Consider the following 55210-nt stretch of genomic DNA (forward strand, 5'->3'; position numbering starts at 1 on the left):
CGTCCGCCACGCCGGAGCCGACGCCAACGGCGTCCACCACCCCGGTGTCGAGCCCTCGGCGGGCCGGCCCGCGCCGGTGAGCGCGCCGCCCGGGCTGACCGGAGAGGACCGGCCCGACCAGGCCGGCGACCGGTTGGTGGTGCCCGCCCAGCGTCCCGCACCGCCGCTGGAGCAGCCGGCGGGCGAGCCCGACACCGGCCCCGCCCGGCACTCCACGGCGGACCCGGCCGACGGCCGCAGCGTCCGCTGGGCCGATCCCGGCCCGCCGACCTCGGCGCCGCCGGCCGTACAGGTGCCACCCGTCGGCACCTCGGCCTCCGGTTTCGAGGTCCCGCCCGGCTTCCACGCGCCCACCGCCGACCGGCTGTCGGCCGACGACCCGCAGGCCGCGCGCGGCTGGCGCGACCCGCTCACACGCGACCCGCTCACACCGGACGCGTCGGCTGAGCCGGGCTCAGCGGACCGGTCCGGGCACCCCGAAGGCTCCGAGCCGGGTCGCGCTCCCGGCGGTGACCCGCCCCGGGCCGGAGAGTCCTCGGCCATCGAGCCGGACTGGTCCGGGCCGAGCTGGAACCGCCCGAGCTGGGGCAGCGGCTGGGCACCGCCCTGGTCGAGGCAGGAGGGCGAGTCGACCGGCCGCCCGGCCCGGGCCGAGCCGGCACCGGGCTGGGTCGCCGAGCCCAACCGGCCGTACGAGCCGGCACGTGTGGAGTCGCCCCGCCCGTACGAGCCGGTGCGCGTCGACCCGCCCCGGGGGCACGACATTCCCCGCGACGAGCCTGAGCCCGAGGCGTCTACGGAGCGCGGAGCGGCCGAACGCCCCTCCTGGGCCGGCGGACGGCCTGCGACGACGCCCACCAGCACACCCCCGGCCTCCTCCACGGCCGGGCCGGCCGACCGGCCCTCCTGGGCGGGCGGGCCGCCAGCCGAGCCGACCAGCGCGCCGCCTGCGGACCGGCCCTCCTGGGCGGGTCCCGCGTCGACCGTTGCTCCGTTGGCCGACCGGTCGCCCGGAACTGCCGACCCGGACCCGACCCCGACCAGCGGGCCACCTGTCCCGCGCGCCGCGCCGTCCCCCGAGCGTCCGTCCTGGGCGGGCGGCTCCGCTCCGACCAGCGGCCCACCGGCCGACCGGCCGTCCTGGGCCGGCTCCGCGTCGACCGGCGCCCCGCGCGCCGACCAGCCGCCCTGGTCCGGCGGTTCGGACCCGGCGCCCATCAGCGGGCCGCCGTCGCGGCCGTCGTGGGCCGGCGGTTCGGACCCGACGCCGACCAGCGGGCGTCCGTCCTGGGCCGGCCCGGCCTCCAGTGCCCAGCCCTCCGACCGGCCGTCCTGGTCCGGCGGTTCGGACCCGGCGCCGGCCAGCGGTCCGCCGTCGCGTCCGTCCTGGGCGGGCGGTTCGGCACCGGCCAGTGGCCCACCCTCGCGCGGCGGTGATCCCACGCCCAGCGCGCCCTCTGCCCAGCGTCCGTCGTGGGCCGGCTCCGCGCCGACGGAGGCACCGGCAGCGGCGCCGACCGAGCCACCGGCGGGACCACCTCCGGTGCCGACCGACGCGCCACCGGCCCCGGCAGGGCCGGCGCTGGCGGCGGAGCGGCCCTCCTGGATCGGCGGCTCTCCGACGACTCCGACGAGCGCGCCGGGAGCCGAACGACCCGACTGGTCCGAGGGACGCATCCCGGTGTCCCCGGCCGAGCGCCCGTCCTGGCCCGCCAGCCGGTCGGCGAGCATGCCGGCCGGGGGCGACGCGGCTGAGCCGTCCGGCCCGGCGCGGCCCGAGCCCCGGTCGGCCGCGCCGTTCCGGCTCCGGCCGGAGGCTCCCGAGCCGTCTCCCGTCGAGTCGTCCCGCGCGGCTCCCTCTGCTTCCGGGCCGTCACCGGCAGCCGCCCCGCCGTCCTCGACCGGTGCCGTCCCGGCCTCCGCCACGAGCGGGTCCGGACGTCGCGACCGGCCCTCACCCGCGCCCGCTCCGACGAGCGCCCCTCCCTACGCGGCTCGCCGATCCGCCCCCGACCCGGCGTCCCCGGCCGAACCGGCCGACGACGACCGGCTGCCGGACCCGTCGTCGGCGGTGCTGCCGCAGCGCGTCCCTGCGGAACCGGACGTGCCCGTCGTGCCGGAGCCGCCAGCCGTGGAGCCACCCGCCGAAACCCCAGAGCTAGCCCGCATCGCCACCCACCTACGCCGCGACGACGAACCCGCACCGCTGCGGGAACGCCCTGAGGGCTTCGACGTCAACGCCATCCTGGATGCCGTTCGGGGGGTGGCCGGCGTCCGCGACGCGGCGCTGCGCCGTACCCCGGCTGGCGCGCACAGTCTCCGGCTGGACCTGGCCGACGGTGCCGACCCTGCCGAGGTCAGCCGACAGGTGGCCCGACTGCTGCAGGATCGGATGGGGCTCGCCGCCGCACCACAGAACCTGCCCGGCCTGCCCAGCACGCCGGTGCCGCCGGTCCGCCGTCGAGCTGCCGAGCCTCGGCCGGCCGAGCGGCGTTCCCCGGAGCCGCGGGGCGCCGAGTCCCGCGACGCCGGAGCGGAGCCGCGTACCGGCGAGATCAGGGCCGGCGGGTCGCCCACGGTCGGTCGACCGTCGGGAAGTCGCGTCGAGGCCACGCCCGTGGTCCCTGAGCAGGGGGTCGAGGGCGAGCGCCGGCGCCGGTCGAGCGCACCGCACCGGGGTCGCGCCACCGTGGAGGAGCCGGGCTCGGTTTCGGCCGCGCCGGCAGGGGCGGCATCCGGCAGCCCGGCGACGGCCGGCACGTCGTACTCCGGTGGTCAGGTGACCACGACGGAGTCGGCGCCGTCCCGACCGCTGGACACCGGCGGCGCGCCGGGACCACGGGTGGTGATCGACCACGTGCAGGTCAGCACGTTCGGTCTGGACGCGAACGTGGAGGTCCGGCTGCTGGCCGGTGGCGAGAGTGCCGCCGGGTACGCCACCGGGCCGGCCGTGGACGGCTACGTGCTGCGGCTCTGCGCGGTGGCCGCGGCGGCCGCCGTGGACGAGTTGCTGCGCGGCGCCGAGAACGCCGAGCGGGGGCGCTGCTTCGTGGAGCACGCGGCGGTGGTGCCGTTCGGCAACTGCGAGGTGGCGACCGTGGTGGTGCTGCTGGTCTGTGACGGCTGGGTCGAGCAGCTCGCCGGCTCGGCCCTGGTCGCCGGTGACCCCCGACAGGCGGTGGTCCGGGCGACGCTGGCGGCGGTCAACCGGAGGCTGGAAGCGCTGCTGTCCTGAGTGGTCCGGGGCAGACTGGAGCGATGAAGCGCGCCACCCTCTGGCCCGATCATCTCCTTCCCGACGACCGGGTCCCGCCACCGTGGCCGGGTCGCGAGGTCCGCCTCGACGGCCTGGTCACGTACGTGCGGGACACCCCGGCCACCGCCGTCGGCGCGGAGCCGGCGCTGTACGTGCACGGGCTGGGCGGCTCGTCACAGAACTGGACGGACCTGGCCGGGTTGCTCGCCGACCGCCTCGACGGCCAGGCCATCGACCTGCCCGGCTTCGGCCGCAGCGAGCCGGGTCGCCGCTACACGATCCCGGCCTTCGCCGATCTGGTGATCCGCTGGATCGAGCACTCCGACCGAGGGCCGGTGCACCTGTTCGGCAACTCGCTGGGCGGCGCGATCACGGTCCAGGTGGCCGCGCTCCGGCCCGACCTGGTCCGCACCCTCACCCTCATCTCTCCGGCGCTGCCGTTCCTGGATTTCCGTCGCTCGTTGCAGGGGCGGATGCTGCCGGTGCTCGCCATACCGGGGGGTGAACGGTTGGTCGCCAAGCGGCTCACCCAGCTCGCCCCCGAGGTGATGGCCCAGCAGGTCCTGGAGGCGTGCGTCGCCGACCTCAGCCGGATCTGCGACCAGCGCCGGGCCGAGGCGCTGGAGGAGATCCTGGTGCGCTACGAGGCGGAGCACTACGCCGCCGCGTACGTCCGGACGTTCCGCGGCCTGGTCTCCAGCTTCGTACGGGCGTACCTGCCGGGGTCGGGCTCGCTGTGGCGGCTGGCCGAGGCGGTGCGCGCGCCCACCCTGGTGGTGGGCGGGCGGCAGGACCGGCTGGTCGACGTACGGGTCGCGCCGCAGACCGCCCGGGCCATCCCGGACAGCCGGCTGCTCATGCTCGACGGGGTCGGTCACGTGGCGCAGCTGGAGGTGCCCCGGCTGGTGGCCAGGGCAGTGGTGGGCCTGCTCGCCGAAACGGGGGAGACCGTCCGGCGGCCTGATCTGGCAGGCTGAACCGGATGTCCACCTCCGCCCGCCGCCCCGGTCACTTCCAGCGGCGCTTCGCGCCGGCCGCCCTGCTGATGGCGGTGCTGCTGGCCCTCGGCGCGGCGGTCTCCGTGACCGTCGAACGGCCGGCCGGGCACGGCGCTGCCGAGCGGCTGACCGCCGAGGAGTTTCCCACCGTGCCGCCGCTGGTGGCCGCGCCGCTGCCCCTGTCGCCCACGCCGTCGGCCGACGCGTCGCCGGTCGCACCACCGAGCCCGACGCCGGTGCTGCGGCTGCCCGGGGCCGTGCCGACCGCCGGCACCGGCCGGTTCGGTTACGACGAGCGCAGCGGCCCGGTGCTGGGTCGTGCGGGTGAGCTGCGGCGCTATCGGGTGGCGGTGGAGTCGGGCAGTGGCGAGGACGCCGCCGCGTTCGGGCAGGCGGTCCAGACGGCGCTCGCCGGGCCGGGCAGCTGGGTCGACAGCGGTCGGCTGCGGTTGCAACAGGTCCCCGGCGGCTCGCCCCGGGACTTCACCGTCTACCTGGCCACCGCCCGTACGGCGGGCCGGATGTGTGCCGCCGGTGGGGTGGACATCCGGATCGGCGGTCGGCCGTACACCTCCTGCCGCGCGCCCGGCAAGGTGATCATCAACCTGGATCGGTGGCGGCTGTCCGTGCCGCACTTCGTCGGTGCGGGTGTGCCGCTCTCGGTCTACCGGACGTACGTGGTCAACCACGAGGTGGGCCACCAGTTGGGCCACCGGCACGAGCGCTGCCCGGGTGCTGGTCGGCCGGCGCCGGTGATGATGCAGCAGACCCTCTTCCTCAACGGGTGCCGGGTCAATCCGTGGCCGTACCTCGACGGTCGCCGCTACGCCGGTCCCGCGCTCTGACCGCCGGCCTTCTTCCCTTATAAGAGGTCTTGCGTTATTGGCGGTAAAAGCAGAGAAATGCCCGATTGATCTGGCACGCTGAGGGTCATGACGCCGTCGTCCCCTTACGGCCCACCCGAGCCGCCCGGCCGGTCCGGTCGACCGACGCCGTCGGGCACGAGGCCCGCGCTGGTCCGGATGTACCGGCGGCGCCGCCGTACCCTGCTGCTCGGTCTGGTCCTGCTCGCCGTCGGCGCCGGAGTGGCCCTGACCTGGGGCGGCGAGCCGCCGGGCGAGGCACCCGCGCAGACCCAGGGGCGAATGGGCCACGGCGGGGGAGCCGGCGCCCACCCGGCGCCCACCAGCTACCCGTCGGTCGGCGCGGGACGGTTCACGGCAGCGGACGGCGAGAGCCCGGTGCACGGCGAGGACGGGCCACTGCGCAGGTACCGGGTCGTGGTCGAGCGCGGCACCGGCCAGGACGCTGATGCCTTCGCCGGCACGGTGGACGAGGTGCTGACCGACCCGCGCAGCTGGATCGCCTCGGGTGAACTGCGGGTGCAGCGGGTGGCCGACGCGGGGGCCGCGGACTTCACCATCTACCTGGCCACCCCGGTCACCTCCGAGCGCATGTGCGCCGAGGGTGGGCTGACCACCGAGCGCTACACCTCCTGCCGTCTTCCGGGCCAGGTCATCATCAACCTGGCCCGCTGGATGGAGGCGGTCCCCGACTACGGCGCCCCGCTGGAGACGTACCGCACCTACGTGATCAACCACGAGGTGGGCCACGAGTTCGGCGAGGAGCACGAGGCATGCCCGGGGCCGGGCGAGCCCGCGCCGGTGATGCAGCAGCAGACGTACGGCCTGGAGGGGTGCGTCGCCAACGCCTGGCCGTACCTCGACGGCCGTCGCTATGCGGGGGACATCGTCCCCTGATCGACGCCTCCGTCGGTTATTCCCGCTCCCGCATCGCGGGCCACGTGTCCTCCCTCATGGCCGTGCGGTGCCCCCGCGAGCAACAATGGCGCGGTTCACACCGCCGATCCCGGGGAGTCCACCGTGTCGTTGCCCCCGCTCGTCGAGCCCGCCGCCGAGCTGACCGTTGACGAGATCCGCCGCTACTCCCGCCACCTGATCATTCCCGACGTCGGGGTGGCCGGGCAGAAGCGGTTGAAGAACGCCCGGGTGCTCTGTGTCGGCGCCGGTGGCCTCGGGTCACCCGCCCTGATGTACCTCGCCGCGGCCGGGGTCGGCACCCTCGGCATCATCGACTTCGACACCGTCGACGAGTCCAACCTCCAGCGCCAGATCATCCACGGTGTGTCCGACGTCGGCCGGTCCAAGGCCGAGTCCGCCGCCGCGTCGATCCGCGAGATCAACCCGCTGGTCAACGTGGAGATCCACAACACGGCGCTGGACCGGGAGAACGTCCGCGAGATCTTCGCCCGGTACGACCTGATCGTCGACGGCACCGACAACTTCGCCACCCGCTACATGGTCAACGACGCGGCGGTGCTGCTCGGCAAGCCGTACGTCTGGGGCTCGATCTACCGCTTCGACGGTCAGGCGTCGGTGTTCTGGGCCGAGCACGGCCCCTGCTACCGGTGCCTCTACCCGGAGCCGCCGCCGCCCGGCATGGTGCCGTCCTGCGCCGAGGGTGGCGTGCTCGGCGTGCTCTGCGCGTCGATCGGCTCGATCCAGGTGAACGAGGCGATCAAGCTGCTCACCGGGATCGGCGAGCCGCTGGTCGGCCGGCTGATGGTCTACGACGCCCTGGAGATGGAGTACCGCAAGATCAAGGTCCGGAAGGACCCGAACTGCGCGCTCTGCGGCGAGAACCCGACGGTCACCGACCTGCTGGAGGACTACGAGGACTTCTGCGGCGCGGTCTCCGACGAGGCCCAGGAGGCGGTGGTCGACTCGACCATCACCGCTCTGGAGCTCAAGGAGTGGCAGGACGCCGGCAAGGACATCTTCCTGGTCGACGTCCGGGAGCCGGCCGAGTACGAGATCGTCCGGATCCCCGGCGCCACCCTGATCCCCAAGGGCGACATCATCTCGGGCGACGCCCTCGCCACGCTGCCGCAGGACCGGCAGATCGTGCTGCATTGCAAGTCGGGTGTCCGCTCGGCGGAGGCGCTCGCCGCGCTGAAGGCCGCCGGGTTCCGCGACGCCGTGCACGTGCAGGGCGGCGTGCTCTCCTGGATCAAGCAGATCGACCCGTCGCTGCCCGCGTACTGACCGACCGTTCCGGGGTGGCCCACATGGCCGCCCCGGTGCCGGTGTGGCCCGCCGACCTTGACCGCCGCCGGATCGACGCGGACGGCTCCGAGTAGCCCTCCGTCCGGAGCGACGCAGCCATCCCCGGCTGGCCGATTCCCCGAGGCGGGATCGCGTCTGCGCAGGTAGCGTCTCCGCCGTGGTCGACTTGGAAGCCGCGATCGGGTTCGTCGTGGCGCACGGAGACGCGGTCGAACGCGCCCGCCTCTCCTGGCTCCGCAATGGCACGCCCGTGCCCGCCGAGGTGCTGGAGACGGCCGAGGTCGGCCAGGCGCCCGACGGCGGTTGGCCCGCGACGTGGGGCGGCGAGGTCGCCTCGATCGACGCCACCTGCTTCCGGCTCTCCGAGTTGGACGACCTGGGCGCGCTCGGCCGTCCCGCCGCGCGCCGGGCACTGGACTGGTTGGCGTCCCGGCAGCAGGCCGACGGGAGCTGGGACGAGGACCCGTCGCTGGCCGGGTCGGCTCCGGAGTGGGCACGGCCCGGCGATCCGGAGGCGGGGCTCTTCGTCACCGCCAACGCCGCGTTCTGGCTCACCGTGGCCGGTCTGGACGCCCGAGCCGCCGGGCCGCTCGACCACCGGGTCGGCGGGGTGTACGCCGGGGTGGTGCAGGGGGCGGCCCAGTCGCTCGCAGCGCGGCTGCGCCCGGACGGCAGTTGGCCGTCCTTCCTGGCGGCCGGCTGGTTAAGCGCGGCGGTGCTGCACCGGCAGGACATGTTCCAGGAGTCGGCGCGGATCCAGGTGGTGCTCGCCGAGCGGTTGACCGCGATGTCCCCGGGGGACGTGGCGTGGCTGGCGGCAACGCTGCGCCGGGTCGGCATCGACCCGCAGGACTGGATCATGGTGCGGGCGCTGCGCCGGCTGGCCGAGACGCAGCGCAGCGACGGTGGCTGGGAGAGCGACGACGGGCACCAGTTCGACGTGCACTCGACGCTGTCCGCGATCCGGGCCTGCCGGCCGGCGCCGACCGGCTGAGACGCGGCCCGGCAACCGCTAGCGCAGGTGCCCGTCCCCGGTGACCACGTACTTGGTGCTGGTCAGCTCCGGCAGGCCCATCGGGCCGCGGGCGTGCAGCTTCTGCGTCGAGATGCCGATCTCCGCGCCGAAGCCGAACTCGCCGCCGTCGGTGAACCGCGTCGAGGCGTTGACCATGACCGCCGCCGCGTCCACCCGGGCGACGAACTCGCGGGCCGCGCCCGCCGAGTCGGTGAGGATCGCCTCGGTGTGCCCGGTGCCGTAGCGCCGGATGTGCGTGACCGCCGCGTCCAGCGAATCGACCACCGCGACGGAGATGTCCGCGGAGAGGTACTCGGTGCCGAAGTCCTCCTCGGTGGCCGCGACCACGGCGGCGGAGTAGCCGGCCACCTCCGGCGAACCGTGCACGGTCACCCCGGCCTCGGCGAACGCCGCCAGCATCGGCGGCAGGAACGCGTCCGCGATGCCGGCGTGCACCAGCAGCGACTCGGCGGTGTTGCAGGTGGACAGCCGCTGGGTCTTGGCGTTCAGCGTCACCGCGACGGCCTTCGCCACGTCCGCGGCGGCGTCCACGTAGACGTGGCAGTTGCCCACCCCGGTCTCGATGACCGGCACGGTCGACTCCTCGACCACGGTGCGGATCAGCGACGCGCCGCCGCGCGGGATGAGCACGTCGACGAGCCCTCGGGCACGCATCAGCTCCTTGACCGACTCCCGGGAGCTGGCGTCGAGCAGCTGCACCGCGTCGGCCGGCAGCCCGGCGTCGGCGACCGCGTCGCGCAGCACCGCGACCAGCGCGGCGTTGGAGTGCGCGGCCGAGGACGACCCGCGCAGCAGCGCCGCGTTGCCGGACTTGAGGCAGATCCCGGCGGCGTCCACGGTCACGTTGGGGCGTGCCTCGTAGATGATGCCGACCACCCCGAACGGCACCCGGATCTGGCGCAGCTCCAGGCCGTTGGGCAGGGTCGAGCCGCGGACCACCTCGCCGACCGGGTCGGGCAGCGCGACCATCTGACGCAGCGCGTCGGCGATCCCGGCCACGCGGCCCGCGTCGAGCGCGAGCCGGTCCAGCACGGCCGCGGTCAGCCCGGCCTCCCGGCCGGCCGCCAGGTCCGTCGCGTTCGCGGCCAGGATCTCCGGGGTACGCGCCACCAGCGCGTCGGCCATCGCGGTCAGCGCGGCGTCCTTGGCCGTACGCGTCGCGACGGCCAGTTCCGCGGCGGCGTCCCGCGCCCGTCGGGCCTGCTCGACGACGCTCATCCTGCACTCCTCACGTGTTGACGGGCTGCCCTTGGTCACAGCAGTACGAGGTCGTCGCGGTGGACGACCTCCCGTTCGTACGCCGGGCCGAGCGCCGCGGCGAGTTCCGAGGTGGAGCGGCCGAGCAGCCCGGGCAGCTCCACCGCGTCGTAGTTGACGAGCCCTCGGGCGACCGGTGCGCCGGCGGTGTCCACCAGGTCGACGGGGTCGCCGGCGGTGAACGTCCCGTCCACGGCGGTGATGCCGGCCGGCAGCAGCGACTTGCGCCGCCCGACGACGGCGGCGACCGCGCCGGGGTCGAGGTGCAGCCGCCCCCGGGGCGACGTGGCGTGGGCCAGCCAGAACAGCCGGGCAGCCGGGCGCTGCCTCTGCGGGTGGAACAGCGTGCCGACCGGCTCGCCGGCCAGCGCGGGGGCGGCCAGGTCGGCGGCGGTGAGCACCACGGGGATGCCGAAGCCGGTGGCGATCCGGGCGGCCTCGACCTTGGTCACCATGCCGCCGGTGCCGACGCCGGAGCGGCCCGCCCTGCCGATGGTGATGCCGGCGAGGTCGGCCTCGTCGCGGACCTCGGTGATCCGGGTCGACTGCGGGCGGGCCGGGTCGCCGGTCCAGAGCGCGTCCACGTCGGAGAGGAGCACCAGCAGGTCGGCGTGCACCAGGGCGGCCACCAGGGCGGCCAGCCGGTCGTTGTCGCCGAAGCGGATCTCGTCGGTGGCCACCGTGTCGTTCTCGTTGACGATCGGTACGGCGCGCAGGTCGAGCAGCTTGCGCAGGGTGCGGTACGCGTTGCGGTAGTGCGCCCGTCGGGTCACGTCGTCGACGGTGAGCAGCACCTGCCCGACGGTGAGCCGGTGTCGGGCGAAGCTGGCCGCGTACCGGCCGATCAGCAGGCCCTGCCCGACGCTGGCGGCGGCCTGCTGGGTGGCCAGGTCGCGCGGGCGTCGGGTCAGCCCGAGCGGGGCCAGGCCGGCGGCGATGGCGCCGGAGGAGACCAGCACCACCTCGCGGCCGTCGGCGGCGAGCCGGCCGAGGGCGTCGACGAGCGCGTCGACCCGCTCGTCGGCCAGCCCGCCGGTGGCGGTGGTCAACGAGGAGGACCCGATCTTGACGACGACCCGTCGGGCCGTCGTGACTGCGTCGCGCACCCGCCCATTCTGCGTGGTCCGTGCGGCGTGGCCCGGCTGCGTTCCCATATCGTGGCCGACTGTGACTCCGGACGAGTACGTCGAGGCGGTGCTGGACCTGGTCGAGCGGATCCCGCCCGGACGGGTGATGTCGTACGGCGCGGTCGCCGACGCGCTCGCGGAGCGCTCCGGCCGTGCCTCGGCCCGGCTGGTGGGCGCCATCATGGCCCGGCACGGCGGCTCGGTGCCCTGGCACCGGGTGGTGACCTCCGCGGGCCGGCTGCCTCCGGGCCACGAACGCGAGGCGCGGGCCCGGCTGCGGGCCGAGGGGGCGCCGCTGCGCGGCGAGGGCGTGGACATCCGGGCAGCGGGTTGGTCGCCGGAGGAGGGGATGTGACCGGCGCCATAACGTGAGTAACATTCGGCCCCATGAACCCGCCGCCGGGTGAGGCCGGCTCGCCCGCCGTCGGCACGCTGCCCCGGCCGGTGCACGCCGGATACGCGCTCGGCTCACTGGCCACCGGCGCGTTCGGCACGGTGCCCGGCCTGCTGCTGCTGCCGTACCTGACCGACACGCTGGGCGTGGCCGCCGGGGTGGCCGCCCTGCTGGTGCTGCTGCCCAAGGCCTGGGACGTGCTGGTCAACCCCGTCGCCGGGCGGATCTCCGACCGCACCCGGTCGCGCTGGGGTGCCCGCCGGCCGTACCTGCTCATCGCCGGCCTCGCGCTGGCCGTGCTCTTCGCGGCCATCTTCGCCGCGCCCTTCGGCAACGGCCCCGCCGCCGCGGTGTACGTGGCGTTCGCCTTCCTCGCCACCGCCACCGCGTTCGCCTTCTTCCAGGTGCCGTACGTGGCGATGCCCGCGGAGCTGACCGACGACTACGCCGAACGCACCCGGCTGATGACCTGGCGGATCGCCGTGCTGGCCCTGGCCATCCTGGTCTCCGGAGCGGTCGCCCCGCTGGTGGTGACCGCGGGCGGCGACGGCGTGCCCGGGCACCGCTGGATGGGGCTGTTCGTGGCGGTGCTGATCGCCCTCGGCGCCCTCGGCGCGTTCCTCGGCACCCGGTCCGCGCCGACCGGCACGGTCGGCGGCAGCGAACCGACGCTGCGCGCCCAGCTTGCCGTGGCCGGCGCCAACCGACCGTTCCGGGCGCTGCTGATCTGCTTCGTGGTGCAGTCCGCCGGGGTGGCGACCATCCTGGCCGGCGTCAACTACTTCGCCGGGCAGATCCTGGGCGACGAGAAGAGCGGGCCGACCCTGCTCTTCGTCTGCTTCGTCGGGCCGGCGCTGCTGGTGATGCCGCTCTGGACCCGGGTCGGCGCCCGGCTGGGCAAGCGGGCCGCCCTGGTCGCCGCCGCGCTGATCCTCGCCGCCGGGGCGCTCGCCCTGGTGGCCGCGCCGGTGCTGCCGCCGGTCGCGGTCTACCTCGTGGTCGCCGTGCTCGGCGTCGGCTACGCCGGCCAGCAGGTGTTCGCCCTGGCCATGCTGCCGGACTGCATCGCGTACGACACGGCGCGTACCGGCCGACGGCAGGCCGGCGTCTTCACCGGCCTCTGGACCGCCGGGGAGACCTTCGGCCTGGCCCTCGGCCCGGGCATCTACGGCCTGGTGCTCCAGCTCAGCGGTTACGTCTCCTCCGAGACGGGAACGGCCGCCGCCCAGTCCGACACCGCCCGCCTCGGTGTCCTGCTCGGCTTCACCGTCCTGCCCGCCCTCCTGGTCGGCCCGCCGATCCTCCTGCTCCGCCGCTACACCCTCACCCCAGCGGTCCTCGCCGCCGCAACGCACGACCGCCGCGTCGAAGCCGCTGACCATCACGAGAAGGGCACCATGACTCCATGATCGACGAGAGCAGGGTCGAGGGCGGGGCGCTGTCCCGCGACGGGGTGACGGCGGAGGTCGCGCTCGCGGAGGTCCGGGCGTTGCGGGCGGGTGACCGGCCCACCCACGGTGGGCGGCTGTTCGCGTACGTCTACGACCCGGCGGTGCCGGGGCTGGACGACCTCGCCGCCGCCGCACACCGGGAGAGCGCGCACGTCAACGGGCTGGACCCCACCGCCTTCCCGTCCCTGCTGGCGATGGAGAACGCACTGGTCGCCGCGGCCGGCCGGGTGCTCGGCGGTGGGCCGGGGACGACCGCCCCGGACATGGTCGGCAGCGTCACCAGCGGCGGCACCGAATCGCTGATCCTCGCCGTCAAGGCCGCCCGCGACGCCCACCCGGAGTTGACGGCGCCCCGGATCGTGGTCCCGGCGAGCGCGCACGCGGCGTTCGCCAAGGCGGCGCACTACCTGCGCGTGGCGCTGGACGTGGTGCCGGTCTCCCCGGACACGCTGCGCCCCGACCCGGCCGCGATGGCCGCCGCGATCCGCCCGGAGACGGTGCTGGTGGCCTGCTCCGCGCCGTCGTACGCGCACGGGGTGGTGGACCCGGTCGCGGAGATCGCGGCCGCGGCTGCCGACGCCGGGGTGCGCTGCCACGTGGATGCCTGCTTCGGCGGCTGGACCCTGCCGTACCTGCGCCGTCTCGGTGCCCCGGTGCCGGCGTTCGACTTCGCGGTACCCGGTGTCACCTCCATCTCGGTCGACCTGCACAAGTACGCGTACGCGCCGAAGGGGGTGTCGGTGCTGCTGCACCGGGACGCCGCGCTGCGCGCCCCGCAGTACTTCGCGTACGCGGACTGGCCCGGCTACACGATGATCAATCCGGTGATCGCGTCCACCCGCTCGGGCGGTCCGATCGCCGCCGCGTACGCGACCCTGCGGCACCTCGGAGACTCCGGCTACCTGTCGCTGGCCGAGCGCACCCGGGACGCGGTGGCCGGGCTGGCCGCCGCCGTCCGCGGGGTCGACGGGCTCCGGCTGATGGCCGAGCCGGAGTCGACGGTGGTCTGTTTCACCGCCACCGAGGGTGGCCCCGACCTGTTCGTCCTCGTCGACGAGTTGACCGCGCGCGGCTGGCACACCCAACCCCAACTGTCGTACGCCGGCCTGCCGGCCAGCGTGCACCTCACGGTGACCGCCGCGGTCGCTCCCCGCGTGGCCGAGTTCGGGCCGGACCTGGTCGACGCGGTGGCGGCGGCCCGGGCGGCCGGCCCGGTCCGGCTGCCCGGGGAACTGGCCGCCCTGGCCGGGGCCCTCACCCCGGACGCGCTCACCCCGGAGCTGGTGGCCGGCCTGGCCGCCGGGCTGGGTCTGGGCGCCGAGCCGGCCGCCGGAGAGGACGGCGGGTCGACGGCCGGCCCGCTGCCGGAGCGGATGGCGCTGGTGAACACGCTGCTCGACGCCGCGCCGCCCGCGTTGCGCGAGCGGCTGCTGGTCGAGTTCGTCGGCCTTCTGCAACGTCCCTCCTGGTAGTCCCGCCACCCCGGCAGTCGGCACGCCATCGCCGAGGATGGCGTGCCGACCGAGTCAGCGGTACGTGATCCGGACCAGGTTGTCGGGCTCGTAGACCTCCTCCACGACATCGACGTTGGCGTCCATCGCCCGGGCGTCCACGTCGGCCTGTCCCGTGCCGACGCTGGCGCCCGCGGCCACCCGGAAGCCCAGCGTGAGCCGGATCTCCCTCCCGGCGGCGAGCCCGTCAAGGTCACAGGTCACCGGCTGCTGCGTCGTCTCCGGGTCGTTACGGCAGGCCGCCCAGCCGTCGCCGTCCGCGCGCACCGCGGCCGGCAGGCCGAGTCGCAACCCCACGTGGGCGGCCGGACCGTTGCCTCCGTTGCGGATCGCGACGGTCACCGTGCCGGTCCGCGAGCCGTCCGGTGCGTCGGCCAACACCAGATCGCCGGCGGTGACGACGAGGTTGATGTCGTGCCGGTTCGGACCGAAGGTCGTCGGTCCGGTGACCTGGGCGAAGGCGTCCCCGTTCCAGCGGTAGCCGCGCCACTGACGCTGCGACCACTCGGCGGGCCAGCCGCCCCCGGGGGCGATGTCGCCGACCTCCACCCGCACGGTGCCGTCGCCGGCCACGTCGAGCGCGAACAGCCACTGCGGCTTGTCCTTGGTCGTCACCGCCACCCGACCCAGCGTCACCACCTTTCCCTTCCCGTCCCGGTCGAACGCGACCACCTGCATCGGCCCGCCGGTGCCGAGCACGCACTGCACCAGCGCCACCGTCTCCACCGCGCCGTCCCCGTCAACGTCGCCGTGGTCGAGCGCCAGGAGCCAGTTCACGCCCTCGCGGGCGTCCTCGGTGAGCCGTACGCCCGACGTCGGGCAGCCGCGTCCGGCCCGCCACGCGGGCAGGGTCACCGGCCCGCCCAGGAGTTGCGACCGGCTGATCCGGCCGTCGGGCACGGTCGAGGTCGGGCTGGCGCTGGTCGCGGCGGGGCTGGCGGTCGGGCTGGGTGTGGCGCTCGGCGTCGGCGGCACCGGCACGCTCGGCGTGGGCTCGACCGGGCCCGGCCGGAGCTCCGGGTCGTCCATCGCCGCGTACCCGACGGCCGACCCGGTGAACAGCGCGAGCACCGCGGTGGCGGTGGCCGCCATGCGGCCACGGCGGCGCCGTCGTGCCGCCCGCCGGACGGCGGCAGGTCCGGGCACCTCGACCTCGGCCAGCACGGTGCGGCGGTAACGGGCGAACTCCTCGGCGAGGCCGAGGGTCTCCTGCTCAGACATCCCGCACCTCCTCGTTGGTGTCGCGCAGGTGTGTCGCGAGGGCCGCCCGGCCCCGGTGCAGCCAGGACTTGACCGTCCCCTCGGCTACGCGTTCCTGGGCGGCGATCTCGGCGATCGACAGGTCGGCGAGGTAGTGCAGCACGACGGCCCGCCGCTGCTTCGGGGGCAACTGCGCCAGCGCGGCGTCGACGGCGACCCGGTCGGGGCTCGGCCCCGCGACGTGCGTCTCCCGCTGTCGCAGCAGCCACGCCTGGGCTGTCCGCAGCCGCCGCCAGCGGTTGTGGCCGAGGTTCCAGGCGACCCGGCGCACCCAGGCCAGCGGGTCGTCGTAGCGGGCCAGCCGGTCCCAGCGGGCGTACGCCCGGCAGAACGCCTCCTGGACCAGGTCCTGCGCCTGCCCCCGGTCGCCGGTGTACGCGGTCAGCTGCACCACCAGCCCGCGGAAGTGGGCGTGGTAGAAGTCGTCGAAGACCAGCTCGGCCGGCGGGGGGACCGTGGTTCCCGGCGGCTCCGGTGGAGGCCCGCCCACCCGTACGTCTCTCGTCACAAGCACTCGTCCTCCCCGTGGTGGCCGCGGGTGGTGTGTCCCGCCGGCACCCGTCACACCACCGGACGTGCCGGCCGGTTGCGCAGGACCGGTGGGGGCGCTGTGTCGGGTGCGGGACATCTGGACCGCGGGGCGGCGCGGACGATCGGTCGACCACCGTGCAGGGGCGGGCCCGGCCGCGGGTGCCGGCCGGGCCCAATCGGCGGGTCAGGAGATCACCCGCACCTCCAGGTGGCTGTTGCCGTAGGCCAGGTCCCTCCAGTGCCGGTCCTGGTCGTCGAAATGCACCACCCGGACACGGGGCTTGTCCAGTGCCGCCGGGTCGACCAGGAGGTGGAAGGTGTACGCCCGGCGCTCCCCGGACCGCAGGCCGGCGGTGCGGCAGTCGGTCCCCGACTCGTCGGCTTTCCGCCACGGTACGCAGATCGACGTGTCGCCGCTGTCCAGCGTGCCGATGAAGCCCAGTTCGGCGAAGCCGACGTACGCCACGTCCACCGGTCCGTTGTTCGTCACGGTCAGCGTCAGGGTGCCCGGACGCTTCCCGTCCGCGCCGACCGGCCCCAGCACGAGGTCGCCGCCGGCCAGCGCCAGATCGGTCAGCCGGGTGTCCTTGCCGAAGGACCTCGGCCCGTCGCTCTGGGCGAACCGGTCGTCGGTCCAGCGGTACGTCCGCCACTGCTTCTGCGCCCAGTAACTGGGCATCGAGCAGCAGGGCTGGATGTCCGCAACCTGCGCCCGCACCTCCCCGTCGTCCGTGACGGCGGCGTCCGTGATGTCGTCGAGCCCGTCCCCGGTGCGAACGACCCGAGCCATGGTCACGATCCGACCGCGCCCGTCGCGATCGAACGCGAGGAGTTGTTTCGCCGAGCCCTCGCCGGACCGGCAGGTGACCAGGGCAACCGTCTCGGTGGCGCCATCGCCGTCCAGGTCGGTGTAGCCCAGGTCCAGGTCCGCCAGCGTCGGCCTGGCCTCGGTGGGCGTCGGCGGCCGCAGCCGGACGTCCGACGTGGCGCAGCCTGTCGCGTACGAGGGCCAGGCCGGCAGGTCGACGCGGGCGGCCAGCAGCTGGGCGCGACTGATCCGGCCGTCCGGCGCGGCCGGGCTCGTCGACGTGGTCGTGCTGGGAGTGAGCGGTGCGGGCGACGTCGGTGGCGGAGCGCTCGTCGGCGCGGTGGTCGGTTCCCCGGTCGCCGCCGGCGCCGGAACCGACCGGTCGCCACGGAGTGCGGCGTTGGCGACGACCGGTGCGACCGCCAGGGCGACCGCCGTCACCGCCGCGGCAGCGACCATCGTCCGACGGCGCCGACGAAGGGTGCGGCGGGCCTCGTCAGGTCCCGGACCGGCGATCCGGGCGACCGTCTCGGCGCGGTACACGGCGAACCGGTCCCGAAGCCGCGGGTCGATGTCAGACATTGCCCACTCCCTCGATGTTCTCGTCGAGCAGCCCCGCCAGCGCCAGGCGGCCACGGTGCAGCCAGGACTTGACGGTGCCCTCGGCCACCCCCTCCTGACTGGCGATCTCGTTGACCGACAGGTCGGCGAGGTAGTGCAGGATCACGGCCCTTCTGTGGTTGGCGGGCAGCCGGGCCAGCGCGGCGTCGATCGCCACCCGGTCGGGCGTCGGACCGGCCATCGCGGCCTCCGTCCGCCGTTGCCGCAGCAGATGGTTGCGAGCGGTCCGCAGCCGCCGCCAACGGCTCCGGGCCAGGTTCCAGGCGACCTGGCGGACCCACGCGACCGGATCGTCGTACCGGGCCAGTCGGTCCCACCGGGCGAGGGCGCGGCAGAACGCCTCCTGCGCGAGGTCCTGGGCCTGCGACAGGTCGCCGGTGTAGGCGCCGAGCTGGGTGGTCACGTTCCGAAAGTGCGCGTGGTAGAAGTCGTCGAAGCTCATCTTCGCCGGGTGCTCCTCGTCCACCACGGCAGTCGCACCCGGCGGCTCGTCGGCGCGGGCTCTCGTCATCGCTGTCACTGCCCCTCCCCGTTCGCCGTCGGGGCCGTGCCCGAGGCGGTCGTAACACTCGCCATTCCGCCGGGGGGTTGCAGCCCCACCGCCGGGCCGGCACCGGTGCCGGTTGTGGCCGTCCTGTGGGGTGACTGCGACGTCGGGACCCGCGCCCCGACGGGCGTCGCCGGCCGGACCCCCGTGCCGGCCGGCGACGCGCGGCCGTGTCAGCCGTTGTCGGTGGCGCTCAGCGTGACCTGGAGGCTGTTGTCGGCCGGCGACGCTTCGGCCACCTCGTCGGCCCCGTACCGGGCGCTGACGGTGAGCCCGACGGTTCCGAGGTCACCGGTGGCGGTGCCGGCCGGCGCGCGGAACAGGACGGCGAAGGTGCGCTCCTCGCCGACGCCCATCCGTCCGCCCGGCACGTCGAACCACTCGCCGAAGCTCGGCGAGTCCTGCGGATCGGTGCCGGCGATCTCCATCCCGGCGGGCAGGACCGCCCGCACCGCCAGGTAGTCGTGGGGGGCGTCGCCGGCGTAGCGCACGGTCACCGGCAGCCGGCCCGCGTACGTCCCGTCGGCCTGCCTGGTCAGGGTCAGCGCGGCCGTGTCGGCGGTCAGCGAGGCGCTCGCCACGGTGTCCTGGACGTACGGCCGCGGGTGGTCCAGCGATCCGTCGGTGCCCCGGAACCGGGCGCTGAAGTTCTCGCCGTCGGCCACCTGCTGCGTGTGACCCGGCACGACCTCGACCCGGCCGCCCCCGGCGATCATCGCGTACGACCGGTGCGCGGTCAGTACCTCGAAGGTGACGCCCAGCCTGCGCCGCTCGCCCGGCTCCAGGTCCGGCCCGTCCACCCCGCAGACCATCACCCGCCGGTTCTCCACGAGGCCGCCGTTGAAGCAGGCACCGGTGGGCTGTAGCCCGTCGAAGGAACCGGCGACCGGCTCGGTGACCTGGATGCTGTAGTACTCGGCGGCTCGACTGCGGTTGGTGATGGTCACCGGCAGGGTGCCCCGGTAACCGCCGTCGGTCGGCTCCAGGACCAGCCGGCCGGCCGAGACCGAGGCCGGCGCGTGGGTGGACGCCAGCGCGGCGGTGGCCGGCATCGCGGTCAGTACGGCCAGCGCCGAGCCGAGCAGCACGCCTGCCCGCTGTCCGGTACGAGTGTTCATCCTGGTTCCTCCCGTGGGTCCCCGTTGGCGGCGGCCGTCGTCGGCGCGCCGTACCCCTGTAGAAGCTGTCAACCGCCCTCCGGGTTGCAGCCGCACGCTGTGGTTGACTGTCCAGTGGGTGACAGGAGGGAGGGGCCGTGCAGCTACCGGCAGTGCTCGGAGAGCCGATCCGGTTCGTGCTGAACTGGGGGCGCCGCTACTCGCTCTGGGTCTTCAACTTTGGTCTGGCGTGCTGCGCGATCGAGTTCATCGCCACGAGCATGGGCCGGCACGACTTCATCCGGCTCGGTGTCATCCCGTTCGCCCACGGCCCCCGGCAGGCCGACCTGATGGTGGTCTCCGGCACGGTGACCGACAAGATGGCCCCGGCGATCAAGCGGCTCTACGACCAGATGCCGGAGCCGAAGTACGTCATCTCGTTCGGCGCGTGCTCCAACTGCGGTGGCCCCTACTGGGATTCGTACTCGGTGACCAAGGGGGTCGACCAGCTCATCCCGGTCGACGTCTACGTGCCCGGCTGCCCGCCCCGGCCGGAGGCGCTGCTGCACGGCATCCTGCGCCTGCAGGAGAAGATCGCCGCCGAGCAGTCCGGCGTCGGCGGGGTGCCCCGCCCGGATCTGCTCGCCTCACCGCTGGACACCGCACCCCGCGAAGCCTCCGCCCCGCGCTCCGTCGACTCGCTCACCGCGCCCCCGGTACGCCCACCCGGCGTCGGCTGACCCGGCACGCGTTCCGTCCCGTCGGCCCTGACGGGCCATTCGGTCGTCTGACGCCCCGGGTGGTGGCGTCGGGCTAGCCTGCGCACCATGAGCAACTCCGTGGACCCGCGGTCCGCCCACATCCTCGACGTGCTCACCGAAGAGTTCGGCGCGTCGATGGCGATCGACCCGGCGGCCTTCCGCCGCAAGTTCCGCAAGATGGCGGCGTCGCCGTTCGCGTTCTACCGGGGCAGCGCCGCGCTCTTCTACGCCGACCAGCGCGGCGACTTCGCCGACGACCGGTTCCTGGACGAGCGGACCAGCCGGGTGTGGATCCACGGTGACCTGCACGCGGAGAACTTCGGCACCTACATGAACGCCTCCGGGCAGCTCGTGTTCAACGTCAACGACTTCGACGAGGCGTACGTCGGACCGTTCACCTGGGATCTGCGGAGGTTCGCGGCCAGCGTGGCGCTGCTCGGCTACGGCAAGGCGCTCTCCGACACGGTGATCGGCGACCTGGTGGCCGGCTTCGCCCGCTCGTACCTCACCGAGTTGCGGGCGATCGCCGCCGGCGGGGACGACGCGATCGGCTCGATCACCCTGGACAACGCCGACGGGGTGCTGCGCCGGGTGCTCCAGCAGGCCCGCCTCAACACCCGGGTCGACCTGCTCGCCACCCAGACGACGATCGACAACTACGAGCGGCGCTTCTCCGTGGGCGACGGGGTCTTCGAGATCGACGAAGCCACCCGGGACCAGGTCCTCGCCGCCTTCCAGGGTTACCTGACCACCCTGCCCACCACCTCGGCACGGCCGCGCCCGGTGGCCGCGCAGATCAAGGACGTGGTGCTGCGCAAGGGGGTGGGCATCGGCTCGGCCGGGCTGCCGTCGTACAACCTGCTGTTGGAGGGACACACCCAGGCCCTGGAGAACGACGTCGTCATCTACATGAAGCAGGCGCAGGTGCCGGCCGTGGCGCGGTACGTCACCGACGAGTCGGTCCGGGGCTACTTCCAGCACCAGGGCCACCGGACCGCCGAGTCGCAGCGGGCGTTGCAGGCGCACGCCGACCCGTGGCTGGGTTTCACCGAGCTGGACGGCGCCGGGCAGCTCGTCGCGGAGGTCTCCCCGTACGCCGCCGACCTGGACTGGTCGGACGTCAACGAGCCGGAGGAGCTGACCGGGGTGCTCGTCGACCTCGGCCGGGCGGTGGCCCGGATGCACTCGGTCGCCGACGACGAGTCCAGCCACGACCTGGTGGACTACTCCACGGAGGAGGCGATCGTCGCCGTGGTGGGCGCCGACGAGTCGGGCTTCGTCAGCCACCTGGTGGACTTCGCGCACGCGTACGGGGTGCGCGCCCGGCAGGACCACCAGCTCTTCGTGGACCTGTTCCGCAACGGCCGGCTGCCCGGCATCTGACCGGCCGACCACCGCTCAGGAGTCGAACTCCAGCACCACCTTGATGTCGCCCGGCCCAGCCGTGTACGCCTCCTCGTACCGCTCCACCGGCACCCGCCGGGTGAGCAGCGACTCGAGCCAGGACTGGTCGGCGCGGCTGAGCGCCTGCGCGGCCATGGTCCAGTGCCGCCGGTTGGCGTTCACCGAGCCGAACACCACGTTGTTCTCCAGCACCAGCGCCCGGTTGAGCGCACCGGCGTCGAAGTCGATGCTCCGGCCACCGCTGGACACCCCGGCCAGGCAGACGATCCCGGTCGGGGCCGCCTTGCACATCACGTCCAGGACCACCGTCGGCGCGCCGGTGCACTCGATCACCACGTCCGGCTCGAAGGGCAGGTCGTTGACCGGCACCGTGTGGTACGACGCGCCGAGCGCGGCCACCAGCTCCGGCTTCGGCCCGGACGTCGCACGATCGAGGACGTGGACGGCGAGCCCACGCTGGGCGGCGAGCAGCGCGGCCAGCAGCCCGATGGGCCCCGCCCCGGTCACCAGGACGGTCTGTGGCTGCCACTCGGCGCGGTGCCCGATCCGCTCGATGTGGTCCCACGCCTTCGCGACCACGCTGGTCGGCTCCAGCAGCATGCCGACCCTCGCCAGTGCCGGGTCGAGCCGGACGGCGAACTGGGGTTCGATCCGCCAGCGATCGCGGGCGAACCCCGGCAGTGACTTGATGCCGTGTTCGGTGAACTGCCCGTTGCGGCACATGTCCCACTCGCCGACCGCGCAGTTGGGGCAGGGCACGGGGTCGGGATGCCGGACGATCCCGGCCACCAGGTCACCGTGTTGGAAGGTGCCGCTCGGGTCTTCCAGCACCCGGCCCAACGACTCGTGCCCGATGATCAGGCGGGTCTCGCCGGGCGGCGCCTCGCCGTACTCCCCGGCGACGATCTCGTGGTCGGTGCCGCAGATCCCCACCGCCAGCGCCTGGACCAGGAGGGCGCCCTCCTCGGGCGCCGGCTCGGGCTGGTCCTCGACGAGGCTCAGCGAGTTGGCGACTCCAGGTTCCACAGTGACAGCGCGCACGCCCTCATCTTTCCCCGCCGACCGCCGTGCCGCCCCCAAAGCCGGCAGATCGTCGGGTGCCGGTGGTGGACCGACGCGGGCCGGGCCCGCGCGGGGGAGACGCCATAGGATCAGCGGCATGACTCCCGAAGAGGTCGGCGCTCGGCTGGTCGCGCTGCTCGCGCCGGTCGAGGCGACCCCGTCGGTCTCCGGCGGGCAGCGGTTCGCCCGGGCCACCGTCGACGTGCCGCCGGCGAGTTGGCCGGACGCGGTGCGCGCCGCCCGTGACGACACCGAGCTGGCCTGCGACTTCTTCGACTGGCTCTCCGCCGTCGACGAGCTGGCCGACGGCTTCGACGTGGTGGCGCACCTCTGGTCGACCCGGTTGCGGCACGGCGTGCTGCTGCGCACCCGGCTGCCCCGCGGCGCACCCACGGTGGCCTCGGTGGTCGACGTCTTCCCGGGTGCCGCCTGGCACGAGCGCGAGACGCACGAGATGTTCGGCATCGGCTTCGCCGGTCACGGGGAGCTGCGCCCGCTCCTGCTGCCGCCGGAGTTCGAGGGCCATCCGCTGCGCAAGGAGTTCGTGCTGGCCTCCCGGGTGGCCAAGCCCTGGCCGGGCGCGAAGGAACCGGGCGAGTCCGAGGCCGGCGGCGGCCGTCGACCGATCCGCCCGCCGGGCGTGCCCGCGCCGGGCGAGTGGGGGACGACGCCCACCCCGGCCGGCGCGGGTGGCGTGGGGGAGGGTCCGCGTGGCGGCACCCCGGCCCGGCCCGCCGGTGACCGACCCGCGCGGCCCGCTCCGGGTGCCCGTCCGGCGCGTACTCCCCGGCCTGCCGGCACCGTCGACGGCCCCGCGGTGCCCGACAAAGCCGCATCCGACGGCCCGACGGCGCCCGCCAAGGCCGCATCCGACGGCCCGGCGGCGCCCGACCAGCCGGCTTCCGGCCCGGCCGCCGATCCGCCGACGCGGGGCGGCCGCACCGACGACGACGGGGGTACGGCCTGATGCCGCTCTGGGTGGAGCTGGTGCTGCGGGTGGGCGGTGTGCTGGTCGCGTTTCTCACCCTGCCGCTGCTGGTCGGGCAGGCCGAGCACAAGGTGATGGCGCACATGCAGGGCCGGCTCGGCCCGATGTACGCGGGCGGCTTCCACGGCTGGGCGCAGCTCGTGGCGGACGGCGTCAAGTTCGTGCAGAAGGAGGACATCACCCCGCGTGAGGCGGACCGGGCGGTGTTCCGGTTGGCGCCGGCGGTGGCGCTGGTGCCCTACCTGCTGGTGCTGCTGGTCATCCCGCTCGGCCCGAACGACCTGGTCGGGCAACCGCTGGACATCGGCCTGTTCTTCGTGCTGGCCGTGGTCGGCGTCGGGGTGGTGGCGGTGCTCATGTCGGCCTGGGCGTCGGCCAACAAGTACAGCCTGCTCGGTGGGCTGCGCGGGGCCGCCCAGTTGCTCGGCTACGAGCTGCCGCTGGTGCTGGCCGCCGCTTCGGTGGCGATGGCGGCGGGCACGCTCAGCCTCTCGGGCATCGTCGAGGCCTGGCAGCCGTGGTGGCTGCTCTGGCAGGCGCCCGCAATGATCATCTTCTTCGTCGCCGGGCTGGCCGAGATCCGCCGGCCGCCGTTCGACATGCCGGTGGCCGACTCGGAGCTGGTCTTCGGGTACATGACCGAGTACACGGGCCTGCGCTTCGCGTTCTTCCTGCTCGCCGAGTACGTCGGCATCGTGGTGATCGCCGCGCTGACCACGGTGCTGTTCCTCGGCGGCTGGCAGGGACCGTTCGCCGACGACCAGCTGGGTTGGCTCTGGACCCTGCTCAAGGTCTTCGCCGTGGCCTTCGTGATCATCTGGCTCCGGGTGTCGTACCCCCGGCTGCGCGAGGACCAGCTCCAGCGGCTCTGCTGGCTGGTGCTGGTGCCAGCCTCCCTGGCGCAACTGGTCCTCACGGCAGCCGTGCGCATAGCCCTGTAACAGGCCGTGCCCCGCCCTGCCCCCACTCCCGCGCCGATCTTGCACCTTCTGCCCCCGCGAATGGGGTCAAGTGGGGCATATCCACGTCAGAAAGTGCAAGATCGGCGGGGTGAGGGGGCTCAGCGCAGCGGGGTGTGTGCGGGGTTTACGGGCTCGGCCGGGGGTGGGGGTGGCGTGCCGTCGCCGAACGGGCGGCCGCCCAGTGCTTCGCGGCCGTGCGGGGTGATCCAGTTGGACAGGTCGGGGCCGAGCGGGACGACCCCGGTCGGGTTGATGTCCCGGTGCACCTCGTAGTAGTGCCGCTTGATGTGGTCGAAGTCGATCGTGTCGCCGAACCCGGGCGTCTGGAACAGGTCCCGCGCGTACGCCCAGAGCACCGGCATCTCGCTCAGCTTCTGCCGGTTGCACTTGAAGTGGCCGTGGTAGACCGGGTCGAAGCGGACCAGCGTGGTGAAGAGCCGCACGTCGGCCTCGGTGATGGTGTCGCCGACCAGGTACCGCTGGTCGGTCAGCCGCTCGGTCAGCCAGTCCAGGCGGTCGAAGAGCTGGTGGTACGCCTTGTCGTACGCCTCCTGGCTGCCCGCGAACCCACACCGGTAGACGCCGTTGTTGACGTCCCGGAACACCACCGCGTTGACCTCGTCGATCTGCTCCCGCAGGTGCTCGGGGTAGAGCTGCGGCGCGCCCTCACGGTGGTACGCGCCCCACTGCGTGGACAGGTCGAGGCTCATCTGCGCGTAGTCGTTGGTGACCACCTGCCCGGTCGGCACGTCGACGATCGCCGGCACGGTGATGCCCCGCTCGTAGCCGGGGAACCGCTTGAAGTACGCCTCCTGGATGCGCTCGACGCCGAGCACCGGGTCCCGGCCGCCCGGGTCGAGGTCGAAGGTCCAGCTCCGGGCGTCGTGGGTCGGGCCGGCCACGGCCATCGAGATGGCGTCCTCCAGGCCGAGCAGCCGCCGCACGATGATCAGACGGTTGGCCCACGGGCAGGCCCGGCTGACCGCCAGCCGGTACCGGCCCGGCTCGACCGGGTATCCGTCCCGCCCGTCCTCGGTGATCCGGGTGGCGATGTACCGCTGGTCCCGGGTGAACTCGCCACCCGGCTCGACGTACTTGCCGCCTGTTTCCTCGCCCACGTCACCCCTCCGGTCCGGTCGCCGTCTCCTTCCCATCGTCGCGGATTCCGGTCCGCGCTGCGCGCCTGCGAGCAACCCGGGCGCCACGACCTTGCGACCCGGGCGCTGCGGCACCGGCCCGGTCGCCGTCGGGCCGGTGCCGGCTAACCTGCCGGGATGACGGATGTGGAGGCGGCGGCCCGACGCTTCATCGCCGACGTGTGGAACGCCCGCCGGGAGGAGTCGGCGTACGAGCTGGTCGCCGAGGAGTGCCCCGGCCTGGGCGGCACCGGGCCGGAGGCCACGCTGGCCTGGCACCGCGAGCGGCGGGCCGCCTTCCCGGACCTGCGCTACAAGGTCGTGGACGTGGTGGCCGCCGGCGAGCGGGTGGCCGTGCACTGGCGGGCGGCCGGAACCCAGGTTGGGCAGTTCGGGCCGGTGCCGCCGACCGGCCAGGTGGTCAGCTACTCCGGGGCGACGTTCCTGCGCTTCGACGGGGCGGGCCGGATCGTCGAGGTCTGGAGCTGCAACGAGCTGTTTCAGCTGCTGCAGCAGCTCGGCGTCGAGATGCTGCCCCCGGCGGCCGTCGGCGGGCCCGGGGCGTAGTCCGACGGGTGGTCCGTTCTCCCCGCGACCAGGGTGGCGTCGCGGACCCACGGGTGGTGGTCGCGCGCGTCGGGGCCACAGGGCAGGATGGTCGACATGAGCGACCCCAGCGAGCACGGCGGCCCGGCCGGCGGCGCCAGCGAGCGCGGCATGCCCGGCGCGGGCCTGGTGAAGGGGCTGGCGGTCACCCTCAAGACGATGACCAGCCGCTCGACCACCCAGCAGTACCCCGACGTCGCCCCCGAGCTGCCACCCCGCTCGCGCGGCGTGATCGCGCTGTCGGAGGAGAACTGCACGGTCTGCATGCTCTGCGCCCGCGAGTGTCCGGACTGGTGCATCTACATCGACTCGCACAAGGAGGAGGTGGCGGTGCCCGGTGCCGCCCGCCCCCGCCAACGCAACGTGCTCGACAAGTTCGACATCGACTTCTCGCTCTGCATGTACTGCGGCATCTGCATCGAGGTCTGCCCGTTCGACGCGCTCTACTGGTCGCCGGAGTTCGAGTACGCCGAGTACGACATCAAGGATCTGCTGCACGACAAGGACCACCTCGGCCAGTGGATGGCCACCGTCCCGCCGCCGCAGGCGCACGACCCGAACGGCGAGCCGGCCAAGGAGGAGACCGCGGCCGCGCGCAAGGCCGCGGCCGCACGACCCACCCCGCCGGTGGTACGCCCCGAGCCCGGCGCCGACCCGGGTCCGGCATCGTGACGGCGCGACGCGGGCCGGCCGCTGTGAGGGCGGCCCGGTGACCGGCGCGGATCTGCTGCTGATCGCCCTCGGCGCCGTGGCGGTCGGCTCGGGCGTGCTGGTGGTCACCACGAAACACCTGGTCCGGGCCGGCCTCTACCTGGTGGTCTGCCTGGGCGCGCTGGCCGGCGACTATCTGGTGCTCGGCGCCGAGCTGGTGGCCTGGGTGCAGGTCCTGATCTACGTGGGCGCGGTGGTGGTGCTGCTGCTGTTCGCGGTGATGCTGACCCGCGCGCCGATCGGCGCCTCCGACGACCTGGACCGCCCCGGCTGGCCGGCCGCGCTGATCGGTGGCGGCGCCGGGCTGGGGCTGACCGTCCTGCTGGTCGACGCGTACCGGTGGAGCACGGTGGCGCTGGCCGAGGCGGGCACCGCGGAACGGCTGGGGGAGCAGATCTTCCGGTCCTGGGTCCTGCCGTTCGAGGTGCTCTCCGTGCTGCTGCTGTCCGCCCTGGTGGGTGCGGTGGTGCTGTCCCGGCCCGACATCGGACGGCCCGCTCCGGCAGCGGACCGCACCGCGGCGCCGGGTGGGGTCGACGTGGAGACCGGGGGTCGCCGGTGAGGCCGGTCATCCCGTACGTCACCGCCGCGCTGCTGTTCGGCCTCGGCGTCTACGGCGTGCTGCGCCGTCGCAACGCCGTGCTGGTGCTGATGGCGGTCGAGTTGATGCTCAACGCGGTGAACCTGATCCTGGTCACCGCGGACACCACCGTGCGTTCCGTGCTGCCGCACTCCGGCCAGGTCTTCGCGCTCTTCGTCATCGTCCTCGCCGCCGCCGAGATCGGGGTCGGGCTGGCGATCGTTCTCCAGCTCTACCGGCTGCGCGCCAGCGTGGCGGTGGACGAGGTGCCGCTGACCGAGCCCGCCGGGTCACCGCAGCCAGCCGTCGCCGCCAGCGCCGGCCCGGACCGGGAGGGGGGCCGGTGACCGGACTGCTGGGGGCGCTGCTGCCCGCCGTACCGCTGGTTGCCGGGCTGCTCGGCCTGCTGCTGCCGCCGGCCCCACGCCATCCCACCACGGATGCGGAGGGCGGGGACCGGGCCCGGCGGGTGGCCGGCGCGCTCGGGGTGACCGGCGCGGCCGGCGCGCTGGCGCTGGCCGTCGCGCTGCTGGTCACGGTCGACCGGCCCCGGGAGACGTCGACCACCTGGGTCGACCTCGGTGGGTTGACGGTGACCCTCGGGGTCCGGCTGGACGGCGCCGCCGCGCTGGTCGCGGTGGCGGTCACCGCGGTGGCCCTGGCCGTGCAGGTCTACTCGATCGGCTACCTGCGGCGCGGCCCGCACGACGACCTCGACGTCGACCACCGCTACCCGCCGTACGCCGCGCAGATCAGCCTCTTCACCGCCGCGATGCTGCTGGTGGTGGTCGCCGGTGACCTGCTCATGCTGCTGGTCGGCTGGGAGGTGATGGGCCTCTGCTCGTACCTGCTCATCGCCCACGACCGCCGGCTGCCCGGCGCGCCGGCCGCCGCGATGAAGGCGTTCCTGGTGACCCGGGTCGGTGACGTCGGTTTCCTGCTCGGCATCGCGCTGCTCGGGGTGTCGACGGGCAGCTTCCGGATCGCCGACGTGCTCGCCCACGACCACTCCGGCGCGACACTGACCGCCGCCGGTCTGCTGCTGCTCGCCGGGGTGGCCGGCAAGAGCGCCCAGTTCCCGCTGCACACCTGGCTGCCCGACGCGATGGCCGGCCCGACGCCGATCTCCGCGCTGATCCATGCCGCGACGATGGTCGCCGCCGGCGTGTACGCGGTGACCCGCCTCTACCCGCTGTTCACGGCCGCGCCGGTGACACTGACCGTGCTCGGGGTGATCGGCTCGATCACCCTGCTGCTCGGCGCCCTCGCCGCCACCGCGCAGGACGACATCAAGCGGGTGCTGGCCTGGTCGACGGTCTCCCAGATCGGCTACATGACGGGTGCGCTGGCTGTCGGCTCGCCGTCGGCGGCACTGTTCCACCTGCTCACCCACGCCGCGTTCAAGGCTCTGCTGTTCCTCGCCGCCGGCGCGGTCATCCACGCCGTGGGCACCACCCTGATGTCGGAGATGGGCGGGCTGCGCCGCAGCATGCCGGTGACCTTCTGGTGCACGGTGGTGGGCCTGGGCGCGCTGGCCGGGGTGCCGCCGCTGGCCGGCTTCTGGAGCAAGGACGGCGTGCTCGCGGTGGCCGAGGCGGCCGCGCGGGAGGGAACGGGCCCGGCGCCGTCGTGGGTGGGCTGGTTGGTCTGGCTGGCCGGGCTCGCCGGTGTGGCCATCACCGCCTGGTACGCGGGTCGGCTGCTGCTGCGGGCCTTTTTCGGCGAACCCCGGCTGCCGCTGGTCCGACCGCACGACCCGCCGGCGCTGCTGCGCTGGCCGGTGCTGCTCCTGGCCGTGCCGGCGGCGCTGCTCGGCCTGGCCGGGTTCCTCGGGGCGTTCGCCGACCGGCTGCGGTTCGCCACCGTGCCGGTGGCAGGCGCGGAGGACGCCCTGGTCCACCTCGGTCCGGGGCTGCTGCTGCCGTTGGCGCTGCTGCTCGTCGGGGCGGGGCTGGTGCTGCTGGGTTGGCGTCGGGACCGGGCCGCCGACCCGGCGGCCGCGCTGGGTCCGCTGCGGCCGGTCTTCGCCCGCGCGTTCCGGCTCGACGACGTCCAGCACACCCTGGTCGTACGCCCCGTCCGGGCGCTCGCCCGGGTCGCGCGTACCGGCGACGAGGTGGTGGTGGACGGAGCGGTCGAGGGCAGCGGGCGGGCCGCGTCCGGTCTGGGTGCCGGGCTGGCCGCACTGCACCGGGCGGCGCTGCCCCGCGCCGCCGCCGGTGTGCTGGCGGGCGCGTTGCTGATCGGGCTGGCCGCCGCACTGATCGGAGGAACCCGATGAGTTTCGGGCAGGTGCTGCTGGTGGCCGTCCTGGCGGTGCCGGCGCTCGGTGCGGTCGCGGTGGCCGCGACGCCCCGGGACCGGGCGGCCCGGCTGGTCGGCACGGTCGCGGCGGCGCTGACCCTGGTGGCCGCGGTGCCGCTGGTGTTCGGTGACCGGAGCTGGTTCGCCTGGTCGGCCGGCTCGCCGGCCCTGCGCCCCTGGCACGAGCTGGACCTGCCCTGGGTGCCGGGCCTGGAGCTGCGCTTCCACCTGGGCGTCGACGGCATCTCGTGGCCGCTGGTGGTGCTGACCGCGCTGCTCACCCTGCTGTGCTGCGGCTATTCGCTGTGGCGGGTGCCGGAGGGCGGCAGCGGCCGCGCGCTGGTCGCGTTGCTGCTGGTGGTCGAGGTGGGCATCCTGGGCACGTTCCTCGCACTGGACCTGGTGCTGTTCTTCCTCTTCTTCGAGGTCGTCCTGCTGCCGATGTACGCGATCATCGCCGGCTGGGGTGGCGCCGACCGGCGTCGGGCGGCCCGCAAGTTCGCGCTCTACACCCTGTTCGGCTCGGTGCTGCTGCTGGTCGGCGTGTACGTCGTGGTCGCCGCCGCCGGTACCGCCGACGTGGTGGCGTTGACCGGTGGGGCCGGCCTGTCCCGGGGCACCCAACTCGCGGCGTTCACCCTGCTCGCGATCGCGTTCGCCGTGAAGAGCCCGCTCTGGCCGCTGCACTCCTGGCTGCCCGACGCGCACACCCAGGCCCCCACGGTCGGCAGTGTCGTGCTGGCCGGGGTGCTGCTCAAGATGGGCACGTACGGCCTGATCCGGGTGGCGGTGGGGGTGGCGCCGGACGGCGCCCGCTGGGCGGCGCCGGTGCTCGGCGTGCTGGCCGTCGCCGCCATCCTGGTCGGCTCGCTGGTCTGTCTCGCTCAGACCGAGGTCAAGCGGCTGATCGCGTACTCCAGCGTGGGGCACATGGGTTTCGTGCTGCTGGGCGTCGCCACGCTGACGACCACCGGCATCCAGGCGGCGCTGATCGGCAACGTCGCCCACGGGGTGATCACCGGCCTGCTGTTCTTCCTGGCGGGCGCGGTGAAGGACCGTACCGGCACGGGCAGCCTCGCCGAGCTGTCCGGGTTGCGGGAGACCGCACCCCGGCTGGCCGGGCTGCTCGCGTTCGCGGCGATCGCGTCGCTCGGCCTGCCGGGGTTGGCCGGCTTCTGGGGTGAGGCGTTCGCGGTGATCGCGGCCGTCCAGGTGGGTGGCCCGTTCTGGACCACCCTCGGGGTGCTGGCCGCCGTCGGCGGCGCGCTCACCGCCGCGTACTTCCTGCGGCTGCTGCGCCAGGTCACGCACGGCCGGCCGAGCACCGCGGTCGGACGGGTCGGCCCCGGCCTGGCCGGTGCGGAACTGACCGCGTGGGTGCCGCTGGTCCTGCTCGCGCTGGCCATCGGGTTGGCCCCGGCGCTCGTCCTCGGTGTCGCCGAAGGCCCGGTCGACGCCCTCGTGAAGGTGGTCTTCCCGTGAACGCCGTGCAGAGCGTGGACAGCGTGGCGCTGCTTCCGGCGTACCTGGCCGCCGGCACCGCCGTGCTCGTGCTGATCACGGACCTGCTGCTGGCGCGGCCGCGCGCCACGATCGTGGTGGCCGCGCTCGGTGCCCTCGGCACCGCGGTCGGCGCCGCCCTGGTGGGCGTAGGCGCGGAGCGGCGGACCTTCTGCGTCGGCGCCGACTGCTCCTGGATCTTCGGCGGTCGAGCGGCCCTGGTGGGCGCGGTGGTGGCGCTGCTCACGCTGGGCGTGCTCGGGCTGTCCGTGCCCGCGTTGCGGGTGGGGCGGTCGCCGGTGGGTGAGTACTGCTTCCTGCTCGCCTGCTCGATGACCGGCGGCGTGGTGCTCGGCGCGGCCGGCGACCTGATCACCCTGATCGTCGCCCTGGAGACGCTGACCCTGCCGCTGTACGTGCTGGTGGGCCTGCGCCGGGGGAGCCTGGCCAGCGCCGAGGCGGCGGTCACCTTCTTCGTGGTCAGCGTCGTGGCCACCACGCTGACCCTGCTCGGCGCCGCGCTGCTGTACGCGGTGACCGGCGGGCTGCACCTGGACCGGCTGGGCGCGGTGCTCGCCGAGCGACCGGAGCTGCGGGACCTGCCGCTGACCGTCGCGGCGGTGGCACTGGTGCTGGTCGGGCTGGCGTTCAAGGTGGCGGCGGTGCCGTTCCACGCGTGGGCGCCGGCCACCTACGACGGCGCCCCGTTGCCGGTGGCCGCGTACCTGTCGACGGCGTCGAAGCTGGGCGGGGTGGTGGCGCTGCTCGCCGTGGTGCAGCGGGCGCTGCCTGCCGACCAGACCGGTCCGGTGCTCGCCCTGCTGGCGGTGCTGACCATGACCGTCGGCAACCTGGTCGCCCTGCGCCAGCGGCGTACCGTCCGGCTGCTGGCCTGGTCCTCGGTCGCGCAGGCCGGTTACATCCTCGCCCCGCTGGGTGCCCTGGCGCTGGCCGCCGGTCGCACAGGTGAGGCCCGCGACGCCGCGTACGCCGCAGCGGTGGCGTACGCCGTCTTCTTCGTGGTCCTGGAGCTGGCCGCGTTCGCCGGGGTGACCGCGCTGCGCCCGGCGGGTGCGGACGGCGGCACGCTCGACGACCTGCGGGGGGCGGCCCGGCGGCACCCGTGGCGCGGTGCGGCGCTCGGACTCGCCCTGGTGGGCCTGGCGGGTCTGCCGCCCGGGCTGGCGGGGCTCTTCGCGAAGGTGACCGTGGTCCGGGCGTTGCTGGACGGCGGCGCCGCCTGGCTGGCGCTGGTGGTGGCGGTGAACGCGGTGATCGGCCTCGCGTACTACCTGCGGGTGACCGCCGCCCTCTGGGCACCGGCGGCGACGCCCACGCCGGCCCCGACGCTGTCGGGCGGCGCGGTGGCCGTACCCCTGGTGGGTGTGGTGGCCGTGGTGCTGGCGGTGGCCACGGTGGCCGCCGTGGTGCTCGGTGTCGCCCCGCAGTTGGTGCTCGACCTGGCCGGCCGCTGACCCGGCCGACCCGCACCGGCAGGTCTCAGTCAACTCTCAGCGTTGAGACGGATGGTTGGCGGGTACGGGGTTGTTACACCGGTCAGCGGATCCCGGCGATCCGTGCACCGAAGGAGTGATCGTGCACCACAACCGTCTCAAGACCGCCGCCCTGCTGGGCCTGCTCACCTCGCTGATCCTCGCGGTGGGCTACTGGTTCGGCGGCAGTGGCGGGCTGGTCATCGCCGTCCTCGTGTCGCTGGTCATGAACGGCATTTCCTACTTCTACTCCGACAAGCTCGCGCTGCGCTCGATGCGGGCGCAACCGGTCACCGAGGCTCAGTTCCCCGAGCTGTACCGGATGGTGCGGGAGTTGGCGGCTGAGGCTCAGAAGCCGATGCCACGGCTCTACGTGAGCCCGACCGCGCAGCCCAACGCGTTCGCGACGGGTCGTAACCCGGAGCACGCGGCCGTCTGCGTGACGCAGGGCATCACCGAGATCCTCGACTACCGCGAGCTGCGCGGTGTGATCGGGCACGAGCTGTCACACGTCTACAACCGGGACATCCTGATCTCCAGCGTGGCGGCCGGCCTGGCCAGCATCATCACCCTGCTGGCGAACCTCGCCTTCTTCATCCCGCTGGGTGGCGGGGACGACGAGGACCGGCCGAACCCGGCTGTGCTGCTGCTCACCCTGATCCTGGGCCCGATCGCGGCCAGCATCATCCAGTTGGCGATCAGCCGGAGCCGGGAGTTCCAGGCGGACGCCTCGGGTGCTGAGCTGAGCCGTGACCCGCTGGCTCTGGCCAGCGCACTGCGCAAGATCGACGCGGTGGCACGGCGACGCCCGCTGCCGGCCCAGGGCCAGCTCACCAGCACCGCGCACCTCATGATCGCCAACCCGTTCCGGGGTGGCGGCATGGCTGCGCTCTTCTCCACGCACCCGAAGATGGAGGACCGGGTCTCCCGGCTGGAGCAGATGGCCGCCAACGCGGGTCCGGTGAAGTTCCAGCGCTGACCCGCTGATATCCGCCTCCGCCCGTACCCGGTCGCATCCGGGTACGGGCGGAGCGCTGTGTCGGGAGATATCCGATACTGCCCAGCGACCCTGTGGCGTTAGGGTCAAAGAGGCTCACGCTCATTACATCCTCGGGAGGTTCACGGTGGCCGCACTGCGCCAGTATCTGGGTGTCTGGCGGATTCCCGGGGCGCCGATGCTGCTGGTCACCGGCATCATCGGGCGGCTCGGGATCGGCATGACGCCATTGGCGCTGCTGCTGGTGGTCGAGCAGGTCACCGGGCGGTACGCGCTCGCCGCCGTCGCGGGCGGCATCTACGCCGTCGCAGGTGCGGCGCTCAGCCCGGTGGCCGGGCGGATCGCCGACCGGGTCGGCCCGAGCCCGGTGCTGCTGGTCACCGCCGTGGCGCACCCGCTGGCGCTCATCGGGCTGCTGCTGGCCAGCCGTTCGGGTGACGACGCCCTTCCCGTCATCTACCTGGCCGCCGGCGTCGCCGGCGCCACCTACCCACCGCTCACCGCCGCCATCCGTGGCGCCTGGAACGACCTGACCGGCCCCGGGTCCAACCGGTACCACCTGCGCAACACTGCGCTGGCCGCGGAGACCTCGCTGTTCGAGATCGTCTTCGTGCTCGGCCCGCTGCTCGTCGCCGGCTTCGTGCTGTTCGCCGACGCTGCCGCCGCGTTGATCGGGGCGGCCGTGGTCACCCTGGCCGGCACCACCGCCGTGGCTCTCGGCCGGGTGATGCGCGACTGGCGCCCGCACCCGCGCGAACACCACGCCCGGGGGCTCGGCCCGCTGCGGGTCGGCGGCTTCCCGGCCCTGCTGGTCTGCGTGTCCAGCCTCGGCGTCGCGTTCGGCGCCGCCGGCGTGATCGTCCCGGCGTACGCCGGTGGCTACACCACCGACGACCCGGAGAGCCTGGCTGGGATCCTGCTGGCGGTCTGGGGGATCGGCAGCGCGGTCGGCGGCTTCTGGTTCGGTGTCCGCAGGCCGTCGCCGAACATGACCCGGCAGTTCGCCATGCTGCTCGCCGCGCTCGCCGGCACCTTCGCGGTGTTCGCGGTGATGCCCACGCCGCTGGCGCTGGGCATCGCGCTGGTCATCGGTGGGGCCACCATCGCGCCCGCGCTGACCCTGGAGAACACCCTCGTCGGGCGGATCGCGCCGGCCGGCATGCTGAACGAGGCGTACACCTGGGTGGTCACCATGTCGGTGGCGGCGAGCGCCGCCGGCGGCGCCGTGGCCGGCCTGATCGTGGACCACGCCGGCGGCGTGCCGTGGGCGTTCCTGTTCGCCGGGGCGTCGGTCGCCGTCGGGGCCGTGGTCGCCGCGCTGCCCTCCGGGCCCATCGCCCGCGCGGAAACCGCGTCGGTACGCACCGACGAACCCGTCACGGTCTGAGCCGTCCGCGCGCCGCAGCCCGGCTTGATCGACTCGACGTCCGTGATGTCGGGGTGTCCCGGTGACGAGCACGCCCCGACATCCATGAGTCCGAGTCGATCTCCGTCCAGGCCCGCCTGCCACCTACCCGCTGGGTGGGGCGGTCCTGGCCGCGTTACCCGACCTTGGCGACGATCTCCACGAGGTTGCCGTCCGGGTCGCGCAGCAGGGCGTTGCGGTTACCGTTGCCGGCGTCGTGTGGCGGTTGGATCGCAGGCACACCAGCGGCAACCAGCCTCTCGAAGGCCGCGTCGACGTCGTGTGTCCACACCACCAGCGCCATGGCTGGCCTGCCCGGCTCCGCCGTCACACCGTGGGCTCTCCTGGCCGCCTCGACCGTGCCGAGGCCGACGGTGAACCCGCCGAGCCGAAGCTCCACGTGCTCCGGGACCCCTTCGGTGGGAGTCCGGAACGTCTCCGTGAACCCCAGCAGGTCCCGGTAGAAGCGGATCCCCGCCTCGATGTCGGACGTGTAGAGATTGACGAGCGCCGTATCGAACATACGTACCACCATAGGAGGTCGCGGTGGCCCGCGCTGTCCGGCTGGACCGCGCTGGTCGAAGCGGGCGAGACCAGCGCCGGCTCAGCGGTAGTTGTTGAACTGGAGGGATACCGCCTGCCACCAGCCAGAACATCGCCATGATCGCCGTCAGGCCGTCGCCAGGCCGTCCGAGGGCGACCCGAGTACCTTGTCAACAGCGCGCCGCGTGCGGTCTTCGCTGGTCGGCATCAGGTGGGTGTAGGTGCGCAGGGTGAAGCCGGGATCGGAGTGGCCCAGGTACTCCGACAGCGCCTTGACGCTCTCCCCGGCGTCGAGCAGCACCGAGGCGTAGAAGTGCCGCAGCGCGTGCATTCCGGTGGCCCGCGAGGACTGGATCGCGGCAGCCGTCAGTGCTGGATGCCAGTAGTCCCGGTTGAACGTGTGCCGGTCCATGGCGACGTTTGTGCGCCCGTGGACGACCAGGTTGACGGTGACCGGAGGACCGCCGGGCACCTCCCACGGCAGCGTCACCGGCACCGGAGGGAATGCTTCCAGGTGACCGGTCAGGGCTGTCCCGACCGACGCGGGCAATGGGATGTCTCGCGTCTTGCGCCCCTTGGGCAGGGCGTAGACGAGCCGGCTACCCACGATCTTTAACTGGCGGACCACATGCAGGGTGCCCCGAAGGAAGTCGATGTCTTCCACGGCCAGGGCCAGAATCTCGCCCTGACGAAGTCCGCAGCCCGCGCCGAGATCGACGGCGACCCGGTAGCGCGCCGGCAGGCCGGTGCGGATGCCGAGCACCTGCTCCCGGGACCAGGGCACCACTTTGCGGGGCGGCACCTTCGGCGGCCGGACAGTCTTCGCATGGCATGGGTTGCGAGCGATCCGACCGTCGTCGACAGCCGCGTTGAGGATCGTGGCGACATTGCTGTAGGCGACGACGCGGTAGGTGGCCGCCAGGCCGCGTTGTTGTAGTGCGCGGTCCAGCTCGCGCAGGTGAGTCGGCAGGATCGCGGCGAGGGACCGGCTACCGAGGAATGGGAGGATGTGCCGACGTAGCCGCCGCTCCGTCGCCTCTCGGGTCGACTCGTCGAAGGTCTGCGCGGCCAACCACTGCTCGGCGTACTGGCGGAAGGTCAGCTTCCCGGCGGCCGGGTCAATGTAGGTGCCCCGCAACTTGTCCGATTCCACCGAAACCAGGAATGCCTCAGCCGCCCGTTTCTCCTTGTCAGGAAACGACTTGGACCGCTCCCGACCATCCGGCGCGATGTACCGAACCCGGTAACGAAGCCCCTTCCCATGAAGAGGGGTCTTGACCCGTTCCGACCTGCCCTCCGGGCGGACAACGACCTTGTACCAGCGATCTTCGACGTGAGCCAACGACCTTCCTCCCCTCAGGCTGCGGCTTGCTGCTCGAACCAGGCCCGGACGACGTCCGGGTCGTAGCGCAGATGCCGACCGACACGGCCGGCGGGCGGACCTATCCGGCGCTTGCGCCACGTGTAGAGGGTCTGGACCGGGACGCCGAGGTAGGTCGATACGTCTTCGACGGTCCAGAGCTTGAGCGGTTGTGCGGTGGTCATGTCGTCTCCCGTAGGCGAGGGTCAGGCGGCAGCCGGCACGGTGTCGGCCGGGGTGGTGCCGAGTTCGTGGGCGAGTTCTTCGCGGCCGGTGGTTCGTCGCTCGCGGGCGAGGGCGGCGGCGGTGTTGGCGAGGAGTGCGTCTCCGGTGGTGTGCCAGCCGACGCCGGCGAAGGTGAGAGTGCCGACGATCAGCGTCGTGTCGTCCTCGTCGAGGTGGTCGACGGCGCGGAAGGTGCCGGTCTGTTCGTCGGCCTGGTCCTGGTCCTCGTGGCGTCGGAAGGCGACGCGGGTGTCGCGCAGGAGTTGGAAGGTCACCGAGTAGCGGCGAGCTTTGGTGAGGAAGTGGCCGCCGAAGCCGAGCATGTGCGCCCACCGCCGCAGCCGGGCGTAGGGATTGGTGGCCTGCGGTCTACTGGTCGATTGGGTGTCAAGGGCGGCTTGACGCTGGGCGACGCAGACGGGGCAGGCGGCGTAGCGGGTGTGGGTGCCGCAGTCGGGGCACTCCCAGCGGTCCACGAAACCGGGCGTGGGCCGGTGATCCCGGGGCCGCTCGGAGAGCGGGACGGGTGTGCCGGTGGGTCGGCCGAGTCGCCAGCAGGCGTCGATGAGGCGGGCGGTGTGGTCGCCGTCGGGGTCGGCGTAGTCGCCGATGCTGTCGGCGTCGAGCCTGACGGAGCGGTGCCCGGTTACCTCGGTGCTCTTGGTGGCGTACTTGGCAAGGTAGCCGGCGACCATGCTGTCGGTGACCTCACCGTCTCCGGTGAGGCTGATGGGTCGGATGTCGAGCCCCTTGCCCGGGTCACCCCAGGCGATCGACCACCCGCCCGGCTGGTCGGGGTGGCTCGGGGTGGCGAAGTTGACCTGCTCGACCGCAGCCCGGATCGCGTCGTCCAGGTCAGCGACGGTGAAGCCGGCCGGTGGTGGGACGACGGAGGTGGGGTCGGTGGGGTGGACCCCGTCGAGGCGCACCAGGGCGTGGAAGTGCACCGCTCCGCGTGCCTGGAACTCGGCCACCTTCCCGTGCGACAGCCGAACCGGCGGAACCTTGCGGATGTTGCCGGAGGCGGTGACGACGTGGACGCGGGGGATACCTCGGCGGCGGGCGAGTTTGGCGAGCCATCGTTCCGCGGCTTGTTTGGTGCGGTGCCACAGTTCGCCGGAGAACAGGTTCCACACGACTTGGTGGGTGTGGTCGTAGCAGTCCAGGCACAACGGCTGCCCAAGCACCTGGTCCCCGGACTCATGCCGCGCCCAGCAGACAGCCGGTCGGCCGTGCTCGCAGAGGCCAGCGTCGCGGCGAGCGTGGCACGGCTCAGCGCGGCAGTCACAGCGCTTCCGGTTGCCGCAGGTGTGCCGCTTGACCGCCCGGAGGTGCACAGTGCCGAACGAGGGAGCGGTGAGGGTGGCGAACACGGCCGGGTGCTGGGCGACCGTTTCCGGGACGCCTTTGCCGCCGATGAGGCCGGCGCGCAGGAGCTGGTAGGCGTCGCGTTGGTAGGTGTGGGCGCAGGAGGGGCAGACGGTGGCGCGGCGGTTGCCGCAGGCGGTGTAGATGGCGGCGTCGGGCATGGCGTCGGTGTGCCGGGCGTCGAGGACCCGCCCGGTGCTCTGCTCGACGGTGAGGAGTTGGCCGGCGAGGCGGATGGGGCGGGTGCAGCCGGCGGCGGCGCGGACGTGTTCCAGCCACCCGAAGTAGTCGGGTTGGGTGGCGCGGGTGAACGCGGAGCCTTCGGCGGTGTAGTCGTGGACGGGGATGGTGTCGGCGTTCGAGCCCACACCCCGGGCCGGGAAGGTCCGGGGTGTGAGGTCCAGCGTCGAGGCCATCAGCCGCGTACCTCGGTGAGGGTGCGGGTGGTGATGGTGCGTTCGGTGACGATGACCCGGCAGGCAACGCACTGGCGCTTGGCCGGTTCGTGCCGATGGCACGGGATCAGGGCGGTGGTGTCACCGCAGCGGATGGCGACCGGCGCCCGGCAGGGACCACCGGGGATGACGTCGACCAGGGTCCGGCGAATGTCGAACGGATGCGCGTCGGGGTAGGCGGGGCAGGTGTGGGTGACCTGCTCGATGTCGACCAGGTAGATGCTCATCGGACACCACCACCGATGGTGGTGAGGAGCTTCCCGGCGACGGCCGGGGTGACGTCGAGCCGGTCGGCCAGCTCGGCGGGGGTGATGGGTGCTCCGGTGGCCTGTTCGTGCTGCACGGCAGCGAAGCGGGCAGTGGGCAGCAGGTGGGCAGGGACGTCGACCGGCTCCGAGGCCGACACGGCGACGGGTTCCGGCTCGGGGGCCGGGGTGATGGCTGCCGGTGGTGCCGGCTCGGTGGTGACCTGCTCGGCCACCTGCACGCGGATCGGCTGCGCCGGCTCAGAGGGAGCCGTCATGGACTGCGCAGCAGGCGCGGGGGCGAAGACCAGTTTGACCAGGGCCATGAACGCCAGCGCGGGAACCGCCGAGAGGAGCCATCCGGACGGGCCGGGTTTGGCGACGGCGAGTTGCGCGGCGAGGGAGAGGCCGGCGGCGGCGATGAGCAGGACCATCGGGTAGCCGATGGGAGCGCCGGTGCGGCGGCGTCGGCGGATGGTCAGTAGGGCGGCGATGGGGACGAGTTCGGAGATGACGGCGTTGGCCCAGCCGAACCATCCGGGGGTGTTGGCGGGGCTGTTGGCCATGGTCCAGTCGTGGACGTGGGTGAAGGAGGCGGCACCGGCGGAGCCGCCGACGACGATGAGGATGAGGACCAGGACCAGGCCCTCCAGACGAGTGCCGGCGCTGGCCGGAGTGGTGGTCATCAGTGGCCTCCGTGGCAGTCGAGGCAGCAGCCGTAGCGGCGGGGGATGTAGTAGGGCTTGACCTGCTCGCAGACACCGCAGGTCCGGCGAGCACGGAGCGCTTTAGCGATGGCCTCCCGCTGCGCGGGCGTGGCGACCCGTTTGGGTGCGGCGAGGTCGAGGCGGTAGAGATAGGCGACCCGGCGGTTGGTGCGGTGTCGCCAAAGGATCTGGGCGACCGGGTCATGCCCTCCGGGGCGCAGGCCGGCGGCGCGTAGTTGCCGTCGGGTGGCCAGGCCGTCAGGGGCGGCTTGGTAGGGGAAGGTGGGGAACCCGTAGCGGGTGCCGTCCGGGTCGTAGAACTCGACCCGGATGCCGGTGCGGTCGGCGAGCTGGTCCAGGTCGACGCTGCGCAGGCCGGTCATCACTGGCCTCCCCAGCGCTGCTGGGCGGCTTGGCGGGAGATGCCGAGGCGTTGACCGATCTCGGCCCAGGAGTAGCCGAAGGCCCGCAGGCCGATCACGGCTTCACCGATCGCGTCGTCGATGACCGACGAGAGGGCGACCAGGTCGCGCAGGGCTTCGACGTCGCCGGTGGCGACGCGGCGGCCGTGGGCGCGGATGATGCGTCGGGCGAAGCCGGCGAACTGGTCGTTCTCGACGACGTCCCGGCGCTTCTGCCGGGGGATGGATGGCGTCAAGGACGCCTTGACGGTGCTCATGCGTTCTCACCTCCGGTGGTGCGGAGGGAGTCCCACTCGTCGGCAGCCGCCTGGAGGGCGGTGATGACGTCCTCGGCGGTGCGGGCGGGGTCGTCGTTCCAGGAGTAGGGGGAGGTGTGCTCGTCGAGGAGGTAGTCGTCCTCGTCGATGTAGAAGAGCGGGGCGGTGGTGTCGAGGTAGTCGACGAACACGCCCAGGGCTGCGAGGTAGTCGGCGAGGGCGTCGGGGTCGAGCTGGGAGAAGTGCTCGACGCGGTGTCCGGCGCAGGCGATGCCGATGGCCCCGGCGACGCAGGCCGGCGGGGTGAGGGTGTCGGGGTTCTTGGCGTAGTAGGTGCCCTGGTGCCAGCCGTGCCGGCGCAGGTACAGGGCAGCCATCCGCAGCAGGTCAGCGGGTGTGACCTGAACGGTGGTGGGTGGGTTTTGGGTAGCCTTCATGGCAACCACGTCCTTTCGGGGGCTGTTGGTTGGTGGTCGGCAGGACCGGCGAGCTTGCGAGGCAGATCCGGTCCTGTCGGCCGTGCTATCGAGCGCGTAGCCGCAGGTAGCGGCGGTGGCGGTTGTCGTCACCCGGCATGCGGGTGGGTGCGGAGGCGTAGACGAGTCGGCCGCTGCGGGCGACGGCCTGGACCAGGGCGGCGATGTCCTCGGGACTGCCGGTGATCCACAGTTCGGTGAACTGCGCGGCGCGCTGGTTGTTGGCGCGGGCGTAGGCGCGCTCGCGGGTGGTCATGCCGCCACCCCCAATCCGGCGGGGGTGCTGAGTCCGCCGGGGCGGCGGGTCCAGGCGGCGTAGTCGGCGATGCCCGAGATTTGGGTGTCGGTGAGGTAGGCGACCTTGATGCGGCGGGGGATGCCGCCTTCGGCGATGAGGTAGGCCGCGCCTTGGTTGCTGGGCGAGATGTCGGTGGCGGAGTAGCCCTGTTCGGCCCAGCCGTGACCAAGGACGATGTTGGAGCTGTTCGGGGTGGTGCACCGGAATGCGGCGCGGTAGCCGAACAGGTCCCGCAGGCTGGTGGGGATGATGTCGAAGGACGGCCGCTGGGTGGCGGCTACGACGGGGATGCCGGCGGCGCGGCCCCGGGCGACCAGGTCACGCAGGAGCGCGACGAACTCTTCCTGCTCCTGCTTGCTGCCGACGGTGGCGGAGAAGAACGCGATCTCGTCGACCAGAACGGTGATGACCGACAGGCGGTCGGCGGCGGTGAGTTTGCGGCGCCCGTGGGCGCGTAGCCAGGCGTAGCGGTTGTTCATCACCTGCTGGAGCCGTCGCAGGACGGTCAGCGCGGCGGTGATGTCAGGGCCGATGAACGCATCCGCGCAGTCCTCCCACTGCCCCAGTTCGACGAGCTTGCCGTCGAGCAGAACGAGCCGGGAGTCGACGGCGAGGGCGGCGTGCGCGGCGATGCAGTTCAGGAGGCCGGATTTGCCTCCGCCGGGTTCGCCGCCGGCAAGGAGGTTGCGGTAGGCGAGGGTGATGTAGACGGGCTGACCGAACTCGTCGATGCCGACGAAGATGGGGTCGAACATCGACAGGCCAGGCCCCACAGGAACCGCGCCAACGGTGGCGGGTGTCGTGGTGGTCATGAGTGCCCTCCTTGGGCGGTGGGTGGGCGCGGAGAGCCACACGAACGAGCCGCAGAGGCTCCCCGCGTCCAGGTGGTGAGGTGGGTCAGATCCAGTCGGAGACGTCCTCGGCGTCAGGTGCCGAGGAAGCCGCGGGCTTGCTGCCGTTGGCGGTGGTGGCCGGCTTCTTGGTCTGGGCCGGCAGGGTGATGGTGGGTGCGTCGACGTCGGGCAGGTCCAGAGCCGTGGGGATGACCGGGGTTGGCCGATCGGCGGTGGGGGTGTCCGGGTTGATGACGTCGACCAGCGGCGAGTTCACCTGGGCGGTGAGGACTTCGCGGCGTTTGATGTCGAACCGCAGGTAGGCGGCGTTGCCGTCGGAGGCACGCTCGATGAGAGCGGTGGCGGCGTGGCAGGCGACCGCGATGCGGTCGAGACGGCCTTCCAGGTCAGCCATCGAAAGGCCGGGGCGCAGGTAGACCCAGACCCGCTCACCAACCGGGGTGGGGCGAGCCCACAGGATCAGCGGAAGGCTGCCGGACTGGTTGGCGATGATGAACTGTGCGAAGCACACGCGCAGCCGGTGCCGCACCACGAGGCACCAGGTCCAGGCGACGATTTGGCGGCGGATGGCGGGGATGGCAGCGGGAACGCCGACGACCAGGGCGACCACGAGCAGGGTCACCAGGGTTGGAGTGTTGTTAGCCAGTTGCACCCAGCCGAGGCCGAGGAGCGTGGTGAGCCCGATCTCGGGGGTCCACCACCACAGCAGCCGCAGGACCGGCCAGATCCGGACGAGAACCCAGGCGACGCCGCCGGACGGTACGCCGATGAGAGCGCCGACGAAGACGGCGAGGATCGGGTGGATGTAGGAAGCGGCCACCACGGCCGACAACAGGCCGACGATGACCGCCGTGAGGATGAACGCCAACCGGGCGTTGCGGGCCGAGGAACGGTGAACCTTGGCCTCGATGACCGTCACCGTCTGGTTGCTTCTGCCGCCGAAGGGACGGCGGGGGCTAGACTTGGACACGACGAGTCCTCCTCTGCACGAGGGTGGATGAGTTGGAGGGCACGGGGTCGGCAGATGTAGGAGTCGGACCGACCCCGCGCCAGCTCTTGCGGGGATGCCACCACCGTTCGTGGTGACGGGCCGGGAATGTAGGAGTCGGAACCACTCCCGGACCTTGGATCTCAGATCAGCGGACCATCAGGCCGCTTTCGCGCGTTTCGGACACCAGGGCTCACACAGCGCGGTGAGCGGGGGACCTACTTAGCCGCCGAGGTACCAGCCTTCGGCTTCAGCGAGATCGCACGGAACGCGACGCCGTTACGCCCGTTGGTCGCCCACGGAATAGCCTCCAACTGCTCGACAGCGACGAGCTGTCCCACCGTCACGCCCGGCTTCTCACCCGCCGTGGTGATGGTGATGATCTCGCCGCCAGTCTCGTCGAGCACGAAGACCTGGGTCGACCACATGAGCCGGCCAGTGTTCTTCTCCGACCGCTGATTGCCGTTCTGGTCGTTCTTCGGCTCCGGGTCCTTCGTCACCTGGACCTGCTTGCTCTGGGTGTCCACGTACAGCTTCACGAGATACCTCCGAGGGTATTGAGCGCGTCCCCTTTGGACGACTGCTCTGTGCTGACCCCAAGGTATGTCCAGGTCAGTAGCCGAACCTGGAATACTTTTCCGGGGCTTCGCAGCCGTCGACATGAGACAATGGACGCATGCGAGGCATCGGTCACGATCTAACGGTTGGTGAGCGCATTGCGTGGTATCGCCGCCGTAGGGGCATGTCCCAAGAGGTGCTGGCCGGCATCGTGGGGCGGACAGTCGACTGGTTAAGCAAGGTCGAGAACAACCGCATTGAGCTCGACAGGCTGTCGGTCATCCGGTCGGTTGCGACTGCGTTAGACGTCAGCCTCGGCGACCTGGTGGGAGAGCCAACTCTTCTCGACTGGAACGCCGAGAGCGGCACGAAGACGGTTTCTGCCTTGCGTGAGGCCCTGCTCAACTACCGTCAGCTGACGCCGTTCCTGCCGGGACCCGTTGCCGACGCACCTGAGGTGGCCCAGCTGCGCGCCGAGGTCACCCAAGTGTGGGATGCGTACCAAGCCTCGCGGTACGGGTACGTCGTCGCGCGGTTGCCGCAGACGCTTGCCGCCGGCCAGGCTGCGACGCAGACCCACGACGGGGAGAGGCTGGAACAGTCGTTCGCGCTGCTGGCGCTCACCTATCAAGCCGCCGCAGTCCTACTGACGAAGCTCGGAGAAGCTGACCTGGCATGGATCGCCGCCGAACGGGGCTTCACGGCGGCGCAACGCTGCGGAGACGTGGTCGTCATTGGGTCGCTGTTCCGCTCAGTGACTCACACCCTGCTCTCCACTGGCCGATACCGCGAGGCAAAGCAGCTCACGAGCGATGCGGCGGCGTTCATGCAGCCCGGCATGGCAGAGGCAACACCCGAGTACCTGTCGGTCTACGGCACGTTGTTCCTGGCTGGCTCTGTAGCCGCAGCCCGCGACGAAGACCGAGCGGCAGTCCGATCGTTTCTCAACGAAGCGGATGAAGCCGCACGGCGGCTCGGTCATGACGCCAACCACCTCTGGACGGCGTTCGGCCCGACGAACGTGGCTATCCACCGCGTGACGACGGCGATGGACCTCGATGACGTACAGGTTGCCATCGACCTCGGACCGCGCATCGACACCACCGCACTGCCGGTCGAGCGGCAAGCGAGGCACGCCCTGGAGACCGCGCGGGCGCTCACCGCCTGGAACAGATCGGACGAGGCGATGGCCGTCGTCCTCGCCGCCGAACAGAAGGCACCCGAGCAGATCCGCCACCACGCCATCAGCCGGCAGCTCGTGCAGAACTGGATGCGCCGCGGCCGAGGCCGCCCCAGTTACCAGTTGGCTAGCCTGGCGCAGCGCGTGCATGTGACGGCCTAGATCCGTAGAGTCCGAGAGTGTGACCGACCAAGCCCAGAACGCGCGTCCGCAGGCCACTCCCAAGGTGGCAGCGGGCGCGCTCTTCGTTGACGAGCGCGACCGGTTGATGCTGGTTCGGCCCACGTACAAAAGCCACTGGGACATCCCCGGCGGTTATGTCGAGGAGGGCGAGAGCCCGTTGTCGGCCTGCGCCAGAGAGGTCTACGAGGAGTTGGGTCTCCGAGTCACGATCGGACCGCTTCTGACGATCGACTGGGCTCCCAGGCCAGACGAGGGCGACAAAGTCCTCTTCATCTTCGACGGCGGGACGCTCTCCACCGACCAACTCTCAGCCGTCTCCTTCCGCGACGGTGAGATCGCGGAGTGGGCGTTCGTGGAAGACGGGCAGCTCGACGAGCTGACCATTCCGAGGCTCGCCCGTCGGCTCCGGGCCAGTATGCAGGCGCGGAAGCAAGGCTTTGCGTATCTCGAAGAGGGCGCCGATCCCGCCAAGCTTTGAGCAGGGCTTAGGGCCACGACGGCCGGCCGCCGGCGATGTCGGGTCTCAGGACCTGCGTGACAGATCGGTCTCAAGACGTGGGTGACACGTCCGGCTAGACGATCTAGAGGTCCTGAGTCCAGACGCCCGCCGGATGGTCGTCGGGGCGGTTCCAGAGCTGAGGCTGACGTCGGTGGAGTTGCTCGTCGCTGTTGCGGTCCCAATGAAAGCGGCCCTGCCGATCGGGCCAGACGACTTGCAGGAAGGGGATGGGCGGCCGGCGGTAGAAGGCGATGGCACGACCGAAGAACGCCTTGTACCAGCGGTAGTCGATCGACTTGAGATAGACCTGGTATCCCTTGATGACATCGTCGCGTGCCTGCTCGGCCTCCAGCGGAACGCCACCGCTTGCCTTGTCTCCCAGCTCGTTGAGGCACGTCTGCGATAGCTCAACATCCAGGCCGAACATGGCGAGTTCCGGCATCCGGTGCGTGTGCCAGAGTCCGATCGTGTAGGCCCAGCCAGGTCCCTTGTCGTCCTCAGGAATCGTCATGACACTCCAGCCGTGCTGCTGGACGTGCCTGATCGTGGTCAGCTCCATCGGGTGCCGATCGTCGGAGTCGCCGTAGTCGTGGCAGAGGATGCAGCGGCAGTGCGACCCGACTTGATTCACGCCGCGATCGTACGGGCTGCCCTCGTGGCAGCGGTGTCACGGACGTCCTGATACCGATCTGTCACGCAGGCCCCGAGACCGGACAGCCGGGCTGCCGGCGAAGTGGTTCAAACTTTCTGTACGTCTTCAAGGCGGCCCTGAACGGGCCGCACGCGCCGCCGCCAGGGCCCGTGGCCTGCACTCCGCTGCCGCTTCGCTCCGGCCACGCAGAACGCCCGGCGGCTGGCGCGGAGGGCGGGAAGCCCGGGGGCCGCCGCAGACGGTAGCGCCGAGTGTGGTCGCGGTTTCTGGGCCGGCAGCCGGCCGGGCGCGGCGGTCGTCGTACCGCCGCGCAGGGCGAGTCACCGCCGGCCGTGGTGGGGATGCGGCGCGGAGGATGCGGGGCCGCCCCTCCGACCTCAAGGGTGCTTCGCATCGCTGCGCGACGGCCCTGCGGGCCGCCCTTGACCCCGGAGCCTCTGCGACCCCTCGGGCCGGCGTTGCCGGCAGGCGGGGGCCTGCCCGGGGTACACGCGCCGCATCCCCACCACGACCTCCTGCCGTCCGCGCGAACCCGTGACCGCCAGATCACGTCAAGCCGAGGTTGACTTTCTACTGAATTCAGCAAGGATTCGTTCCCGTGCAGGATTGTCAATATCGATGTCGGCGTGCATCACTATGGACAGGGCAGAGAGCTCCTCGCTGATGCTAGCGTATTCACCACTTGTTGCATAATTGAATATTGTGGTATTAAGTCTACTTGCGAGATTTCCAATCGCAAGCCCTCCAAGTATGGCGATCTCTGCTCTGGATCCGCTAAGTTCAGTCATGGAGGCAGTCAATACTTTGTCTTCCGCTTGCAATTTCTCCCGCAGTTCGGAAAGCATACTCATGCCCTGCGGACCATGCGGCGACTCATCAATCTTTTGGATCGTTTGCTTCATCACAAGGAATCGTTGGCAGGAGCTGATGGCCGATTCGGCCGATCTAAGGTACTTCGCATAGATGGCGCGCTTTTCGGATATCAATGCCTGAGATCTTTGACTCTGAGATTGAAGTCTCATGGTCTCAACTTGAGCCTTACGGCCTTGTCCGGCCGTCCAGACCGTCCCGGCCACGCCCCCGATGCCCGCAATGCATGTAGCTACTGGGCCCACCCATTCCCATGCCATCACTGCATAGTGCCGTGAAAGTGGCCTGATGGGAACCTTGAACGAACGAGCCTGGACGATGGTGTCACAGTTGGTGGACCGTGCCGACTTCGATCCGTTGACCCATAGGCGATGCCTACGGATCTTCTAGCTTGCCTGCTGAGCAGGTTCCCGCGAGTAGACCGAGCGTGTGACTGTAACCTAGATGAGCGACAGTTGCCGTCGGACCATCTGTGGCCGGTCTAGAAGCTTACGGATCTCCGCTCCCAGCCTCTTGCGTGTAGGGACAGGTATGCCGCCGTCTTCAAGTAGCATCCGGTTACCTGCCGGTGTGGAATTGTCGAAGTCAAGCACGAAGACCGGTTTGCCATTCCGCAAAGCACCCTGGCCGGCAGCCAGCGTCCCGCCCTTCTCGCCTGCCTCAACCACAACCAACGCCAAGCCAAGCCCGTAAATAAGACGGTTCCTAGTCATAGCCCCGCCGGCTGTCCAGGGCTGACGGGGTGCGAACTGAGACAGCACTAGGACGTTCTGCTTGCGGAACATTTCGCGAGGGAAGGAGCGCTTGATCCTGAAGTGGTCAAAGCCCTCCGCTAGAACCACTATCGTGCTGCCTCCACCTCGCAGTGCAGCGAGATGAGTCTCTGTGTCAACCCCCTTGGCATACCCGGAGACGACTACCACACCATGCTCCTGTACCTCTTCACCGCATGCAATAGCCGCCTTGAGCCCCAATTCGGAGGCTTGCCGCGAACCGCACATTCCAAGGCCGGGGATTGTTAATAGATCCGGGTTTCCCCAAAAGAAAAGGATCGGGCTGCTGGAAGCGAGCTTGCCCAACTTGCTCGGGTATTGGTCGTCACCGAACAGAAGAGCACCGATGCCCTTTTCAGCCATCTCGGCTGCTTTTTTGAGAATCTCCTCCTGTCGAGAAGGGTCGAGCGCCTCGAAACGCGCCCGAAGGCCGTCGCGACCCTCATTTCTTAGCAGCGCAAAGACACGAGAGGGTGTCCTAGGGTCAACGAAAGCCGTGATTCCCAACACTAGGGACTCATTTGGTATGACCCTCGAACCTCTCATGTCAATTCCTTAAAGTCCTGACGGCTGCTAGGCCGAATACGTGGGTGGCTCCTGCTTGTCGAGCTGCTAGCGCTGTTGCTCGGAATGTCCCACCAGTGCGGCATACATCATCAATAATAATAACCGATCCGCTCAATGGCGAATCGATCAAGAAGGTTCCTTCCAAGTGTGCGGAACCTGATTCTTTGGCTTGCTTTCGCGCTCCTGTTGTGGTGCACGTAGTTCTAACAAGATTTTTTCCGGTTTTGCTCGCGACGCCTGCTGCATACCTCTCGCCGACACTCTTACCATCCCCTGCCGATCCGGGAACCGTTAGCACAGTCGGGCTCGCAGTGAGAAGAGGGTGTTCCGCAATCACCGCGACAGTTCCGTCGATGAGTTTTTTCAGGGCTTGACTCTGGGCGAAAGGAACCCGCCAGTATTTGCTTCGATGAACGAGCTCCCCTGGCTTGGAGTTCTTCCACTTACTTGACTCGACACCGTCTTCCGGGACCTTGTACCAATCGAAGGCGATTCCCACGTCAAGATGAGGCATCTTGGCAAGGCTCAGGTACTTCTTCAAGAATTCCAGCATGGGGACCAGCGGTGCGGGCAGTCCCTGATCGAAGTCGAAGCGGTGACTCCACTGCGCCCGCCGGTCCGACGGAACCTCGACACGCTTAGCCGAGGAAGCAAAGACCAGCTCCAGCTGGGTGGCGACCTCTTCAGGCCCGCAGAGGTCCACCCACTGCGCCGGGTGTACTGCGTTCACGGAGGTTCCCACCTCGTAAGCCTTGAGTCGGTTCGCTCTACTGTCACTGTGGAAGGCTGGCCATATGAACATGTCAGCGGCTCCTGCTAACGCCGTGGAAGGGTGAAACACGACGTTACGACAAGAGCACCCTCCGTTGGGGGGTTCGTAGCTCAACGATGTAAGAGTCCCAGGGAGTCGGCCTCCTCTCTTGATATGCAGATACTGCATGGCAGGGTATCGAACTGCAGTACGAAGCGGAACCCGAGAAGGTTCACCTGATGATCTATCCTGATTGGTTTAGGCAGCTCAGGAGGCTACTGGACCAGTCTTGACGCCGCCTTTGATCATCTCTTCGGTGACTCTCGTCAGGTCTACATCGGTCCGGTGCGGGATTGCTGCTCGGCGACTGCGGACGTCATTAGTCGGATCTTCGACAAACGACTAGCGTTGATGCCTCGTTCGCACTCATCCCGACTTGTCTGGTGTTGTCTGCCAGTGAAGGCCGCCCGACGGCTGCACACCACCCCCCTCCTTGGCTAGGGTCGCCGATGACCAACACGGGACTGGACAAGATCATCGGGCACAAGGCGGGCACAAGTGACGCCGGCAAAAGCTGTCAATCGCTGCAAGGCAGCGCAAGTCCTTCCCCAGGCCAGCCGGTCGATCTGCCCCATTGATAATGATCGCCGCAAGGCCGGAGGGGTTCAGGGTTCAAGTCCCCTGAGGCAGTGCCGCCGACAGCGGCGACTGACGTGTCCAGGCCGGACGCAACGACCAGCCGGGGCCTCCTCTGACATCCGCTTACTGGCACACTCCCCGCGTGAGTTACGACTTGGCGGTGTGGGAGGGCGACGAGCCCACAGACGATGGCGAGGGCGGTCGGGTCTTCCAGCAGCTGTACCGCAAGTACATCGACGCGGAGGATGAGACACCTCCGAAACCGCGTATCCGGGCCTACGTCCATGCGCTCCTTGAGCGGTGGATCGACATGACCGAGGACGAGGAGGACGTCAGCCCGTGGTCTGACGGTCCCATGATCGGTAACGCCTCTGGCCCCATCATCTACTTCGCGATGAGGTACAGCATGTGCGAGGAGGTGTCGGCCGAGGCGGCCAGGATGGCGGCAGAGCGAGGGTTGATCTGCTTCGACCCGCAGTGGGACCGGCTCCGGCCCAGCGATGGAGGAGCAGTCGCCTAACTTCCGGAACCGGCAGCGGCGGCGGTCTGGGGCACACAGGGGGCACAAGACACCGTCAATGTTGTCACCCAATGATGAGTCATGGCAGCGTCGGACGGCGTCCGAGCAGCCGTCGAGCGCCGTTCCTGCTGGTGGACCGATCGGGGCTCTAGGTTCCGGTTCAACTCCCCAACCTACGGGCGCCTGGCGAGTACCGGGCAGGGTGAAGGGCCAGCAAAGATATGGCCATGGCGGAAGTGATGACCTTATTCCTGCGGTCCGGCGAGCCAGTGGCGCAGCGTCTCCTCGACGAGCTGGTCACGGAGCTTCGAGCGCGGTGCCCGGTCGCCACTGCTACGCCGGCCGGCGACGGCGTCGGTTGGGCATCGTGCCGGTTGTCCAGCGACCGCGACGTTGCAGGGGAAGCTCGCGTACGTTATCCGGCAGCCGTGGCCGCCGGCGAGCAGACGACTCCTGTTGCCCTGCGCGTAGTTACCCGACCCGACAGCGTGAAGAATGCCGTCGACCACGGACTCCGCCAGGGCGGTCCCGTCGACCTGACTCTCTGTGACGCGCTTGCGGAGATCACTACGTCTGGCTACCTGCTCGACTGGAGGATTGTCCGAACCATGCACAGGCTCACCTCTGACCGGTGGGGAGCGATTCTCTACACCGAGCAAGCAGGCTTTGACACCACGGCCCCTGACCCGGTGGCATAGCGGCCCCACTTACAAGCGAGGGGCCAGAGCGGGCTGGACCGCGCCGGCGACGAGGACCAGGCCCAGGCCGTCACCAGGCCGTCGGAGGCCGATCGCGAGCGACGAACGACGACCACTGATGACGACGTCTGCCCACGTGACAAGGCGTGGTCGGCCCGATGGCCAGGGCGGCCGGAGCCGCCTTACCTGTAGTTGTTGAACTGGAGGGCGACGCCGAAGTCCTCACCCTTGAGCAGCGAGATGACCGCCTGGAGGTCGTCCCGCTTCTTGCCGGTGACCCGCAGCTGGTCGCCCTGGATCTGAGCCTGCACGCCCTTGGGGCCCTCGTCGCGGATCTTCTTGCTGATCGCCTTGGCCTTGTCCGCCTCGATGCCCTGGATGACCTTGCAGTCGATCTTGAAGATCTTGCCCGACGGACGCGGCTCGCCGGCGTCCAGCGACTTCAGCGAGATGTTCCGCTTGACCAGCTTCTCCTTGAACACGTCCAGCGCGGCGCGCACCCGCTCCTCGGTCTCAGCCTGGAGGCCGATGGCCTCCTCGCCCGACCAGGAGATCTCCGCACCGGTGCCGCGGAAGTCGAACCGCGTCGAGAGCTCCTTCTCCGCCTGGCGGAGGGCGTTGTCGACCTCCTGGCGGTCAACCTTGCTCACGATGTCGAACGACGGGTTCGCTGCCATGCTTCCACTCCTGCTGTCCGGCGGTCTGGGCCCTCCGTCGGCCGCCGACCAGCGGCACGACCCCCTGACCGTACCCGGTTGCACCGGTGCCGGGGTGAGCCGCTATCCTTGCTTCCGCCGCCGCGTTGCGACGCGGTGGGGTGCCCTGGCGGGTTGCCCGAGCGGCCAATGGGAGCGGACTGTAAATCCGTCGCGAAAGCTACAGAGGTTCGAATCCTCTACCCGCCACCAGGTGCACAAACGGCCCCGTGAGCTGCGGAAACGCACTCCGGGGCCGTTTTCGTGAGTCGAGGGCTGGCGGTCGTTCCCCTCTCCGCGTCCTACTCCGTAGTCCGCTCGGGGTGCACTCCCTCGACCATGTCGTGCCCCGGCACTCGGATGCAGCTCGCCCCCGGTTCTGCCCCGCACACCGGGCAGGCCCGCCAATCCTCGACCGAGCCCGGATCATGCCCGAGTTCCCCCGCCATGCGGCTGATCTCCACCGCCGACTGGTGCAGACCCTCGTCCTGGTGCCGGGTGGCGGCCCGATGGACGTCGCGCACCGCATCTTTCGCACGCTCCTCCATGGGCTCGGACATGGCAGCCTCGTTCCTGCGCGGCGCGACCCGTAACCGACCAACCGCGGTTGGCCCGTTCGGCCCGACGGCGCTGCACGGCCCGGAAACCCGCCACCGTGAACGGTGCAATTTCCCTGGTCGGAGTCCGCGGTCGCGGTCGGACCGGACCCAGGCGCGAAACCGCGTTCCGGTCCGCCGGCCGCCGGGCCGGTGCGAAACTGGGCGCGTGCCAGCCTCGCCGGCGCCGCTGCGCTGGTCGACCCGATCCGGCAGGTGGAGAACATGTCCAGCGACAACAAAATCCGACCCTTCCGGCTCGACACACCGGACGAAGTGATCGCCGACCTGCGTCGCCGGATCGCTGCGACGCGCTGGCCCACCCGGGAGCTGGTCAACGATCGCTCCCAGGGCGTGCAGTTGGCGACGGTCCAGGAGTTGGCCCGCTACTGGAGCACCGATCACGACTGGCGTGCGGTCGAGGCGAAGCTGAACGCCCTGCCGCAGTACACGACCGTCATCGACGGCGTCGAGATCCACTTCATCCACGTGCGGTCGCAGCACGAGAACGCCCTGCCGCTGATCATGACGCACGGCTGGCCGGGCTCGGTCGTCGAGCTGCTCGGGGTGGTCGGCCCGCTCACCGACCCGACCGGGCACGGCGGACGGGCGGAGGACGCCTTCCACCTGGTGCTGCCGTCGTTGCCCGGCTACGGCTTCTCCGGCGAGCCGACCGAGGTCGGCTGGGACTCCGCCCGCATGGCCCGCGCGTGGGCGGAGCTGATGCGTCGCCTCGACTACACGCGCTACGTCGCCCAGGGGGGCGATGTGGGCGCTTCCGTCACGGACGCGATGGGCCGCCAGGCACCCGAGGGGCTGCTCGGCATCCATCTCAACCTGCTCGCCGGGGCGATCGGTATCAAGGACAAGCTGCCGGCGGGGTCCGAGCAGGAGCGCGCCGCGCACGACGCGCTCAACACGTTCATGAAGGACGGCTTCGGCTACTTCCTGGAGCAGTCCACCCGACCGCAGACGGTCGGCTACTCGCTGCTGGATTCACCGGTCGGGCTGGCGGCCTGGATGCTCGACCACGACACCGACAGCTACTACAAGATGTCCCGCGCGTTCGTCGACGGCACGCCCGTGGGCAATCTCAGCCGGGACACCATCGTCGACAACATCACGCTGTACTGGTTGACGGGCACCGGCGCCTCGTCCGCCCGCTGGTACTGGGAAGCCGGACGGACCCAGGCCGCCGCCGCTGCCGCCGGCCAGACTCCTCCGCCGGTCTCGGTCCCCGTCGCCTTCACGACGTTCCCCGACGAGATCTGGGCTGCCCCCCGTAGCTGGGTCGAGGCGGTCTACCCCAACCTGGCGTACTTCAACGAGGCTGACAGCGGCGGCCACTTCGCCGCCTGGGAGCAGCCGGAGGTCTTCTCCACCGAGGTGCGGGCCGCTTTCCGGCCGCTGCGCTAGCCCTGAGTCCGCTCCGGTTCGTGGTGACCGCCTGGCCAGTGGGCCGCCGCGCGGGTCGAAGGCCGGTGCCGCCGAGCTCACTCGTCCGATGCCCGGAGGTAGTCGCGCCAGAACGGGACGGTGGCCTGCGGGTTCCAGTCGTCGGCCCGGTCGGGGCGTGGTTCCTGGAACTCCTGGCCGATGTAGTCGAGCAGGTCGGTGCCGTAGTAGATGATGTCCCATCCGCGCATCGACAAGACCGGGTGAGCGGCGGTTCCCCGCCCGGCGGGCAGGAACCGGTGTGCGTACACCGGAACCATCGCCGGGACGTCGGTGAGCCGTAGCCGCGCCACCGCGACTGCCTCCTGCGTCGTCTCGGGGAGGTCGCCCCATTCCTGTCGCCAGTGCCCGTGCTGGACGTCCCAGAGCAGGCAGTCGACCGGCCAGGCCAGGTGCTCGCGAAGCGCTTCCGGATCCGCGTTGCGCCAGTCCGGCCAGGGTTGCTCCCACGTCTGGCCCTCCTCGTACGGCTGCCACACCGGAAGCCCGGCGGCCAGGAAGGCGCGGTGGTCGTCGGCGAACTCGAAGCCGTGTTCGCGCTCGATGCGGTCGAACTCCGCGTCGGTCAGGCCGCTGTCGATCCGGCAACAGCCGAGAGCGGCCAGCCGCCGCGCCGCCGCGACTCCCAGCCGCGAGCCCGCGTCATTGATCACCTCGGAACCGTAGCCCCCCGCCACCGCGCCATCTCGCCCCGACTTGTCGCGTCCGCCTTCTTGTGCGGATGCGATAACCGGGTATGGTGGTCGATGTCTGGGCTCGTGTCGGCGCGCTTCCAGACCATCGAATTCGTCACGCAGGGTGACTGGGTGGGATCGGCTCGGAGGACGTCCGAGCGGCGTGGGTGAATTGTGCTGAAGGTCGCATCAAGCGCTGGGTGAACCGCTGATGTCGCAGGAAGGACCCCTGATCTGGCCCGGCACGTCGAGGGGCACTGGGCCGAAGGGCGCAACCTTCGCAACGCTCGGACCGGTCCAACACTCACCGCTTTTCTGCGTACCGACCGTGTGGCACGATCGTGGAACCTCCACCATCCCTGTGACACTTCCCCGACAGGAGCAAACATGTCTGGTCGAAGACTGGGCCGACTGCTTGGCTCGCTCCTCGTGCTCGCCGCTGTCCTCGGAGGACTGCTCGGCACCGACTACCTCTCCGGCGCAGGTAACGCTCAGCTCACCGACGTCGTTTGGGGTGCGGGTTTGGGTGACGTCGTCTGGGGCGTGGACGCCTCCCGGTAACTCGCGGTCGTCGCCCGTGAGGGCAGTACCGACGGGCGACGTCTTTCAGAGGGAGCGGTATGGCCAGGCGTGACCAACGACGGAAGTCCACGGACCACGCCTGGTTAATCACCGGCCCGCTGGCCCTGGTCGCCATCCTCTGCTGCACCGCCATCAGCGTCATCTCCGACCGTCCTCCGTACGGGGACTGGGGGCTGGCGTTCCTGATTTTCCTGGCGATGACCGGCATCAGCATTCCGGTGCTGAACTTCG

At 71.5% G+C, this 55210-nt stretch carries 56 protein-coding genes, 1 tRNA gene and 2 pseudogenes (1 of these 59 only partly in view); 30 read left to right on the forward strand and 29 right to left on the reverse strand.

Annotated features, from left to right (window positions below; all coding sequences use genetic code 11):
• Positions 1-1495: 1495 nt before the first annotated feature.
• The 6 genes and pseudogenes from ACTWLT_RS02145 to ACTWLT_RS02170 all read left to right on the forward strand — a co-directional run.
• Positions 1496-3235, forward strand: a pseudogene (locus ACTWLT_RS02145) (hypothetical protein); the annotation flags it as partial.
• A gap of 23 nt (positions 3236-3258) precedes the next feature.
• Entirely contained in the window at positions 3259-4233 is a 975-nt protein-coding gene (locus tag ACTWLT_RS02150) for an alpha/beta fold hydrolase (RefSeq protein WP_445316910.1), read from the forward strand.
• A gap of 5 nt (positions 4234-4238) precedes the next feature.
• The gene (locus ACTWLT_RS02155) at positions 4239-5099 is read left to right on the forward strand and encodes a DUF3152 domain-containing protein (RefSeq protein ID WP_445316911.1); all 861 of its coding nucleotides are present in this window, start codon (positions 4239-4241) and stop codon (positions 5097-5099) included.
• Positions 5100-5186: 87 nt separating this feature from the next.
• Complete coding sequence (locus ACTWLT_RS02160) at positions 5187-6014, forward strand: DUF3152 domain-containing protein (protein WP_445316912.1); 828 nt, start codon at positions 5187-5189, stop codon at positions 6012-6014.
• Positions 6015-6137: 123 nt separating this feature from the next.
• Positions 6138-7319, forward strand: a complete 1182-nt coding sequence (gene moeZ, locus ACTWLT_RS02165) for an adenylyltransferase/sulfurtransferase MoeZ (protein WP_445316913.1) — start codon at positions 6138-6140, stop codon at positions 7317-7319.
• A gap of 127 nt (positions 7320-7446) precedes the next feature.
• Positions 7447-8334 carry a prenyltransferase/squalene oxidase repeat-containing protein gene (locus ACTWLT_RS02170; RefSeq protein WP_445317046.1) on the forward strand — a complete coding sequence of 296 codons (888 nt, stop codon included), beginning with the start codon at positions 7447-7449 and terminating at the stop codon, positions 8332-8334.
• Between the two features lie 18 nt (positions 8335-8352).
• Here the strand turns inward: ACTWLT_RS02170 and ACTWLT_RS02175 are convergent, their stop codons facing one another.
• Both ACTWLT_RS02175 and proB read right to left on the reverse strand, forming a co-directional pair.
• Positions 8353-9594: a glutamate-5-semialdehyde dehydrogenase gene (locus tag ACTWLT_RS02175; RefSeq protein ID WP_445316914.1), complete on the reverse strand. Its 1242-nt coding sequence runs from the start codon at positions 9592-9594 to the stop codon at positions 8353-8355.
• Between the two features lie 35 nt (positions 9595-9629).
• On the reverse strand, positions 9630-10787 hold the full coding sequence (gene proB / locus ACTWLT_RS02180; RefSeq protein ID WP_445316915.1) for a glutamate 5-kinase: 1158 nt from the start codon (positions 10785-10787) through the stop codon (positions 9630-9632).
• 13 nt (positions 10788-10800) lie between these two features.
• Here proB and ACTWLT_RS02185 point away from each other — a divergent pair, with 13 nt between their 5' ends.
• From ACTWLT_RS02185 to ACTWLT_RS02195, 3 genes are read left to right on the forward strand one after another with little or no spacing between them, the layout of a single operon-like run.
• Positions 10801-11115 carry an MGMT family protein gene (locus ACTWLT_RS02185; RefSeq protein ID WP_445316916.1) on the forward strand — a complete coding sequence of 105 codons (315 nt, stop codon included), beginning with the start codon at positions 10801-10803 and terminating at the stop codon, positions 11113-11115.
• A 32-nt stretch (positions 11116-11147) separates the two neighbouring features.
• A complete protein-coding gene (locus tag ACTWLT_RS02190; RefSeq protein WP_445316917.1) occupies positions 11148-12563 on the forward strand; it encodes an MFS transporter in 1416 nt (471 codons plus the stop codon).
• The gene (locus ACTWLT_RS02195) at positions 12560-14077 is read left to right on the forward strand and encodes a pyridoxal phosphate-dependent decarboxylase family protein (RefSeq protein ID WP_445316918.1); all 1518 of its coding nucleotides are present in this window, start codon (positions 12560-12562) and stop codon (positions 14075-14077) included. The genes ACTWLT_RS02190 and ACTWLT_RS02195 overlap by 4 nt, the downstream gene beginning before the upstream one ends.
• Positions 14078-14131: 54 nt before the next feature.
• Here ACTWLT_RS02195 and ACTWLT_RS02200 read toward each other — a convergent pair whose 3' ends face one another.
• From ACTWLT_RS02200 to ACTWLT_RS02220, 5 genes are all read right to left on the reverse strand, one after another.
• The gene (locus ACTWLT_RS02200; protein ID WP_445316919.1) at positions 14132-15337 is read right to left on the reverse strand and encodes a hypothetical protein; all 1206 of its coding nucleotides are present in this window, start codon (positions 15335-15337) and stop codon (positions 14132-14134) included.
• A complete protein-coding gene (locus ACTWLT_RS02205) occupies positions 15330-15890 on the reverse strand; it encodes a SigE family RNA polymerase sigma factor (RefSeq protein WP_374559282.1) in 561 nt (186 codons plus the stop codon). Before ACTWLT_RS02205 ends, ACTWLT_RS02200 begins: the two co-directional genes overlap by 8 nt.
• Positions 15891-16091: 201 nt before the next feature.
• Complete coding sequence (locus ACTWLT_RS02210; RefSeq protein ID WP_445316920.1) at positions 16092-17297, reverse strand: hypothetical protein; 1206 nt, start codon at positions 17295-17297, stop codon at positions 16092-16094.
• Complete coding sequence (locus tag ACTWLT_RS02215) at positions 17290-17856, reverse strand: SigE family RNA polymerase sigma factor (protein WP_445316921.1); 567 nt, start codon at positions 17854-17856, stop codon at positions 17290-17292. The genes ACTWLT_RS02210 and ACTWLT_RS02215 overlap by 8 nt, the downstream gene beginning before the upstream one ends.
• A gap of 200 nt (positions 17857-18056) precedes the next feature.
• Positions 18057-19001, reverse strand: coding sequence for a hypothetical protein (locus tag ACTWLT_RS02220; protein WP_445316922.1), 945 nt, complete (start codon positions 18999-19001; stop codon positions 18057-18059).
• 137 nt (positions 19002-19138) lie between these two features.
• On the opposite strand from ACTWLT_RS02220, the gene ACTWLT_RS02225 reads away from it, so the two are divergent.
• Both ACTWLT_RS02225 and ACTWLT_RS02230 read left to right on the forward strand, forming a co-directional pair.
• Entirely contained in the window at positions 19139-19720 is a 582-nt protein-coding gene (locus tag ACTWLT_RS02225; RefSeq protein ID WP_252418831.1) for an NADH-quinone oxidoreductase subunit B, read from the forward strand.
• Between the two features lie 87 nt (positions 19721-19807).
• Positions 19808-21124, forward strand: a complete 1317-nt coding sequence (locus tag ACTWLT_RS02230; RefSeq protein WP_445316923.1) for a DUF2252 domain-containing protein — start codon at positions 19808-19810, stop codon at positions 21122-21124.
• Positions 21125-21139: 15 nt separating this feature from the next.
• Here the strand turns inward: ACTWLT_RS02230 and ACTWLT_RS02235 are convergent, their stop codons facing one another.
• Entirely contained in the window at positions 21140-22186 is a 1047-nt protein-coding gene (locus tag ACTWLT_RS02235) for a glucose 1-dehydrogenase (RefSeq protein ID WP_445316924.1), read from the reverse strand.
• A gap of 118 nt (positions 22187-22304) precedes the next feature.
• Between ACTWLT_RS02235 and ACTWLT_RS02240 the strand changes: the two are divergent.
• Positions 22305-22901: pseudogene (locus tag ACTWLT_RS02240) on the forward strand (NADH-quinone oxidoreductase subunit C); the annotation flags it as partial.
• Between the two features lie 272 nt (positions 22902-23173).
• Positions 23174-24136, forward strand: a complete 963-nt coding sequence (locus ACTWLT_RS02245; RefSeq protein ID WP_210917475.1) for a complex I subunit 1/NuoH family protein — start codon at positions 23174-23176, stop codon at positions 24134-24136.
• Between the two features lie 119 nt (positions 24137-24255).
• Here the strand turns inward: ACTWLT_RS02245 and ACTWLT_RS02250 are convergent, their stop codons facing one another.
• Positions 24256-25311 carry a glutathione S-transferase family protein gene (locus ACTWLT_RS02250; protein WP_445316925.1) on the reverse strand — a complete coding sequence of 352 codons (1056 nt, stop codon included), beginning with the start codon at positions 25309-25311 and terminating at the stop codon, positions 24256-24258.
• A gap of 120 nt (positions 25312-25431) precedes the next feature.
• Here ACTWLT_RS02250 and ACTWLT_RS02255 point away from each other — a divergent pair, with 120 nt between their 5' ends.
• From ACTWLT_RS02255 to ACTWLT_RS02295, 9 genes are all read left to right on the forward strand, one after another.
• Complete coding sequence (locus ACTWLT_RS02255; RefSeq protein ID WP_445316926.1) at positions 25432-25860, forward strand: ester cyclase; 429 nt, start codon at positions 25432-25434, stop codon at positions 25858-25860.
• Positions 25861-25947: 87 nt separating this feature from the next.
• Complete coding sequence (locus tag ACTWLT_RS02260) at positions 25948-26571, forward strand: NuoI/complex I 23 kDa subunit family protein (protein ID WP_445316927.1); 624 nt, start codon at positions 25948-25950, stop codon at positions 26569-26571.
• 37 nt (positions 26572-26608) lie between these two features.
• The gene (locus tag ACTWLT_RS02265) at positions 26609-27172 is read left to right on the forward strand and encodes an NADH-quinone oxidoreductase subunit J family protein (protein ID WP_252418838.1); all 564 of its coding nucleotides are present in this window, start codon (positions 26609-26611) and stop codon (positions 27170-27172) included.
• On the forward strand, positions 27169-27537 hold the full coding sequence (gene nuoK, locus ACTWLT_RS02270; RefSeq protein ID WP_445316928.1) for an NADH-quinone oxidoreductase subunit NuoK: 369 nt from the start codon (positions 27169-27171) through the stop codon (positions 27535-27537). Before ACTWLT_RS02265 ends, nuoK begins: the two co-directional genes overlap by 4 nt.
• Positions 27534-29471, forward strand: a complete 1938-nt coding sequence (locus ACTWLT_RS02275; protein WP_445316929.1) for an NADH-quinone oxidoreductase subunit 5 family protein — start codon at positions 27534-27536, stop codon at positions 29469-29471. The genes nuoK and ACTWLT_RS02275 overlap by 4 nt, the downstream gene beginning before the upstream one ends.
• On the forward strand, positions 29468-30976 hold the full coding sequence (locus ACTWLT_RS02280; protein ID WP_445316930.1) for a complex I subunit 4 family protein: 1509 nt from the start codon (positions 29468-29470) through the stop codon (positions 30974-30976). The genes ACTWLT_RS02275 and ACTWLT_RS02280 overlap by 4 nt, the downstream gene beginning before the upstream one ends.
• Positions 30973-32469, forward strand: a complete 1497-nt coding sequence (locus tag ACTWLT_RS02285; RefSeq protein ID WP_445316931.1) for an NADH-quinone oxidoreductase subunit N — start codon at positions 30973-30975, stop codon at positions 32467-32469. Before ACTWLT_RS02280 ends, ACTWLT_RS02285 begins: the two co-directional genes overlap by 4 nt.
• Before the next feature lie 121 nt (positions 32470-32590).
• Complete coding sequence (gene htpX, locus ACTWLT_RS02290; protein ID WP_445316932.1) at positions 32591-33466, forward strand: zinc metalloprotease HtpX; 876 nt, start codon at positions 32591-32593, stop codon at positions 33464-33466.
• Between the two features lie 145 nt (positions 33467-33611).
• Positions 33612-34871, forward strand: coding sequence for an MFS transporter (locus ACTWLT_RS02295; protein ID WP_445316933.1), 1260 nt, complete (start codon positions 33612-33614; stop codon positions 34869-34871).
• Positions 34872-35025: 154 nt separating this feature from the next.
• On the opposite strand, the gene ACTWLT_RS02300 is transcribed toward ACTWLT_RS02295, so the two are convergent.
• The 13 genes from ACTWLT_RS02300 to ACTWLT_RS02360 all read right to left on the reverse strand — a co-directional run bounded on the left by ACTWLT_RS02300 (position 35026) and on the right by ACTWLT_RS02360 (position 43626).
• A complete protein-coding gene (locus ACTWLT_RS02300) occupies positions 35026-35412 on the reverse strand; it encodes a VOC family protein (protein ID WP_445316934.1) in 387 nt (128 codons plus the stop codon).
• Between the two features lie 147 nt (positions 35413-35559).
• Positions 35560-36774 carry a tyrosine-type recombinase/integrase gene (locus ACTWLT_RS02305; protein WP_445316935.1) on the reverse strand — a complete coding sequence of 405 codons (1215 nt, stop codon included), beginning with the start codon at positions 36772-36774 and terminating at the stop codon, positions 35560-35562.
• A 14-nt stretch (positions 36775-36788) separates the two neighbouring features.
• Positions 36789-36977: a helix-turn-helix domain-containing protein gene (locus tag ACTWLT_RS02310; RefSeq protein WP_445316936.1), complete on the reverse strand. Its 189-nt coding sequence runs from the start codon at positions 36975-36977 to the stop codon at positions 36789-36791.
• Positions 36978-36998: 21 nt separating this feature from the next.
• Positions 36999-38801, reverse strand: coding sequence for a replication initiator (locus ACTWLT_RS02315; RefSeq protein ID WP_445316937.1), 1803 nt, complete (start codon positions 38799-38801; stop codon positions 36999-37001).
• Entirely contained in the window at positions 38801-39067 is a 267-nt protein-coding gene (locus tag ACTWLT_RS02320) for a hypothetical protein (RefSeq protein ID WP_445316938.1), read from the reverse strand. Before ACTWLT_RS02320 ends, ACTWLT_RS02315 begins: the two co-directional genes overlap by 1 nt.
• A complete protein-coding gene (locus ACTWLT_RS02325; protein WP_445316939.1) occupies positions 39064-39771 on the reverse strand; it encodes a hypothetical protein in 708 nt (235 codons plus the stop codon). Before ACTWLT_RS02325 ends, ACTWLT_RS02320 begins: the two co-directional genes overlap by 4 nt.
• Positions 39771-40175 (reverse strand): RRQRL motif-containing zinc-binding protein, encoded by a 405-nt coding sequence (locus tag ACTWLT_RS02330; protein ID WP_445316940.1) that lies wholly within the window; start codon positions 40173-40175, stop codon positions 39771-39773. Before ACTWLT_RS02330 ends, ACTWLT_RS02325 begins: the two co-directional genes overlap by 1 nt.
• Positions 40175-40471 (reverse strand): hypothetical protein, encoded by a 297-nt coding sequence (locus ACTWLT_RS02335; protein WP_445316941.1) that lies wholly within the window; start codon positions 40469-40471, stop codon positions 40175-40177. Before ACTWLT_RS02335 ends, ACTWLT_RS02330 begins: the two co-directional genes overlap by 1 nt.
• On the reverse strand, positions 40468-40908 hold the full coding sequence (locus tag ACTWLT_RS02340) for a DUF6197 family protein (protein ID WP_445316942.1): 441 nt from the start codon (positions 40906-40908) through the stop codon (positions 40468-40470). The genes ACTWLT_RS02335 and ACTWLT_RS02340 overlap by 4 nt, the downstream gene beginning before the upstream one ends.
• Before the next feature lie 85 nt (positions 40909-40993).
• Positions 40994-41203 (reverse strand): hypothetical protein, encoded by a 210-nt coding sequence (locus tag ACTWLT_RS02345; RefSeq protein WP_445316943.1) that lies wholly within the window; start codon positions 41201-41203, stop codon positions 40994-40996.
• Positions 41200-42057: an FtsK/SpoIIIE domain-containing protein gene (locus ACTWLT_RS02350; RefSeq protein ID WP_445316944.1), complete on the reverse strand. Its 858-nt coding sequence runs from the start codon at positions 42055-42057 to the stop codon at positions 41200-41202. The genes ACTWLT_RS02345 and ACTWLT_RS02350 overlap by 4 nt, the downstream gene beginning before the upstream one ends.
• An 85-nt stretch (positions 42058-42142) precedes the next feature.
• The gene (locus tag ACTWLT_RS02355) at positions 42143-43069 is read right to left on the reverse strand and encodes a hypothetical protein (protein WP_445316945.1); all 927 of its coding nucleotides are present in this window, start codon (positions 43067-43069) and stop codon (positions 42143-42145) included.
• 236 nt (positions 43070-43305) lie between these two features.
• On the reverse strand, positions 43306-43626 hold the full coding sequence (locus tag ACTWLT_RS02360; protein WP_089003163.1) for a hypothetical protein: 321 nt from the start codon (positions 43624-43626) through the stop codon (positions 43306-43308).
• 203 nt (positions 43627-43829) lie between these two features.
• On the opposite strand from ACTWLT_RS02360, the gene ACTWLT_RS02365 reads away from it, so the two are divergent.
• Together ACTWLT_RS02365 and ACTWLT_RS02370 are read left to right on the forward strand one after the other, a co-directional pair.
• Positions 43830-44987, forward strand: coding sequence for a helix-turn-helix domain-containing protein (locus ACTWLT_RS02365; RefSeq protein ID WP_445316946.1), 1158 nt, complete (start codon positions 43830-43832; stop codon positions 44985-44987).
• A gap of 19 nt (positions 44988-45006) precedes the next feature.
• Positions 45007-45486 carry an NUDIX domain-containing protein gene (locus ACTWLT_RS02370; protein ID WP_445316947.1) on the forward strand — a complete coding sequence of 160 codons (480 nt, stop codon included), beginning with the start codon at positions 45007-45009 and terminating at the stop codon, positions 45484-45486.
• A gap of 103 nt (positions 45487-45589) precedes the next feature.
• Here ACTWLT_RS02370 and ACTWLT_RS02375 read toward each other — a convergent pair whose 3' ends face one another.
• The 4 genes from ACTWLT_RS02375 to ACTWLT_RS02390 form a co-directional block, all read right to left on the reverse strand.
• Complete coding sequence (locus ACTWLT_RS02375) at positions 45590-46138, reverse strand: DUF4262 domain-containing protein (protein ID WP_445316948.1); 549 nt, start codon at positions 46136-46138, stop codon at positions 45590-45592.
• Between the two features lie 572 nt (positions 46139-46710).
• Entirely contained in the window at positions 46711-47061 is a 351-nt protein-coding gene (locus ACTWLT_RS02380) for a hypothetical protein (protein ID WP_445316949.1), read from the reverse strand.
• Positions 47062-47469: 408 nt separating this feature from the next.
• Complete coding sequence (locus ACTWLT_RS02385) at positions 47470-48348, reverse strand: DNA-processing protein DprA (RefSeq protein WP_445316950.1); 879 nt, start codon at positions 48346-48348, stop codon at positions 47470-47472.
• Position 48349: 1 nt separating this feature from the next.
• Positions 48350-49171, reverse strand: coding sequence for a phosphoribosyltransferase (locus ACTWLT_RS02390; RefSeq protein ID WP_445316951.1), 822 nt, complete (start codon positions 49169-49171; stop codon positions 48350-48352).
• 730 nt (positions 49172-49901) lie between these two features.
• On the opposite strand from ACTWLT_RS02390, the gene ACTWLT_RS02395 reads away from it, so the two are divergent.
• Together ACTWLT_RS02395 and ACTWLT_RS02400 are read left to right on the forward strand one after the other, a co-directional pair.
• A complete protein-coding gene (locus ACTWLT_RS02395) occupies positions 49902-50279 on the forward strand; it encodes a hypothetical protein (protein WP_445316952.1) in 378 nt (125 codons plus the stop codon).
• A gap of 227 nt (positions 50280-50506) precedes the next feature.
• On the forward strand, positions 50507-50977 hold the full coding sequence (locus ACTWLT_RS02400) for a hypothetical protein (protein ID WP_445316953.1): 471 nt from the start codon (positions 50507-50509) through the stop codon (positions 50975-50977).
• Positions 50978-51159: 182 nt separating this feature from the next.
• Here the strand turns inward: ACTWLT_RS02400 and ACTWLT_RS02405 are convergent, their stop codons facing one another.
• Positions 51160-51654, reverse strand: coding sequence for a YajQ family cyclic di-GMP-binding protein (locus ACTWLT_RS02405; RefSeq protein WP_252418850.1), 495 nt, complete (start codon positions 51652-51654; stop codon positions 51160-51162).
• Positions 51655-51801: 147 nt separating this feature from the next.
• Between ACTWLT_RS02405 and ACTWLT_RS02410 the strand changes: the two genes are divergently transcribed.
• A tRNA-Tyr gene (locus ACTWLT_RS02410) sits at positions 51802-51885 on the forward strand.
• An 89-nt stretch (positions 51886-51974) separates the two neighbouring features.
• On the opposite strand, the gene ACTWLT_RS02415 is transcribed toward ACTWLT_RS02410, so the two are convergent.
• Positions 51975-52232, reverse strand: a complete 258-nt coding sequence (locus ACTWLT_RS02415) for a zinc finger domain-containing protein (protein ID WP_445316954.1) — start codon at positions 52230-52232, stop codon at positions 51975-51977.
• A gap of 261 nt (positions 52233-52493) precedes the next feature.
• On the opposite strand from ACTWLT_RS02415, the gene ACTWLT_RS02420 reads away from it, so the two are divergent.
• Positions 52494-53684, forward strand: coding sequence for an epoxide hydrolase family protein (locus ACTWLT_RS02420; protein ID WP_445317047.1), 1191 nt, complete (start codon positions 52494-52496; stop codon positions 53682-53684).
• 77 nt (positions 53685-53761) lie between these two features.
• On the opposite strand, the gene ACTWLT_RS02425 is transcribed toward ACTWLT_RS02420, so the two are convergent.
• On the reverse strand, positions 53762-54376 hold the full coding sequence (locus tag ACTWLT_RS02425; RefSeq protein WP_445316955.1) for a hypothetical protein: 615 nt from the start codon (positions 54374-54376) through the stop codon (positions 53762-53764).
• 408 nt (positions 54377-54784) lie between these two features.
• On the opposite strand from ACTWLT_RS02425, the gene ACTWLT_RS02430 reads away from it, so the two are divergent.
• Together ACTWLT_RS02430 and ACTWLT_RS02435 are read left to right on the forward strand one after the other, a co-directional pair.
• Positions 54785-54958 carry a hypothetical protein gene (locus ACTWLT_RS02430; protein WP_252418855.1) on the forward strand — a complete coding sequence of 58 codons (174 nt, stop codon included), beginning with the start codon at positions 54785-54787 and terminating at the stop codon, positions 54956-54958.
• A gap of 59 nt (positions 54959-55017) precedes the next feature.
• Positions 55018-55210: the 5' end (the start) of a putative bifunctional diguanylate cyclase/phosphodiesterase gene (locus ACTWLT_RS02435; protein WP_445316956.1), read on the forward strand. Its footprint extends 2336 nt past the window's final position; the window shows 193 of its 2529 coding nt (coding positions 1-193); it begins with the start codon at positions 55018-55020; its stop codon lies beyond the right edge, outside the window.

Source organism: Micromonospora yongxingensis, from assembly GCF_052601155.1.

Coding starts and splice junctions, on each gene's coding strand:
- ACTWLT_RS02325 (WP_445316939.1), bottom strand. CDS start 39,771: ATGACCACCACTCCGGCCAGCGCCGGCACTCGTCTGGAGGGCCTGGTC.
- ACTWLT_RS02400 (WP_445316953.1), top strand. CDS start 50,507: ATGGCGGAAGTGATGACCTTATTCCTGCGGTCCGGCGAGCCAGTGGCG.
- ACTWLT_RS02155 (WP_445316911.1), top strand. CDS start 4,239: ATGTCCACCTCCGCCCGCCGCCCCGGTCACTTCCAGCGGCGCTTCGCG.
- ACTWLT_RS02340 (WP_445316942.1), bottom strand. CDS start 40,908: ATGAAGGCTACCCAAAACCCACCCACCACCGTTCAGGTCACACCCGCT.
- ACTWLT_RS02160 (WP_445316912.1), top strand. CDS start 5,187: ATGACGCCGTCGTCCCCTTACGGCCCACCCGAGCCGCCCGGCCGGTCC.
- proB (WP_445316915.1), bottom strand. CDS start 10,787: ATGGGAACGCAGCCGGGCCACGCCGCACGGACCACGCAGAATGGGCGG.
- ACTWLT_RS02335 (WP_445316941.1), bottom strand. CDS start 40,471: ATGAGCACCGTCAAGGCGTCCTTGACGCCATCCATCCCCCGGCAGAAG.
- ACTWLT_RS02405 (WP_252418850.1), bottom strand. CDS start 51,654: ATGGCAGCGAACCCGTCGTTCGACATCGTGAGCAAGGTTGACCGCCAG.
- ACTWLT_RS02345 (WP_445316943.1), bottom strand. CDS start 41,203: ATGACCACCCGCGAGCGCGCCTACGCCCGCGCCAACAACCAGCGCGCC.
- ACTWLT_RS02385 (WP_445316950.1), bottom strand. CDS start 48,348: ATGAGAGGTTCGAGGGTCATACCAAATGAGTCCCTAGTGTTGGGAATC.
- ACTWLT_RS02280 (WP_445316930.1), top strand. CDS start 29,468: ATGAGTTTCGGGCAGGTGCTGCTGGTGGCCGTCCTGGCGGTGCCGGCG.
- ACTWLT_RS02210 (WP_445316920.1), bottom strand. CDS start 17,297: ATGTCTGACATCGACCCGCGGCTTCGGGACCGGTTCGCCGTGTACCGC.
- ACTWLT_RS02390 (WP_445316951.1), bottom strand. CDS start 49,171: ATGTTCATATGGCCAGCCTTCCACAGTGACAGTAGAGCGAACCGACTC.
- ACTWLT_RS02365 (WP_445316946.1), top strand. CDS start 43,830: ATGTCCCAAGAGGTGCTGGCCGGCATCGTGGGGCGGACAGTCGACTGG.
- ACTWLT_RS02415 (WP_445316954.1), bottom strand. CDS start 52,232: ATGTCCGAGCCCATGGAGGAGCGTGCGAAAGATGCGGTGCGCGACGTC.
- ACTWLT_RS02250 (WP_445316925.1), bottom strand. CDS start 25,311: ATGGGAAGGAGACGGCGACCGGACCGGAGGGGTGACGTGGGCGAGGAA.
- ACTWLT_RS02150 (WP_445316910.1), top strand. CDS start 3,259: ATGAAGCGCGCCACCCTCTGGCCCGATCATCTCCTTCCCGACGACCGG.
- ACTWLT_RS02315 (WP_445316937.1), bottom strand. CDS start 38,801: ATGGCCTCGACGCTGGACCTCACACCCCGGACCTTCCCGGCCCGGGGT.
- ACTWLT_RS02200 (WP_445316919.1), bottom strand. CDS start 15,337: ATGTCTGAGCAGGAGACCCTCGGCCTCGCCGAGGAGTTCGCCCGTTAC.
- ACTWLT_RS02320 (WP_445316938.1), bottom strand. CDS start 39,067: ATGAGCATCTACCTGGTCGACATCGAGCAGGTCACCCACACCTGCCCC.
- ACTWLT_RS02300 (WP_445316934.1), bottom strand. CDS start 35,412: ATGTTCGATACGGCGCTCGTCAATCTCTACACGTCCGACATCGAGGCG.
- ACTWLT_RS02330 (WP_445316940.1), bottom strand. CDS start 40,175: ATGACCGGCCTGCGCAGCGTCGACCTGGACCAGCTCGCCGACCGCACC.
- ACTWLT_RS02245 (WP_210917475.1), top strand. CDS start 23,174: ATGCCGCTCTGGGTGGAGCTGGTGCTGCGGGTGGGCGGTGTGCTGGTC.
- ACTWLT_RS02420 (WP_445317047.1), top strand. CDS start 52,494: ATGTCCAGCGACAACAAAATCCGACCCTTCCGGCTCGACACACCGGAC.
- ACTWLT_RS02190 (WP_445316917.1), top strand. CDS start 11,148: ATGAACCCGCCGCCGGGTGAGGCCGGCTCGCCCGCCGTCGGCACGCTG.
- ACTWLT_RS02260 (WP_445316927.1), top strand. CDS start 25,948: ATGGTCGACATGAGCGACCCCAGCGAGCACGGCGGCCCGGCCGGCGGC.
- ACTWLT_RS02310 (WP_445316936.1), bottom strand. CDS start 36,977: ATGACCACCGCACAACCGCTCAAGCTCTGGACCGTCGAAGACGTATCG.
- ACTWLT_RS02430 (WP_252418855.1), top strand. CDS start 54,785: ATGTCTGGTCGAAGACTGGGCCGACTGCTTGGCTCGCTCCTCGTGCTC.
- ACTWLT_RS02230 (WP_445316923.1), top strand. CDS start 19,808: ATGAGCAACTCCGTGGACCCGCGGTCCGCCCACATCCTCGACGTGCTC.
- ACTWLT_RS02380 (WP_445316949.1), bottom strand. CDS start 47,061: ATGAAGCAAACGATCCAAAAGATTGATGAGTCGCCGCATGGTCCGCAG.
- ACTWLT_RS02220 (WP_445316922.1), bottom strand. CDS start 19,001: ATGAACACTCGTACCGGACAGCGGGCAGGCGTGCTGCTCGGCTCGGCG.
- ACTWLT_RS02175 (WP_445316914.1), bottom strand. CDS start 9,594: ATGAGCGTCGTCGAGCAGGCCCGACGGGCGCGGGACGCCGCCGCGGAA.
- ACTWLT_RS02350 (WP_445316944.1), bottom strand. CDS start 42,057: ATGACCACCACGACACCCGCCACCGTTGGCGCGGTTCCTGTGGGGCCT.
- ACTWLT_RS02195 (WP_445316918.1), top strand. CDS start 12,560: ATGATCGACGAGAGCAGGGTCGAGGGCGGGGCGCTGTCCCGCGACGGG.
- ACTWLT_RS02255 (WP_445316926.1), top strand. CDS start 25,432: ATGACGGATGTGGAGGCGGCGGCCCGACGCTTCATCGCCGACGTGTGG.